33 protein-coding genes, 9 pseudogenes and 1 other annotated feature (1 of these 43 cut by a window edge) are annotated in these 43,871 nt (G+C 60.2%); of the genes and pseudogenes, 16 read left to right on the forward strand and 26 right to left on the reverse strand.

Annotated features, from left to right (window positions below; genetic code table 11):
* From NKI79_RS13485 to panB, 4 genes are all read right to left on the reverse strand, one after another.
* Window positions 1-29: the 5' portion of an acyl-homoserine-lactone synthase gene (locus tag NKI79_RS13485; RefSeq protein WP_352496585.1), read on the reverse strand. It extends 604 nt beyond the left edge of the window; the window shows 29 of its 633 coding nt (coding positions 1-29); the start codon lies at window positions 27-29; its stop codon lies off the left edge, out of view.
* 94 nt (window positions 30-123) lie between these two features.
* A complete protein-coding gene (locus NKI79_RS13490) occupies window positions 124-849 on the reverse strand; it encodes a LuxR family transcriptional regulator (protein WP_352802062.1) in 726 nt (241 codons plus the stop codon).
* A gap of 94 nt (window positions 850-943) precedes the next feature.
* Window positions 944-1,804, reverse strand: a complete 861-nt coding sequence (gene panC / locus NKI79_RS13495) for a pantoate--beta-alanine ligase (RefSeq protein WP_352802064.1) — start codon at window positions 1,802-1,804, stop codon at window positions 944-946.
* Window positions 1,801-2,661: a 3-methyl-2-oxobutanoate hydroxymethyltransferase gene (panB, locus tag NKI79_RS13500; RefSeq protein WP_352802110.1), complete on the reverse strand. Its 861-nt coding sequence runs from the start codon at window positions 2,659-2,661 to the stop codon at window positions 1,801-1,803. The genes panC and panB overlap by 4 nt, the downstream gene beginning before the upstream one ends.
* 172 nt (window positions 2,662-2,833) lie before the next feature.
* Here panB and NKI79_RS13505 point away from each other — a divergent pair, with 172 nt between their 5' ends.
* The 11 genes from NKI79_RS13505 to groL all read left to right on the forward strand — a co-directional run bounded on the left by NKI79_RS13505 (window position 2,834) and on the right by groL (window position 14,800).
* Window positions 2,834-3,802: an NUDIX hydrolase gene (locus NKI79_RS13505; protein ID WP_023679605.1), complete on the forward strand. Its 969-nt coding sequence runs from the start codon at window positions 2,834-2,836 to the stop codon at window positions 3,800-3,802.
* Between the two features lie 66 nt (window positions 3,803-3,868).
* Window positions 3,869-4,843 carry a quinolinate synthase NadA gene (gene nadA, locus NKI79_RS13510; protein WP_352802066.1) on the forward strand — a complete coding sequence of 325 codons (975 nt, stop codon included), beginning with the start codon at window positions 3,869-3,871 and terminating at the stop codon, window positions 4,841-4,843.
* Complete coding sequence (locus tag NKI79_RS13515; RefSeq protein ID WP_352802068.1) at window positions 4,840-6,381, forward strand: L-aspartate oxidase; 1,542 nt, start codon at window positions 4,840-4,842, stop codon at window positions 6,379-6,381. The genes nadA and NKI79_RS13515 overlap by 4 nt, the downstream gene beginning before the upstream one ends.
* Complete coding sequence (nadC, locus tag NKI79_RS13520) at window positions 6,381-7,235, forward strand: carboxylating nicotinate-nucleotide diphosphorylase (RefSeq protein ID WP_352643785.1); 855 nt, start codon at window positions 6,381-6,383, stop codon at window positions 7,233-7,235. Before NKI79_RS13515 ends, nadC begins: the two co-directional genes overlap by 1 nt.
* A gap of 94 nt (window positions 7,236-7,329) precedes the next feature.
* Window positions 7,330-8,328: a biotin synthase BioB gene (bioB, locus tag NKI79_RS13525; RefSeq protein WP_352802112.1), complete on the forward strand. Its 999-nt coding sequence runs from the start codon at window positions 7,330-7,332 to the stop codon at window positions 8,326-8,328.
* Entirely contained in the window at window positions 8,325-9,476 is a 1,152-nt protein-coding gene (locus tag NKI79_RS13530) for an 8-amino-7-oxononanoate synthase (protein ID WP_352802069.1), read from the forward strand. The genes bioB and NKI79_RS13530 overlap by 4 nt, the downstream gene beginning before the upstream one ends.
* Complete coding sequence (gene bioD / locus NKI79_RS13535) at window positions 9,473-10,108, forward strand: dethiobiotin synthase (protein ID WP_023673640.1); 636 nt, start codon at window positions 9,473-9,475, stop codon at window positions 10,106-10,108. The genes NKI79_RS13530 and bioD overlap by 4 nt, the downstream gene beginning before the upstream one ends.
* The gene (locus NKI79_RS13540) at window positions 10,108-11,373 is read left to right on the forward strand and encodes an adenosylmethionine--8-amino-7-oxononanoate transaminase (RefSeq protein WP_352480285.1); all 1,266 of its coding nucleotides are present in this window, start codon (window positions 10,108-10,110) and stop codon (window positions 11,371-11,373) included. The genes bioD and NKI79_RS13540 overlap by 1 nt, the downstream gene beginning before the upstream one ends.
* The gene (bioZ, locus tag NKI79_RS13545; protein WP_352802071.1) at window positions 11,370-12,353 is read left to right on the forward strand and encodes a 3-oxopimeloyl-[acyl-carrier-protein] synthase BioZ; all 984 of its coding nucleotides are present in this window, start codon (window positions 11,370-11,372) and stop codon (window positions 12,351-12,353) included. The genes NKI79_RS13540 and bioZ overlap by 4 nt, the downstream gene beginning before the upstream one ends.
* Before the next feature lie 430 nt (window positions 12,354-12,783).
* A complete protein-coding gene (groES, locus tag NKI79_RS13550) occupies window positions 12,784-13,080 on the forward strand; it encodes a co-chaperone GroES (protein ID WP_352643782.1) in 297 nt (98 codons plus the stop codon).
* Between the two features lie 64 nt (window positions 13,081-13,144).
* On the forward strand, window positions 13,145-14,800 hold the full coding sequence (groL, locus tag NKI79_RS13555) for a chaperonin GroEL (protein WP_352539073.1): 1,656 nt from the start codon (window positions 13,145-13,147) through the stop codon (window positions 14,798-14,800).
* Between the two features lie 868 nt (window positions 14,801-15,668).
* Here groL and NKI79_RS13565 read toward each other — a convergent pair.
* The 14 genes and pseudogenes from NKI79_RS13565 to NKI79_RS13630 all read right to left on the reverse strand — a co-directional run.
* Window positions 15,669-15,827: pseudogene (locus NKI79_RS13565) on the reverse strand (ATP-binding protein); the annotation flags it as partial.
* Window positions 15,828-15,999: 172 nt separating this feature from the next.
* Window positions 16,000-16,682: pseudogene (locus NKI79_RS13570) on the reverse strand (IS6 family transposase).
* Between the two features lie 177 nt (window positions 16,683-16,859).
* Window positions 16,860-17,546: a response regulator gene (locus tag NKI79_RS13575; protein ID WP_023679590.1), complete on the reverse strand. Its 687-nt coding sequence runs from the start codon at window positions 17,544-17,546 to the stop codon at window positions 16,860-16,862.
* Window positions 17,547-18,264: 718 nt separating this feature from the next.
* A complete protein-coding gene (virB11, locus tag NKI79_RS13580) occupies window positions 18,265-19,305 on the reverse strand; it encodes a P-type DNA transfer ATPase VirB11 (RefSeq protein WP_023673699.1) in 1,041 nt (346 codons plus the stop codon).
* Window positions 19,289-20,428, reverse strand: coding sequence for a type IV secretion system protein VirB10 (gene virB10 / locus NKI79_RS13585; RefSeq protein ID WP_023679589.1), 1,140 nt, complete (start codon window positions 20,426-20,428; stop codon window positions 19,289-19,291). Before virB10 ends, virB11 begins: the two co-directional genes overlap by 17 nt.
* Window positions 20,421-21,305, reverse strand: a complete 885-nt coding sequence (locus tag NKI79_RS13590) for a TrbG/VirB9 family P-type conjugative transfer protein (RefSeq protein ID WP_352802073.1) — start codon at window positions 21,303-21,305, stop codon at window positions 20,421-20,423. The genes virB10 and NKI79_RS13590 overlap by 8 nt, the downstream gene beginning before the upstream one ends.
* Window positions 21,302-22,015, reverse strand: a complete 714-nt coding sequence (locus NKI79_RS13595) for a type IV secretion system protein VirB8 (RefSeq protein ID WP_023679587.1) — start codon at window positions 22,013-22,015, stop codon at window positions 21,302-21,304. Before NKI79_RS13595 ends, NKI79_RS13590 begins: the two co-directional genes overlap by 4 nt.
* Window positions 22,012-22,170 carry a type IV secretion system lipoprotein VirB7 gene (locus NKI79_RS13600; RefSeq protein ID WP_081731114.1) on the reverse strand — a complete coding sequence of 53 codons (159 nt, stop codon included), beginning with the start codon at window positions 22,168-22,170 and terminating at the stop codon, window positions 22,012-22,014. The genes NKI79_RS13595 and NKI79_RS13600 overlap by 4 nt, the downstream gene beginning before the upstream one ends.
* 27 nt (window positions 22,171-22,197) lie before the next feature.
* Window positions 22,198-23,085 carry a type IV secretion system protein gene (locus tag NKI79_RS13605; RefSeq protein ID WP_352625574.1) on the reverse strand — a complete coding sequence of 296 codons (888 nt, stop codon included), beginning with the start codon at window positions 23,083-23,085 and terminating at the stop codon, window positions 22,198-22,200.
* Window positions 23,086-23,143: 58 nt separating this feature from the next.
* A complete protein-coding gene (locus NKI79_RS13610) occupies window positions 23,144-23,827 on the reverse strand; it encodes a TrbJ/VirB5 family protein (RefSeq protein ID WP_352802075.1) in 684 nt (227 codons plus the stop codon).
* 13 nt (window positions 23,828-23,840) lie between these two features.
* The gene (virB4, locus tag NKI79_RS13615) at window positions 23,841-26,210 is read right to left on the reverse strand and encodes a type IV secretion/conjugal transfer ATPase VirB4 (RefSeq protein ID WP_023685155.1); all 2,370 of its coding nucleotides are present in this window, start codon (window positions 26,208-26,210) and stop codon (window positions 23,841-23,843) included.
* Window positions 26,210-26,536 (reverse strand): type IV secretion system protein VirB3, encoded by a 327-nt coding sequence (locus tag NKI79_RS13620; RefSeq protein WP_023673706.1) that lies wholly within the window; start codon window positions 26,534-26,536, stop codon window positions 26,210-26,212. The genes virB4 and NKI79_RS13620 overlap by 1 nt, the downstream gene beginning before the upstream one ends.
* On the reverse strand, window positions 26,536-26,841 hold the full coding sequence (gene virB2 / locus NKI79_RS13625) for a pilin major subunit VirB2 (RefSeq protein ID WP_023673707.1): 306 nt from the start codon (window positions 26,839-26,841) through the stop codon (window positions 26,536-26,538). The genes NKI79_RS13620 and virB2 overlap by 1 nt, the downstream gene beginning before the upstream one ends.
* Window positions 26,842-26,915: 74 nt before the next feature.
* A complete protein-coding gene (locus NKI79_RS13630) occupies window positions 26,916-27,701 on the reverse strand; it encodes a type IV secretion system lytic transglycosylase VirB1 (protein ID WP_352802076.1) in 786 nt (261 codons plus the stop codon).
* A 1,290-nt stretch (window positions 27,702-28,991) separates the two neighbouring features.
* On the opposite strand from NKI79_RS13630, the gene virG reads away from it, so the two are divergent.
* Window positions 28,992-29,717, forward strand: a complete 726-nt coding sequence (gene virG, locus NKI79_RS13635; protein WP_352802078.1) for a two-component system response regulator VirG — start codon at window positions 28,992-28,994, stop codon at window positions 29,715-29,717.
* A gap of 691 nt (window positions 29,718-30,408) precedes the next feature.
* On the opposite strand, the gene virD4 is transcribed toward virG, so the two are convergent.
* The 3 genes and pseudogenes from virD4 to NKI79_RS13650 form a co-directional block, all read right to left on the reverse strand.
* Window positions 30,409-32,154 carry a type IV secretion system ATPase VirD4 gene (gene virD4 / locus NKI79_RS13640; RefSeq protein WP_352802080.1) on the reverse strand — a complete coding sequence of 582 codons (1,746 nt, stop codon included), beginning with the start codon at window positions 32,152-32,154 and terminating at the stop codon, window positions 30,409-30,411.
* 247 nt (window positions 32,155-32,401) lie between these two features.
* Window positions 32,402-33,262 (reverse strand): hypothetical protein, encoded by an 861-nt coding sequence (locus NKI79_RS13645; RefSeq protein WP_352480568.1) that lies wholly within the window; start codon window positions 33,260-33,262, stop codon window positions 32,402-32,404.
* Between the two features lie 211 nt (window positions 33,263-33,473).
* Window positions 33,474-33,763 (reverse strand): annotated as a pseudogene (locus NKI79_RS13650) (IS3 family transposase); the annotation flags it as partial.
* A 159-nt stretch (window positions 33,764-33,922) separates the two neighbouring features.
* Here NKI79_RS13650 and NKI79_RS13655 point away from each other — a divergent pair.
* Window positions 33,923-35,214 (forward strand): annotated as a pseudogene (locus NKI79_RS13655) (IS30 family transposase).
* 7 nt (window positions 35,215-35,221) lie between these two features.
* Here the strand turns inward: NKI79_RS13655 and NKI79_RS13660 are convergent.
* Window positions 35,222-36,150 (reverse strand): annotated as a pseudogene (locus NKI79_RS13660) (IS3 family transposase); the annotation flags it as partial.
* Window positions 35,751-35,867 (reverse strand) — a sequence feature (AL1L pseudoknot). It overlaps the preceding pseudogene by 117 nt.
* A 503-nt stretch (window positions 36,151-36,653) precedes the next feature.
* Here NKI79_RS13660 and NKI79_RS13665 point away from each other — a divergent pair.
* The gene (locus tag NKI79_RS13665; protein ID WP_352802081.1) at window positions 36,654-38,573 is read left to right on the forward strand and encodes a potassium transporter Kup; all 1,920 of its coding nucleotides are present in this window, start codon (window positions 36,654-36,656) and stop codon (window positions 38,571-38,573) included.
* An 88-nt stretch (window positions 38,574-38,661) separates the two neighbouring features.
* On the opposite strand, the pseudogene NKI79_RS13670 reads toward NKI79_RS13665, so the two are convergent.
* The 3 genes and pseudogenes from NKI79_RS13670 to NKI79_RS13675 all read right to left on the reverse strand — a co-directional run bounded on the left by NKI79_RS13670 (window position 38,662) and on the right by NKI79_RS13675 (window position 40,220).
* Window positions 38,662-39,395 (reverse strand): annotated as a pseudogene (locus tag NKI79_RS13670) (IS6 family transposase).
* Between the two features lie 50 nt (window positions 39,396-39,445).
* A pseudogene (locus NKI79_RS33230) lies at window positions 39,446-39,606 on the reverse strand (DUF1403 family protein); the annotation flags it as partial.
* Between the two features lie 236 nt (window positions 39,607-39,842).
* Window positions 39,843-40,220, reverse strand: a complete 378-nt coding sequence (locus tag NKI79_RS13675; RefSeq protein ID WP_352480573.1) for a flagellar export protein FliJ — start codon at window positions 40,218-40,220, stop codon at window positions 39,843-39,845.
* 296 nt (window positions 40,221-40,516) lie between these two features.
* Between NKI79_RS13675 and NKI79_RS13680 the strand changes: the two are divergent.
* A pseudogene (locus tag NKI79_RS13680) lies at window positions 40,517-40,822 on the forward strand (IS6 family transposase); the annotation flags it as partial.
* On the opposite strand, the pseudogene NKI79_RS13685 reads toward NKI79_RS13680, so the two are convergent.
* Window positions 40,821-41,544 (reverse strand): annotated as a pseudogene (locus NKI79_RS13685) (TnsB C-terminal domain-containing protein); the annotation flags it as partial. The pseudogenes NKI79_RS13680 and NKI79_RS13685 overlap by 2 nt on opposite strands.
* Window positions 41,545-42,278: 734 nt before the next feature.
* Here NKI79_RS13685 and NKI79_RS13690 point away from each other — a divergent pair.
* A partial coding sequence (locus NKI79_RS13690; protein ID WP_352802082.1) for a Ulp1 family isopeptidase occupies window positions 42,279-43,871 on the forward strand: 1,593 nt, incomplete at its 3' end.

A 43,871-nucleotide genomic window follows, 5' to 3' on the forward strand; every position in this document is an offset into this window, starting at 1 on the left:
TAAAGGTCTGGTGTTATCAGCTGCATCATGGTCGCCTCCGTGCGGGATGTGGTTCCCGCCATCGAAGGGCAAAGTCGGCAGCGATGCAGCCTGTAGAGGTTTACAGCTATCGTGGCCGACGAATCAGGATCTCGCCTGGCCGGAGGCAGCCAGTCGTGCAACGGCCTGGTTGATCGTTCGAACGCCAAGCTTTGCCTTGGCGTTTTCCAGATGAAAGGTCACGGTGCGCTTTGAGACGCCGAGAAGCTGGCTGATAACCCAAGCCGACTTGCCGCGCGCCGCCCATTTCAGGCACTCGAACTCCCGCGGGGTGAGCGTTACACCATCCACCACGCGATCGTCGGCGAGCCCGCGCCGGACATGGATATGAAAGTTGATGGCCACCAGCTGCAATGCTTTTTCGTAACGTGTCAGTGACCGCAACAGAGGCGGACGGGACTCGTCGGAAGCAAAGGTCAGGGCAGCAAACCGGCCGCGATGATCATGCATGGACATCGTCAGGCCGCCGCGGATGCCAAACTCAGCCGCACTCTCCAGAATTTGTTGCTGCGAATTCGGCAGACAGTGCCGAGCGCGATCCACACCCCAATCGAAGGTATCCCAGCCTTGCAGCCCGCGCAGGATGACCGGATCAAGACTGTGGTACCGCTGTTGCAGATAACGTGATGTCCAGGCTGATGGATAGTTTGAGATCAATTGCGGGGCGTCGCCGGAGGCCGACGGGTAAGTGAAATAGGCGAATAGCGGAAAATCGAAGCCGGCTGCAGCGGATGCCATTGCCTCACGGAGATCGGCAGCATCAACACTTGCAGACAGTTGCTCGACGAAGTTCTCAAACACGCGATGCATTTGCGCTTTGCGTAACCTCCGTGATCGCTCGATGCCAGGCAGAGACCTTGTTTTAAACGATCCCGGACGGATACAGCGCGTGCCGAGAACCCCGTTAATCTGTTGAAACCCGTGATATTCTGACGTTGTCTATAAGCCGTGTGCCGCCGAGCCAGGCCGCGACAAGCAAGCGTGCAGGTCGGTCAAGGCTTGTCATGGGTCGCAAATCTGCCTCGTCGCGAAGTTCCAGGTATTCGACCTCGCGATAGCCCGCAGCCAGAATTGCTGCGCGCGCTTCGGCAAGCGTTGGCAGGACGGGCGAGCCGCGGGCAAGCCGCTCAGCCGTCTCGAGCAAGACCGATGGTAGCTCGGGGGCAACAGCACGCTCTGCTGGCGAGAGCCGGACATTGCGCGATGATAGTGCAAGACCGTCGGCTTCGCGGACTGTCGGACAAGGAACAATGGTGATTGGAATATCCAGGTCCCGGGCCATACGCCTGACTAGCTGAAGCTGCTGAAAGTCCTTTTCGCCAAAGAAGCCGAAGTCAGCGCTGGTCTGCAGGAAGAGCTTGGAGACGACGGTCGCCACGCCATCGAAATGTCCCGGCCGGAAGGCACCGCACAGACCCTCGCTGACACCGGAGACCGAAACGGTCGTGGCGAAGGCCGCCGGATACATCTCCTCTGCATCCGGCGCATAAAGCAGGTGCGCGCCAAGCGGTGCCAGCTTGGCGGCATCCTCGTCCTCAGTGCTCGGATACGCGGCGAGATCGGCCTGGCTGTTGAATTGCTTCGGGTTGACGAAGAGCGTCACGATCACCCGGTCGGCCTTCACGAGTGCCGCGCGCACCAGGCTGAGATGGCCCTCATGCAGGACGCCCATCGTTGGCACGACGGCAATCCTCACGCCCTCGCGGCGCCATGCGGCGACGATTTGGCGAAGCTGGGCAACGCTCCTGACAATCGGCACGCTCACGCTGCTTCTCCGCTCTTGGTGGCGTCCGCGTCGGCGGGCTTGGGCGCATCGGCAAACACGTGCTCGGCGGCCGGAAACTGGCGCTCCTTCACTTCCCGCGCATAGGCCGCGATCGCAGCCGCAGCGGCCTCCCCCAGTTCAGCGTAGCGCTTGACGAATTTGGGCCGGAAGTCGCCGAAGAGGCCCAGCATGTCGTCGACGACGAGAATCTGGCCGTCACAGGCTGCCGAGGCACCGATGCCAATGGTCGGGGTCGCCACCTCCCCGGTAATCCGGCGGGCGAGCGCCTCGGGAACCTTCTCCAGCACGACCGCAAAGGCGCCCGCTTCGCTCACCGCAAGCGCGTCGCGCCTGATGCGCTCGGCATCCCCGCCTCTGCCCTGCACGCGGTAGCCACCGATGGTGTTGATCGACTGCGGCGTCAAGCCGACATGGGCCATGACCGGCACGCCGCGCGCGGCGAGGAAGCCGATCGTCTCTGCCATCGTTTCGCCGCCTTCGAGCTTGACGGCCGCGCAGCCGGTCTCGGCCATGACGCGCGCGGCATTGCGGAAAGCCTGCTCTGGGCTTTCCTCGAAGGAACCGAACGGCAAGTCGACGACCATCAGCGCCTGCTCGAGGCCACGGCGCACGGCCTGGCCGTGAATGATCATCATCTCCAGCGTCACACCGAGCGTCGAGGGCAGGCCGTGGAGAACCATGCCGACGCTGTCGCCGACCAGCACCACATCGCAATGGGGATCGACGAGCCGGGCGACTGGCGTCGTGTAGGCGGTAAGGCAGACGAGCGGCGTCCCACCTTTACGCGAACGAATATCCGGCGGTGTGATCGCCTTGGTGTCACCAAACGCACTCAATGGAACCTCCTTCCCCAACGTTACCAACCGCGGGTGTCGCGTTTGCCACATTTTTGTGCAAGTGCGAAGAGCTAAAAATGGCCGTGCAGCTGTGCGGTGTTGACGTGCGGACAGGCGCGCTTACACTTAAATCGATTCAGGCGCCCCGAGCTGGCCAACCACTTTCGCGAACATGGACGATCAGGCAATAGGACCCAGGAAAGACAGAGCCGCCGTCAAGGCCGACGAAGTCAAAGTGGACCTGATCGCCTTTGTCGTCGCCGTAAACGACAGTGAACCCTGTGTCCTCACCATCGGCCAGGCGGACACCCTGCCCTCCGGACCATTTGCGCTTGAGCACCGATCGCTGCAATCCGGTTTGAGGGGGTGGGTCGAGCAGCAGACCGGCCATCCGCTGGGGTATATTGAGCAACTCTACACCTTCGCGGATCGAGATCGCATCGGCGCCGAGCGCCAGCAGCGCGTCATCTCCATCAGCTATCTCGCATTGACCCGCAAGGAACAGGCAGCTGGCTCGCCCAAGTGCGGCTGGCAGAGTTGGTATGAATATTTTCCATGGGAGGACCACCGCTCGGGCACGCCTCCGGTCGTGCTGGACGTTCTGCGACCGCGCCTGATTGAATGGGCAGACGGCGTCAGCGACGCGGCCGCGCGACGTGAACGCTGGCAGCGGGCGACGATAGCCTTCGGCTTCGACGACCGCCTTTGGAACGAGGAACTCACGCTTCAACGCTATGAGTTGGTCTACGAAGCAGGCCTGGTCCAAGAGGCCGGAAGCGGACGGGACGCGACGCTGCCTCCGCTGGTGCCCAGCAAGTCTATGGTCGCCGATCATCGCCGCATCGTGGCGACCGGCATTGCGCGGCTGCGGTCCAAGATCAAATACCGGCCGGTCGTCTTTGAGCTGATGCCGCCGGTCTTCACGCTTTTGCAGCTGCAGCGAACCGTGGAGGCGCTCGCCGGCAGGCTCATCCACAAGCCGAACTTTCGCCGCCTGATCGAGCAGCAGGAGCTGGTCGAAGAGACCGGAGAGGCCACCACGGAGACCGGCGGCCGGCCAGCGAAGCTTTACCGGTTCCGCCACGCCGCTCTCGACGAGAGGGTCATCGCCGGGACAAAATTGCCGCTGGCGCGGGGTTGACATCGCTTATACTCACAGCAAGTATATGCTGGTTATTTTCAACTAGAGTATAAGCTGGAGGGGTCGATGAGCGCCATGCTGCCGACGGCCGCGTTTCTCTACGAGCGCGTCCGACGAGTGATCCCGCCGATCGAATGGCCGGCTTTCGTCGAGGATATCGAGGCGATCCTTGCACTGAAGCGCGAGCGCAACGCCATCATCCTGGCGCACAACTATCAGACGCCCGAGATCTTCCATTGCGTGGCCGACATCGTCGGCGACAGCTTGGCACTGGCCCGCAAGGCTGCGACGATCGAGGCGCAAGTCATCGTGCTGGCCGGCGTACATTTCATGGCCGAAACGGCCAAGCTGCTCAATCCGCAAAAGACGGTGCTCATTCCCGATCTGCGGGCAGGCTGTTCGTTGGCGGAATCGATCACGGCAGAAGACGTGCGCTTGATGCGCCAGCGTTATCCCGGCGTGCCGATCATCACTTATGTCAACACGTCGGCCGAAGTGAAAGCCGAGTCGGATATCTGCTGTACATCCGGCAACGCCAAGGCGGTCGTCCAATCCCTTGGCGTTCCCCAGGTGATCATGTTGCCGGACGAATATCTGGCCCAGAATATCGCCGCCCAGACCGATGTGCAGATCATCGCCTGGAAAGGGCATTGCGAGGTGCATGAGCGCTTTACACCGGCCGACATCCGCGAGTTGCGCGAAAGCCATCCCGGCGTGATCGTGCTTGCGCATCCCGAATGCCCGCCCGACGTCGTGGCTGAAGCAGATTTTTCCGGCTCGACCGCTGCCATGTCCGACTATGTCGAAAGACAAAGGCCGCCACGTGTCGTGCTGATGACCGAATGCTCGATGAGCGACAACGTCGCGTTAGCGCACCCAGAGGTCGAGTTTATCCGGCCCTGCAATTTGTGCTCGCACATGAAGCGGATCACACTTGCCAACATCCGCACGGCGCTCGAGCAGAACCACCATGTCGTAACCATCGAACCCGGGATCGCCGGGCGCGCGCGGCTTGCGGTCGAACGGATGCTGGCAATTTGAGCGCCGATATCCGCAGCTTCTTCGGGCGGCCCATCATCGTCGGCGGCGGCATCGCCGGACTGATGACCGCGCTTCAACTGGCGCCGGAGCCGGTGCTTCTTCTGTCCAGGACGCTGCTGGGAGCTGACAATTCGAGCACCTGGGCACAGGGTGGTCTGGCTGCAAGTTTCGGCGAAGACGACGATCCGGCACTGCACCTGGCCGATACGCTTGCCGCCGGGGATGGTCTCTGCGACACAGACGTGGCGAGCCGCATCCTCCAAGCCGCGCCCAAGGCGATAGAGGGGCTTGCGGGCTTTGGGGTTCCCTTCGACCGTACGCCGAAAGGATCGCTGTGCCTCGGATTGGAGGCCGCACACAGCCGACGTCGCATCGTTCATGCGCATGGTGACGGCACCGGCCGTGAGATCATGCGTGCCCTGATCGCGGCTGTGCGTTCCACTTCGTCGATTGTTGTCGTGGAGGGCGTGGAAGCGCGCCGGCTGGCGGTGCGAGAGAATGCGATCCGAGGCGTCTGGGCGAGCGGTTCGATAGGACCTGTCTTCTTCGGCTCACGGCGGGTCGTCCTCGCCACCGGTGGGATCGGGGGACTGTTTCTCGACACCACCAATCCTTGGGGCAGTTGCGGACAGGGCCTGGCGCTTGCGGCCCGCGCTGGAGCTGTCCTTGCCGACCTCGAGTTCATCCAGTTCCACCCGACCGCGCTTGACGGCCCGGAACGCCCTATGGTGCTGGTCAGCGAGGCCGTCCGCGGCGAAGGTGCTGCCCTGATCGACGAAACCGGCCAGGCTTTTCTCCAGAGCGTGCCAGGGGCGGAACTTGCGCCTCGTGATGTCTTGGCGCGCGCCATCTGGAACCATCTTGCCAACGGCCACCGTGTTTTTCTCGACGCGCGGCAACGGCCTGGCCCGGAATTTGCTCGACACTTCCCGACAATCGCATCAGCCTGTCGTGGAGCCGGCATCAATCCCGCGCGCGATCTCATCCCCATTCGTCCGGCCCAACACTACCACATGGGTGGCGTTGCCGTGGACGGCTCCGGTAGGACGTCCGTCAAGGGGCTGTGGGCCTGCGGCGAAGTCGCTTCGACAGGACTGCATGGCGCCAACAGGCTCGCCAGCAATTCCTTGACCGAGGCCGTCGTATGCGCCCGCTGGGTCGCTGAAAGTGTCGCCGGAACGCCTGCTCGCAGAACAAAGCCTGCGTTTGCGGACGTTTACCCATCGCCCGCTCCGACACCCGTGCGTGTTTTCCTGTCGCGCGCACTCGGCATCGTCCGGGATGGTGAAGGTTTGAAAGCAGCCGCACGTGCCTTATTGCCGCTCGCCGAAAGCAAGGACGCGGCCTCGGATGCGGCGGCTGTCGGGCTAATGATCGCGGTTGCCGCCTTGTTGCGCCAAGAAAGCCGCGGCGCTCATTACCGGACAGATTTTCCTCATCATGCGACTGTCGCCCGACGGTCCGAAATCACCCTCGAAGCCGCCTTGGCCGCTGCGCGGGAACTCGGAAACTCCCCAAGCCTCGAAGGGGCAAAGTGATGACGCTCTCACCGCTTCCCACGGTCATGCTTGAGCCGCTTGTAAGGGCAGCTCTTCTTGAAGACCTTGGCAGAGCCGGCGACTTGACCACGGAGGCCATCGTCCCGAAGGAACACCAAGCGGGAACCGTGTTGGCGGCGCGCCAGTCCGGAGTTGTCGCCGGCCTCGATCTGGCGATGCTCGCTTTCCGCTTGATTGATCCTGATGTCGAAATTTCGGTGGAGCGGGCAGACGGCTGCAATGTCATGGATGGAGAGGTCATTGCATCAGTGGTTGGCCCTGCCCGGGCCATTCTCACAGCCGAACGGACGGCACTCAATTTTTTGTGCCATCTGAGCGGCATCGCTACAGCAACGGCATCGATCGTCGCTGCGGTTCGTGGATATGGCGCGAAGATCGTCTGCACGCGCAAGACGACGCCCGGATTGAGGGCAGTCGAAAAGTATGCGGTGCGCGCGGGTGGCGGATCCAATCACCGTTTCGGCCTCGACGACGCAATTCTGATCAAGGACAACCACATCGCCATCGCAGGCGGCGTTCGCCCGGCGCTCGAGCGAGCACGAAGACGGGCCGGTCATCTCGTCAAGATCGAAGTCGAGGTCGATACGCTGGCCCAGTTGGAGGAGGTACTTGGCTTCGCTCCCGATGCGGTTCTGCTCGACAACATGTCCCTCGCCGATCTTCGCCGCGCGGTCGCAATCGTTGGTGGCCGCACTATCACCGAGGCTTCTGGCGGGATCACGTCCGATACAGCGCGAGCGATTGCCGCGACCGGCGTTGATCTGATTTCAGTCGGCCGACTGACCCACAGCGCGCCGATCCTGGATATCGGCCTCGACTATTGGGACTCATGATTGCCTGAGGAACGAACAGGATCGAATCAACTGTCCTTTCCGATCGTCGTCAATCAGACAGCAAAGCAAGGCAGAACCGGAGAACAGCATGGACATGCAAACAGCCAGTCCAACGCAGACATCGCCACAGGCTCAATCCCCTGACCCTGGAGCGTGGACCCTGGAGAAGGCTCAGGCACTTCACGATGCGCCCTTCAACAATCTCCTCTTCCTCGCGCAAACCGTGCACCGCCAGAATTTCGATCCAAACAAGGTCCAGCTCAGCCGGCTGCTCAGCATCAAGACGGGCGGATGCCCGGAGGATTGCGGCTATTGCAGCCAGTCGGCGCATCACGAGACCGGCCTGAAGGCGTCGAAGCTGATGGAGGTCAGGCGCGTCATCGCCGAGGCGAAGAAAGCGCGTGACGCCGGCGCAACCCGCTATTGCATGGGCGCGGCCTGGCGAAACCCCAAGGCGCGCGACATGGATGCGGTGGTGGCGATGGTCGAAGGCGTCAAGGCGCTGGGCATGGAGACCTGCATGACGCTCGGCATGCTCGATCTTGAGCAAGCCGCTCGACTGAAGCAGGCTGGTCTCGACTTTTACAACCACAACATCGATACGTCGGAACGCTACTATAGCGAGATCATCAGCACGCGGAGCTTTGCGGAGCGGCTCGAGACGCTCGAGCACGTTCGCCAATCCGGCATCAATGTCTGCTGCGGCGGCATTGTCGGCATGGGCGAGGAGCCGGTGGACCGGATCGGCATGCTGGTGACGCTGGCCAACCTGCCGGAACATCCGCAAAGCGTTCCGATCAACATGCTGATCCCGATCCCCGGCACCCCGCTTGCCGACGCCAAGCCCATCGAGCCGATCGAATTCGTGCGCGTGATCGCGCTGGCACGCATCATGATGCCGAAATCGCATATCCGTCTTTCCGCCGGCCGCACGGCCATGACCGACGAGATGCAGGCGCTGTGCTTTTTTGCCGGCGCCAACTCGATCTTCGTCGGCGACACGCTGCTGACGGCGGACAATCCCGGCGAGGACAAGGATACCCTGCTGTTCCGGCGCCTCGGCATCGAGCCGATGGAACTCGAGGCGCAATGAACGGGGCGCCGCTTGCCCGTTTTGATGCGACCTTGCAGGGGCTAGCGCGCAAGGACCGGCTGCGGACGCTTTCGCCCCGCGCCGGGCTGGACTTCTCGTCGAACGACTATCTCGGGCTGGCCGCGTCCAGAAGACTTGGCGATGCGGTTGTGGCGGCGATTGCGCGGGGCACGCCGGTTGGCGCCACCGGGTCGCGGCTGTTGCGCGGCAATGCACCGGAACACGAGCAGCTCGAGGCAGACGCGGCGGCATTCTTTGGAGCCGACCGCGCGCTGTTCTTCGGCAGCGGCTACATCGCCAACTTCGCTCTGCTGAGCGCCCTGCCGCAGAAGGGCGATCTTTTGGTCCTCGATGAGCTCGCCCATGCCAGCATGCATGAGGGTGCGCAGGCCGGGCGCGCACAGTTCGTGCTGGCCGCGCACAACGACGCCACCGCTGTCGAGGATGCGATTATACGGTGGCGCGTCGCAGGCGGCATGGGATGCGTCTGGATCGCGGTGGAAAGCCTTTACAGCATGGATGGCGACTGCGCGCCTTTGGAGAGCCTGGTCGCGCTTGCCGATCGGCACGGCGCATTCATCGTCATTGATGAGGCGCATGCCACCGGCGTCTGGGGATCGGACGGCCGGGGGCTTGCCGCCGCTTTCGAGGGCCGCGACAACATCATAGCGCTCCACACCTGCGGCAAGGCGCTCGGCGCATCTGGTGGGCTCGTGACCGGGCCGAGGGCACTGTGCGAATATCTGATCAACCGTTGCCGGGCATTCATCTACGCGACCGCGCCATCGCCACTGATGGCGGTCGTGGCGCGCGAGGCACTCGCAATGCTCGCCGACGAGCCTATGCGGCGTGTTCAGCTGCATGAACGCGTCGCCAGCGCCGGCCGGTTGGTCAATCGCTGGGGTGTGACACCAAGTGGCTCTCAGATCCAGCCCTTAGTAATCGGCGATGTCAGGCGCACCATGGCAGTGGCGGCGCGCCTGCAGGCCCGCGGCTTCGACATACGCGGCGTTCGTCCTCCGACCGTGCCCGAGGGCACGTCGCGGCTGCGCATCTCACTGACGCTCAATATTGGCGAAGCCGACATTTCCGCCATGGTCGAGGCGCTGGTCGAGGTGTTGGCCCAAACATCACCGGAGGCGATATGACCCAACGCATCGTCATCACCGGAACGGATACCGGAGTTGGCAAGACCGTGTTTGCGGCTGGGCTCGCCGGTTTGCTGGACGGCTTTTACTGGAAACCGGTGCAATCGGGTCTCGACGGCGAGACCGACAGCGAGGTTGTCGCGCGGCTTGCAGGCTTGCCCTCAGAGCGCGTGCTGCCGGAAGCCTACCGCTTGCGGAGCCCGCTGTCGCCGCATCGTTCGGCCGAGATCGACGGCGTGGCGATCAAGGCTGCCGATCTTGCTTTTCCCGTCCTACCGACGCCGCTCGTCATCGAAGGCTCCGGCGGCCTAATGGTGCCGCTCAACCGGCGCACAAGGTTAATCGACATCTTCGCTGAATGGCGGCTGCCCGTTATTCTGTGCGCCCGCACCACACTCGGCACCATCAACCACACCTTGCTATCGGTCGAGGCGCTCCGCGCCCGCTCCATCCCGTTGGCGGGCATCGCTTTCATCGGCGATGAGATGGCCGATACGCAACGGACCATCGTGGAATTCAGCGGTGCGCCGCAGCTCGGCAGGCTGCCGCACCTCGATGTGCTGACGGGCAAAACACTGAGGGACGCAATGGTTGCCGGCTTCGCCTTCGCCTCGATTACTGGAGGTGACTGATGTCGCAGTCTCATGTGTGGCATCCCTTCACCCAGCACGCGCTCGAGCCTGCGATCCCAGAAATCGTCCTGACTGAGGGCGCCTATCTCCACAGGGCCGACGGCGCCCGCATCCTGGACGCCATCTCCTCCTGGTGGGTCGTCACACATGGCCACCGCCATCCCCGCATCATGAAGGCAATCGAGACAACCGCGTCGAGCCTCGACCAGATTATCTTTGCGGGCTTCACGCACGAGCCGGCAGAGCGCTTGGCCAAAGCGCTTGTCGGCCTCGCTCCCGCTGGACTCGACTGGGTGTTCTATTCCGACAGTGGCTCGACCTCAGTCGAAGTCGCGCTGAAGATGGCGCTCGGTTATTTCCGCAACATCGGCGCGCCGCGCTCGCGCATCGTCGTCATGGAGCACAGCTATCATGGTGACACGATTGGAACGATGAGCGTCGGTGCGCGTGGCGTGTTCAACGCCGCCTACGAACCCTTGCTGTTCGAGGTCGACATCATCCCCTTTCCGGCCGCGGGGCACGAGCAGGAGACGCTGGATCGTTTCGAGGCTGTGACCCGCGATCGACGAGCCGCAGCCTTGATCGTCGAGCCGCTGGTGCTGGGCGCCGGCGGCATGCTGATGTATCCAGCATCGGTTCTGGCCGAATTGAAGAAGATCACTGAGGCCTCCGGCTCGCTGCTGATCGCCGACGAGGTGATGACCGGCTGGGGACGCACCGGAACCATGTTCGCCTGCGAGCAGGCATCGATTTCTCCAGATATCCTGTGCACCTCCAAAGGCTTGACCGGCGGCACCATCCCGCTGGCCGTAACGCTTGTCACCGATGCCATCTTCCGGGCGCACTATTCCGAGGACCGGAAGAAGACGTTTTTCCATTCGAGCTCCTACACCGCCAATCCGATTGCCTGTGCGGCAGCACTCGCCAATGTCGAGATCTGGCGCGACGAGCCAGTGGCCGGGCGGATCACGGCCTTGAGCGTGATGCAGGCCGTCGGGCTTAGACGCTTTCGGGACAATCCGTATTTTGCCGACTGTCGAGCCACGGGAACGATCGCGGCGCTCGACCTGCGAACCGGTTCCGCAGGTTATCTCGCCGAGATTGGTCCGAAGCTGCGCGCTTTCTTCCTCGAGCGCGGACTGCTTGTGCGCCCGCTCGGCAATGTCCTCTACCTTCTGCCACCCTATTGCATCGCAGGCGACGAGCTCGAACGACTCTATGACGCCATCGAGGAGGCCGGGGAACGCTTCGGGTCCAGGCCATGAGCAAGTCGTCGCGCATTCTCGGACTTGGCCATCACGTGCCTGGGCGCAAGGTGGCCAATGCCGAGATCGAGAGCAATCTCGGCCTCGAGCCGGGCTGGATCGAAAGGCGTACCGGAATCCGTTCGCGCTTCTGGGCAACGGACGAAGACACGCTGTCTGGCTTGGCCACGCAAGCCGGCGACATGGCTTTGGCGAACGCCGGTATTGCGCGCCACGACATCGGTCTGCTGTTGCTTGCCACCTCGACGCCCGACCATCTTCTGCCGCCAAGCGCGCCGCTGGTCGCACACAAGCTTGGCCTTGGCCGCGCAGGCGCGGTCGATCTGACCGGCGCCTGCGCCGGCTTCATCTATGCGCTCATGTTTGCGGACGGGTTCACCCGCCTGCATGGCAAACCAGCGCTGGTCATCGCCGCCAACATCCTCAGCCGCCGCATCAATCCAGCCGAGCGCGCGAGCTCAGTCTTGTTCGCCGATGCCGCCGGCGCCCTGGTGATCGGTCAGTGCGATGATGCTGATCGGGGCATTCTCGGTGCCTCGGTGGCTTCGGACGGCTCGCGCTACGGGCTGATCCAGATTCCCGCAGGAGGAAGCAACACGCCGTTCCATGGCGACCTCGACCTCGGGCAGACCCGGATGACGATGACCGACGGGCCCGAAGTGTTCGCAAAGGCCGTCGAGATGATGACCGATTGCTCGACAACCGCGCTAGCCACTGCGGGAGTGCGGCCACACAATGTCGGCCGGTTTGTGCCGCATCAGGCCAATACTCGGATTTTCGGCGCGGTCGGAAGAAACCTCGGCATTGCGGACCAAGCAATTGTCAAGACGATTGCCGAATACGGCAACTCTTCGGCCGCGACGGTCCCGCTGTCGCTCTCGCTCGCCAACCAGATGAAGCCATTCCAGCCAGGAGAGAAAATCCTTCTGGCGGCGGCGGGTGCGGGTCTCAGCGGCGGCGCTCTCGTGGTTGGAATCTAGCCGGCCGGCTCACGCGCGCAGGATTGGTCATGAATGGCAATAGGAGCAACAGAACCAATGCCAAAATGGCCTTCTGAAGCTCGACATGACCAAGCTGACGCAGCACGACCCGTGCGAGCCTCTGGATGAGTTCAAATGCAACACCCGTTGCACCAGTCGTACCATCTGAATAAAGCTCAATTACAAAGGGTGAGCCGCCCCATATATGTCGGATACCCGACATTGTTCACATAAAAGGCTCGATGCTTACACGCTCTTTGCTGGCTGCTCTTTGCTGTCTTCTCTTTTCTCTTTGCTCTTTGCTCTTCCGTCTTGACTAGCAGGAGCCTGCGGCTTATCTCATTGCCGCGTTAGCACTCGCTTCGGCTGAGTGCTAGGCATGCTCCGGCAACGGAGCACCGTTCAACATCCGCACCAAGGAAATCCAAAAATGGCAAAGTCGAATTTCCGGCCGCTGCATGACCGCGTGGTCGCACGCCGGGTCGAATCCGAATCCAAGACCGCCGGCGGGATCATCATCCCGGATACGGCGAAGGAAAAGCCGCAGGAAGGCGAGATCATCGCCGTCGGCTCCGGCGCTCGCGACGAAGCCGGCAAGCTGGTCCCGCTGGACGTCAAGGCCGGCGACCGCATCCTGTTCGGCAAGTGGTCGGGCACCGAAGTCAAGCTCAATGGCGAAGACCTTCTGATCATGAAGGAATCCGACATCATGGGCATCATCGGCTGAATATCGGCCTCACCCTCGTTTTAAATCTTCGGGCTCAATCCAAGCCCCTGCCAGGAGCTAAAAAATGGCTGCCAAAGACGTAAAATTCTCCCGCGACGCCCGCGAGCGCATGCTTCACGGCATCAACATCCTCGCCGACGCGGTGAAGGTGACCCTCGGTCCCAAGGGCCGCAACGTCGTCATCGACAAGTCGTTCGGCGCACCGCGCATCACCAAGGACGGCGTCACCGTCGCCAAGGAAATCGAACTTTCCGACAAGTTCGAAAACATGGGCGCGCAGATGATCCGCGAAGTTGCTTCGAAGACCAACGACATCGCCGGTGATGGCACCACGACCGCGACCGTTCTGGCGCAGTCGATCGTCCAGGAAGGTAACAAGGCGGTTGCCGCCGGCATGAACCCGATGGACCTGAAGCGCGGCATCGACCTGGCCGTGACCGAAGTCGTCGCGGCTCTCGGCAACGCTGCCAAGAAGATCAAGACCTCCGAGGAAGTTGCCCAGGTCGGCACGATCGCCGGCAATGGCGACGAGTCGGTCGGCAAGATGATCGCCGAAGCGATGCAGAAGGTCGGCAATGAAGGCGTCATCACGGTTGAGGAAGCCAAGACCGCCGAGACCGAGCTGGAAGTCGTCGAAGGCATGCAGTTCGACCGCGGCTATCTCTCGCCCTACTTCGTCACCAACGCCGACAAGATGGTTGCCGAGCTCGAGGACGTCTACATCCTCCTGCACGAGAAGAAGCTGTCCAACCTCCAGGCGATGCTGCCGGTTCTCGAAGCCGTCGTGCAGACCTCCAAGCCGCTGCTCATCATCTCGGAAGACGTCGAAGGCGAGGCTCTGGCCACGCTGGTCGTCAACAAGCTGCGCGGTGGCCTGAAGATCGCCGCCGTCAAGGCGCCGGGCTTCGGTGATCGCCGCAAGGCCATGCTGGAAGACATCGCCATCCTCACCGGTGGCCAGGTCATTTCGGAAGACCTCGGCATCAAGCTCGAGAATGTCGGCCTCAACATGCTCGGCCGCGCCAAGAAGGTGTCGATCTCCAAGGAGAACACCACCATTGTCGACGGCGCCGGCAAGAAGGACGAGATCCAGGGCCGCGTTGCCCAGATCAAGCAGCAGATCGAAGAGACCACGTCGGACTACGACAAGGAGAAGCTGCAGGAACGTCTGGCGAAGCTCGCGGGCGGCGTCGCGGTGATCCGCGTCGGCGGCGCGACGGAAGTCGAAGTCAAGGAAAAGAAGGACCGCGTCGACGACGCCCTCAACGCGACCCGCGCGGCCGTGGAAGAAGGCATCGTTGCAGGCGGCGGCGTCGCACTGCTGCGCGCTTCGGCCAACATCAAGGTCACCGGCGTCAATGCCGACCAGGCTGCCGGCATCAACATCGTTCGTCGTGCACTGCAGGCTCCGGCCCGTCAGATCGCTTCGAACGCAGGTGCGGAAGCTTCGATCGTTGCCGGCAAGATCCTCGACAACAAGGGCGCGACCTACGGCTACAACGCCCAGACCGGCGAATATGGCGACATGATCGCCATGGGTATCGTCGATCCGGTCAAGGTCGTGCGCACTGCCCTCCAGGACGCGGCCTCGGTCGCCGGCCTGCTCGTCACCACCGAAGCCATGATCGCGGAGGCTCCGAAGAAGGAGTCAGCTGGCGGCGGCATGCCTGGCGGCATGGGCGGCGGCGGTATGGGCGGCATGGGCGGTATGGATTTTTAATCCAGCCCCTATCAACTTACAGCGGACAGGGCGGCAGCAATGCCGCCCTTTCCTTGTGTGCCGAACATGATCGCAACCTTGGAGTGCGTCCCGAGGATCTCGTTCGAGCCTCACCGCATGGTCGAGAATTAGGATCTTGTCCGATCGAGCAATTCGCGGGCTCAACCTGGTCAAACCGGCGCCCCCTACGAACTGCCCGATCCTTGAGGATTCCGCTGCGCGACAATCACGATGCTTCATTCAGTTGGTAGCTATAGGCGGTGAATCATGAGGGGCATTGAGGAGCGTGGCAAGGCGCCCATCTCGGCATTTAACTCCATCGAGCGTGATATCAGGGACAATTCTCTCATCGGAACCGGCGGCTGGCGTTGAAGGACCCGGTGAATCATCCTGTTCTATAGTGGAGCAGACGCGCTCTGAGCCTCAAGATCAAGCGTTTCCTCCTCTGAGTATCCTTGATCTGCCGCTGGACATTCTCGTTGATATTGCTGAGCGGCTCAGCCCGATGGATCTGCTGAGGATTTCGCACACAAATCAAGAGCTGCGTGTCGCCGCGATGATAATCGCAACGCCTCAAGAAAGGCGGATTCAGGTTCAGGCCATCTGTGGCAGCCCTTGCAACCGGGCTCCAGCAGCGTCTCGTCGTCGTGGCCGAGGGGCCTCGTGACCCCGACGACTGCGCTTCGGCCTTGTGGGGCCTCGGAGCGGGCGTGGCAGCGCTTGCACCCGAGCTCCAGCGGCGTCTCATCCTCCTCGCCGAAGGGCTTGAGCCCAGGTCTCAGACCATTGCCCTGGAGGGCCTCGGAGCAGGCGTGGGTGGCGGACATAGCAGCCTGTCCCATACCTATGAATACGTTTGGCTGAAGCAGACCGATGGCTGCGCGTCGAAGCCGAAGCCGTCGAGTTCGCGGACAAACGGGAACTGCGCGATCTTGCTCGACATGAGCGTGTCGAGCTGGTCGCGGATCGCCGTCAACTTCAGCCGATCCAGGATTGCGATCAGCAGGTCATGATCTAGGGTCGTCATCACCAGCTCCCTCCGGCCACCGCTTCGTACTCGGCGAGTGGCCGCAGCAAGGTGGCCGGGGGTGATCTTGATCCGCTCGGCGCGCACCGGCCCTTCGAAGCCGGCAACGCCGACAAAAGGCTCTGTCGCAAACCTGGAAATGGGGTTGTGAACGGCCATTTCGGCCTGTCCGTCAGGCAGCGAGGAGATCGAAACAGCGATCGACAGACTTGTAGGCATACCTCGCCTGTCGCTTGCCCATCATGTGGATCATCTAGATGCCGGAGAGGATAACCACGTCGTTCGCATGCGACTTGAAGCCGAGCATGGATCGAATGCGGCTTGATACGCCGGTGATCCTGTTCGATCCGATTGTTGAGATGCCGGCTATTGCGGAGCGGATCGGCTTCAGCGGTCGCCGCGATCGCTGCCGCAGCCGGCTTTCAGCGTCGCAGGAAAGGATTGCTTCGTAATTGGTCTGGCTGCCGTCGATGACGATGCGCTCCGGCCGGCCATGGCGCGTCAGCGCCTTGCGGAGGAAGCGTTGGGCCGCCACCAGGTTACGGTTTTCGCGAAAGAAGAACTCGACCGTATCGCCGAGGATGTCGATAGCGCGGTAGAGATACATCCATGGCCGCGGACCTTGATGTACGTCTCGTCCAATGCCACTTGCTGCCGACCACACGCTTGCGCCGGTTGAAGCGCTCCAGCAGCTGCGGCGAGAAGTGGGCAACCCAGCGATGCACAGTGGAGTGGTCGACCTTCAACGCGTTCGGCCATCATCTCTTCCAGATCGCGCAGGCTCAGAGTGTAGGCCAGGTACCAGCGCACGCACAGCAGGATCACCGACTGGTCGAAATGGCGGCCCTTGAACATCACGTGCTCCTCCACAGCTGAGGCGTTTTTCTTGCCATGCTCGCTTACAAAAAGGTTTGCGACAGAGCCGTTCGAACCGCATGCCGACACCATCGTCAAGGGCGGCCGCGATGTCCATTATGGCCACAAGCTCAACCTGACGACGGGCAGGCAGTCTGTTCTTTCAATTTAGACCAACTATGCGGATGCCGCCTCAGTCAATTCAAGAATGTAACCAATGCCGCGCATGGTCGTGATACGTGGCGTTGCACCTGACCTACTCAGGTGTCCACGTAAGCGATAGATTCCGACTTCAAGCGCGTTGGCAGATACCTCGTCGTTGAACGAATAGAGGTGATCTTCCAACTGCGCACGAGGCACGATGCGGCCTGCACGGATAAGCAGATGCTCTAAAATACATAGTTCGCGGCGTGCGATCTTCAGAGGATGACCCGAGACGGAAACCTGTCGGCCGATCGGATCGAAATTGAGATTGCCAAATACAACGATGGGGTCGGTCACCTGTGTCGACCGGCGCAGAATGGCTCTCATTCTGGCGATGAGCTCATCGAAAGAGACGGGCTTGAGCAGAAAGTCGTCCGCGCCACCGTTGAAAATTGCAATCCGCTTCTCGAGATCGTTGATGCTACTCATAATGAGGGTTGGAACTGAATGCCCGTTGCTCCTTAGCTGTCTCAGCCAGCCCAAGCCATCGCCATCTGGCAGAGCCAACTCCAGCAGGAGAATTTCATAGGTTGCGCAACAAAATGCCCTCGACGCCTGTTCCAGGTTGCCAACTACATCAACGGCAAAACCGCTATCCCCGAGCGCAACTCGCACAGCGCGCGTAAGATCCACATGATGATCAATGAGCAGCGTTCGCATTTCACGTCCTATCAAGGTCGGACAGGTCACCGTCCGCTGTAAGACCGGGGCGACAGCGGAAGTCGCGCAACTCTTCGTAGTGTTCGTAACGCTCTTTCCGATGGGTGATCGCGGGAGCATGCAAGCCGCACGCCTGCAATAGTCGGGGATGGAACACGTGAAGACCTGTTGACGGGCTGAAACCGTCGGTCGGCCAGCCCACAATGCCACCGACTCTGCCTGCGATTTCTCTGCGCATCGATCCTCCTATGGGTTGCGTCGCAAACTCCAGCTGAGGTCGCAAGGGCAGGTTGCGGCTTTGTTCATTGAGAGGACCCCCTGGAGGCAATACCAGGAGGATTCCCTATATGGCACTTCCCGATTTACCACCGGTCATTCCGAACCACGTTCGGCGGCTTTGAAGACACTCATTGAGCGCGGCTAGGTAAATCAAGGGTACGACCTGCCGGGTGTCGATGCCGCTTTTGAAGCAGGCATCGGCACCAGCTCGGTGAGTGTCGCCCGCGCAATTCAGCGGACGCGCTCGATACACCCAGTCGAATCGTGCCGCAACTTGCCGCGCCGACAGGGCGCCCGAAGACTTCAGACTTGTGACCGAAGGTCTACGCCCAGTCCTCCTCCCATTATCCACCTCCCTCAAATCAAAGTGGACGTTCAATCTGAACAAATTACGCCATCGTATCACAAACGACTTACCGATCCCCGACGTGCTCTAGCCTTAGTGCTTGTTAAGAAGGTCGGCTACTGTCTCTCCGCGTCGCCGGGCATCGGCGGCGAGCCACACCTCCCCCACCTCATACACGTCGCCGTGGGTACTGAACGGCACAATGACGTCAATGGCAGCCGACAGCAGGTCAAGAAGCGTGTGGTCTTCCACAGCAGCTCCTTGCGGGCTGCTCTTGACGAGTGAAAAGAGCTTTTTAAAGCCTTGGACCGGATCCGCCCCATGAATCGTTGATATTGATCCCGCATGGCCGGAGACGACTTCGCTAAGGTAGGCCCAAGCAGCATCATCGCGCATCTCGCCAAGCAATATTCGATCAGGGCGCATGCGCAAGCTGGCTTGCAACAGTTGCTCGGCTGTCACCGCACCTACGCTTGCTCGGTCCTTCGGATAGAGTAACCGGACATGGTTCTCGTGCGGGATTGCAAGTTCGAGCGTGTCCTCGATACTTATCAGCCTCTCTTGCGGGGGTATAGCGTTGATCAAAGTCTTGCTCATTGTCGTTTTGCCGCTTCCAGTAGGTCCGCAAAGCAGCATCGTGAGCCGCCCGCAAACGCATGCTCGCAAAAATTGCTCCAAGTCACCATGGTCGTAGTGCTGAAGAATCGTTTCGTCCTGCCGCTCTTGGCGCTCCTTTCGTGACCGCCATTGATTCCAACGCGAGTATTCGTAGCGAGAAGAAACTTCCTTGAGTTCGGTCACACGACTTGAGGGACGCCGTATCGTCAGGCTTATTGTTCCTGAGGGAACAGCGGGCGGCAAACAGATCTGCAGCCGCTCTCCGTTCGGCAGCTCAGTCGCACAGAGGGGGCTTTGCGGTCCGACATCTTGCTTGCGCAGCGCTCCAGCGAGGATCGCGATGTCCTCCAGATCGTCATAAGATAGCGGCAGCGGATGTTTCGTGAAAACGCCGGCCTGTCGGACAAAGGCTTCCCCAGGCCGGTTGATAGCGACCTCTTCGGTCCTTGGCTCCTCAAGCCATTTCAAAACAGGGTTGAGAAGCAAACGCAATTGAGGGTCAGCCTCCGGTCGCATTGTTGTCTCTCCGGCGTTGGCGATGTTGGGGGGCTGGCGCCACGGCGATCGGTCTAAGATCGTATACATCTGAGAAATCGAGGTCCCGAGCCACAAAGATCGATACAGCATCTCCCTGGTTTTTCTTCAGAGTTGGCGGAACGTTGATCGTTGCTCTAAGGGTCGTGTCAACGGCTTGTCCGGCGTTGCTCTGGAAGCTGTTGATGCCGCTTCCTCCACCTGAGCTGCCAGCGTATTGACCGGCGGCCTGAAACGCGCCTTGAATGACGCTCATGAGCATTGCTCCGCCAAAGCGCTGCCAGAAGTGATTATCCACCGTGCCAGGCATTCCGGAGCGGCCGAGCTCGTCAGCGCCCGGCGACGCTAGCGAAACGAGGGCATGGTCAGGCGTTTCGATGCGCGTCCACAGCACGAAGACACGCGCATCCCCCTGTTGGAGACCACGCTGGATCTCGCCAATCACGGTCGTCCCGCGATCCAAAAGCACCACGTTGTTGGTGGCGCCGCGGACGTCTTTAGGTAAGACGCACTTCACATAACCCGGTAAATTTGTGTCGACTGCCGTTTGCAAAATGCAGGGAATTATCGTTCCTTGGGTAATCACGAGATCAGGGTGCGGCAAAAGTGTGGCCCGGCTTGGCTCCTGTATATCTGGCTTCAATCGCCCCGTCAGATCGCCAGCGTCTGAAATCTCATGCGAGGTCGCGGGAGCATCCCTATGGTTGTCTTCGCTCCGCTGACCGTCGTTGGGCATTTGACCGCTGCCACTGTAGGCGAAAATTGGTGTTTCCTCCGGCGGCGGATCAGCTGGCGCCGGAGGCGGCGTGGATGGCGCAGGATCTCCTGCCTGCGCCGCCTGTACGGGTGCTGGAGCTTCGGGAGCAATCTCAATCGGCACGGGGCGGAATGGCTCGGCGTCGGCGACAATTGGAGGTTTTGGCTGAGTTGGCTCGTCTTGTGTGCTGGGACGACCGCCGAGCCAGATGAGCGATAGAGATGAGATGAGAACAAGAGCAGCGACGGCCAACTTCTGCAATCCCGAAACATGCCGGCGGGCCGGCTCCGAGACCATCGATCCTGAGGCATGGACATCATGTCCCGACTGTGGGCCGGTTTCATTCATCGGCCGGGCCTTTCAAAACGCGCCACACGTCGGGTGTCACTGTACCGGTCACTGGCGCTCGTCCCACAGGGTCATAAGCCCTGTTGAAAATGGACAAGACCGTATTGCCATCTCTCAGACGCCATTCCCGGGCGACTGCGGATACTTCAACATAGTCTCCTTTGACCGTGTAATTGGCAGCGGCTTCCTTGCCGTCGGGATTGATAATGTAGAGGGAGGGTATGCGGGAATTGCTTGCGAAGCCAAATACGGTGGTAAAGCCATTATCGAAAACTTCCAGCGGCGCCAGCGATCGATCGCCCTTTGCGACGTAGTGAAAATTGCTTTCGTCCGGACTGGTAGTTGCGGCGGGCCGATTCAACAAATCCTGAACTCTCTCGTCGCGCAGCACTTTCGCCCGGGCCTGACCAAGAATCGAGCGCCTTTCTGCGTCCTTTCTCTGAGCAGCAGCCGCATCAGCAGGATAGGTGAACTGCACACTGTAGTATAGGTCAGGTTGCTGCTCATCGAGTTTTGGCATCGCTCTCGTTGAAATACTGAAGACGTATCTCCGTGTACCGGACTCACTCTCGGCCAGCACGATGACCGGCTGCGGCGGGAGCATCCGGCTAGCCTTAAAAAAGAGATAGTTGGCGCGCGGGAGCGCAGCCAGGTCTTTGCTATTGGAAACGGCCACGGCTGCGACTGTCTCGTTGGCCGCGAATGTGACAACCAGCGTTGCCCCCACTGCGGTAGACAGGCGCACCACTTCGTCAGGACGGTAAGCCAGGTAGCGCATGCGCGCATCATGCTTGCCGGCAAGTGGTGTGTCTTCCGCGGACGCTTCCATCGTTAAGAAGAGTGAACAGACCAGCGCGAGAAACGCTCTTTTTGTCATGGCTGCACATAGCCCAGGTTCGATACGCTATCTTCCGAGCTTTGATAGGAAGTGACGAGTAGACCTCCCGGATTGGTGAGCCTCGATTGCCCAGGCAGACCCGTCAGGCGCTCGTAGCGGATGGTAGCTGTCCAGGTGGTCACTATCGGCATCTGCCCATCGACAACAAGCGTACGTTTGTAACGGATCTGTTGAACGTCCGGACTGATGTCGTTTGAAGAAATATGCCCGACCTCGAGCTTGCCGCGTTTGCCGACCGTGACTTGCGGCGAGGTGGGATTCGGATAGTTGAAGAAATCTTGATATTGCTGTCGCACAGCCGGCGCGCTGAAACTGGATACGAGGTCATAGGCGTATTGGGCTGTATCTGCTGTGTACCCCTCGCGCAGGCGTACATATTCCCACAGCGAAGCATTTATGACGGCTCGGTCTTGGGTTGCCGGCAGTCGAGAGACTGACACTTCGCTGTCGACGGTCCCATCCGGCCGGACCCAGAGGAACACAGGTACGAGCTTGGCCAACGGGACCATGGCAGCAATGGTAAATGCCTGGGCAACATTTCCTAGGACCGCCGCTGCGGCAAAGGCTATCAGGGCCTTTGACAGGCGCCGCGCAGACTTCGCTCGTGAAGTTTGAAACGCTTCCACCTTCTTATAGTGGGCGGCTAGCGTTTCTCTCTCCACCAGAAGGGCATGTTCAGGAACTTTCACTTTGGCTCTTCCGCGCATTCGACCTGAAGATCCTCAGGGGTGGTTTCCCATTGTCCCACGTTCAGTTGGAATGGGGCACCCGCGCATGTCGCAAGCCCATGGCTCGTCTTGCAGGCGGCCAAAGCGAGGATTGACAGAAGTAGGCAATATTTCATGTTTTTGGCACCGAGCTTGTCGATTGATTAACCACCCGCCGTTTTGGCAAAGTGGCGATTGAGGCTGTTAAGAGGTCGGTTCGCACCTCCCCAAGAGCCGCCGGCGATGCTGCTGGCGATCGTCGGAAGCGCGACGATCAGAGCGTCACCAGCTAGGAAAAGCATGTCGAGCTCGTAAAGCCCGATGATCTTGGCTGCTGTCGTGCCCGAGAATTTGATCATCAAAAGCATGGCTGCCAGCGAGACTGCTTCGGCAGCGATTACTATCGTTGCAACGATGTTGAGGAGGAGAAGCAGCAGCCCGTACGAGAGCAGTTGGCCGATCCATCTGGTGGCTATGTCTCGAGTGTGATCAAAAAGGTAGCCTACAAGGACCAGGGGGCCGATCGTCAAGAGCACCTTCGTCAGAATTCCAACGGCATCGTAGATCTCGAACGCTGTCCACAGCGCGCCGTAGAAAATCCATTGCGCTCCCTCGAAAGCAAGTATGTCCTGGCCGTTCATAGGCCCAATTTCGGAAGCAATCAGCTGAAAGACATACTGGCTTGAAGCAAACATGAGATCGAGCTTCTGGGGGATTCCGATGAAGGGCAAGTCGCTGCCACTGATGTCGTGAGCCAACCTCGGAATCGTGTCGTCGAAGAGCGCTTCAATGTACTGCTGATAGTTGGCCTGCCCTAAGATAAGGGCGACGACAATCGACACCATGATTACGCGCGAGATACCCCCGCGCGCATCGACTTGACCACGCATGACCAGACAGCCTTGGATTATTATCCAGAGCGTGACACACGCAACCAGAGGCGCACTGACCGCCGCTTGGACGTTTTCAAGCACTTTGTGCAGCCCGGACGTGAAGGCCCCATGAAAGATCGCGTGTATAGTCGTAAATGGCGCGGGAATTTTGAAATTCATGGCGTGAGCCTGATGTGTCCCTGATCAGCGCAGCTGAGCCTGATGAACTCTGTGTGGTTTACGGGAGGATGCTAAACATATTAGCGGTGTCCTGATGTTCGCGACGCTGCGTGGCGGCCTCCTCCACGGCGTGAAGGCTCCCTTGTGCAGTGGCCATTGTCAGCAGACTCGTGGCCTGGACATTTTGGATCATCGCATCGTGAATCTGCTTGAGGACCAGACCGTTGGTCACGGTGGCCTGCATAATATTTCCCGAGCGGGAAAGCTGACCAAGCGTGCCGGCGTTATCCCTAAGGCGCTTGTCCATCATGCCCAAAGTGTCGGCTGCAATAGCTGCGGCATTGGCGGCCCCGGCGATTTGTCCCTGTAACAGTTTCGCTTCTGAATCGGTGCCGTTGACTATCCGATTTGGGTCCTTCGCAATGTTACGGGCCATAATCGAAGCTGGCGCCCGAGCATCAAACATCTGCTCCTCCAGCTTATTGCTCGACGGGTAGTGATTTCCTTGGTTCAGTGAGCTTAGCAGTCCCGTGACAGCGAATGACGACGTTAGAATTGTCACCATTTCAATCGTGGTAGCGAGCGTCTCGATTGACCTCTCAAGGATCGCCGCATTGGAAAGCGCTGTTAAGGTCGCTTGTGTTTCTGTTACAGGGTCGCTGACGATAAATTGCGAACGGGCCTGTCCGTGAAGCAGAAGGGAAGCAGCAAGGGTCGTTACTGCAAGTTTGGCAAATTTCATGAATATTCCTCCGTCAGTCTTGAACTTCGTGGTACCGGGCCATGAACTTGTCGAGCCACCCACTTGGGGCGTCTCCGTGCTGGTTACGAAGCTGGTCGGCAAAGCGCACTGTGTTGGCCCGCCCCGAGAGTACGGCTACGTACTCGCGCATCTGCCCAAGATCGAATTCGCAAACAATACTCCCGCTATCGCGCTTGAGCAAAAACTTGCGGCTGCCGATTGCCATTCCCTGGCGGATTGCCTCGAACTCCTGCGCAGTGCACTTCAAGCCATCGACATACGCAGAGCGGTCCGCCGTCGGTGATGGGTAGAAAATTTTCGTCATACATTGCGCAACGAGACTAGCTCCGAGAGGCGATTCCAGAACGTGTTCAGGCTGCTGCGTTGCGAGTATCAACATGCCGTTGTTTTTGCGGACCGTGAGCAAGAACTTGTCGATAACGGCCGAGAATTGGGGGTTGAGTAGATAGAATCGAAATTCGTCGCAGCTCATGACGAACCGACGACCATCGACGATAGCGCCCACTCGATGCAGAAGGTATGCGGCGGCCGGTGCACAGACCTCCTCATATTCCAGGAGCTGCGTCATGTCGAAGCCCGTAATGGAGGCATCCAGCCTTACTTCGTCCACGTCGCCGTCAAAGGCCCATCCAAGCGCCCCCCCTCTACACCACCGCTGCAGCCGTGCTCCTGCGCCCTCGGAGGGGCTGTGCAATAGGAACTCGCGCAGGCCCGCAAGTGAGCGCATAGGGGGTTCGAACGAAAGCTGACGAACAATGCCGCGTTCCAGCCGACGGCTTTCCTCCGGCGAGATCGGACCACGGCCGTCACTCTCGATCAGGGCCATCAACCACTCGCGCAGAAAGTCCCGGGAGGCGGAGGTGTTGTCCAGTCCACGCAGAGGGGCCAAGCCGCTCGGAGCGCCTCTGCGCAACGCAAGATATGTCCCTCCCGTGGCTCGCACCAGCAGTTCACCACCCCGATCCTTGTCGAAGAAGACGATCGCACCATTGCGATCGACCAAGCTTTGCTCAAGCATCGCGAGGACAAAGGTCATCAGCGTCGTCTTGCCTTTGCCAACGGGCCCGAATATTGCCGTCATGCCGACGTCATTCTCATGGGGGATGTAGTCGAAAGAAGTTCCACCGTTTGTGCGAAAGCGCGCAACAGCATTGCCCCAGTGGCCGGAACTGGAACCGCTTGGGAAGTTCTCAAATGAGACGAGCCCGGCAAAATTGTGTGAGGTGATCGCCCCCGGGCGCGTGCGCCACCTGTTGTTCCCCGGAAGTTGGGACCAATATGCGGCCTCCATGCCGATGCCCTCTTGGACGATAACGGCGCCCGCGTCGGCCAGCCGTGCGCGGGCACTTGCTGCGCGATCTGCAAGGCTATTGAGGCTGTCGGCATAGACGCACAGGCTCAGATGATGCGAACCCATCACGAATTCGTTGCTTGCCAGTGCGTCCTCTGCCTCGGCAAGTTCATTGATCTGGGTGAGAGCCTTGTCGCCGGCACTCGTCATCTGGCTGGACTTAAGGCTTAGTTTGGCATGAGCTTGTGGGCGAGTGAGGAAGGAAAAGCTCTGGCTCAGGACAAGCGGGAAGTTGGCGGACAGCAAGGAATTTAGCATGCCCGGCCGCGTCGTCGCCGGATATTCACGGAACGAAAACAATGATCCGACGGAGCTATCCCCGGGCCTTCGAATCTCAAGCGCCCGCTTCCCGCAGATGACCTGGTCAGTGTAGATCGAGGCGCCAAGTGAGCCGGTAACCATCGGAACCGGAAGAAACCGGCAAGTCATCATGAGCCGAAGCGCCTCGCCGATTTCCGTGAAGAGCACGTTGCCTTTCTCACGAATGCCCAACCGGCGCAGACCGTAACCGCCGAGTGCGCCAGCAGTGATGTGCCAGAGGTCTTCCAGGCTCCGCATTTGGGTGGCTAGATCGTGCTCATTCCGTCTGCGGGACTTGGCAATCCGCAAGCCGATCTTGCCGATTGCGGTGCGGGGGGACACGATCAAAGTGAGGAAGTGATCGTTGCGAAAGAGCTTTCCCGACAGCACACGACGCTCGTAGGCCTCGCTCAGACTGCCAGCGAATGCACTTTGAAACTGGCGCGGCGCCGGCGCCGGCACATCGTTGTGTCTCACAAGATGAGCGTATATCGAGACATTGTCATCGGCGATGTTGCGCAAGAGAGTGTTGAACGCGCGGCAGCGCGAGTTGCGCATCTCAGCGTCTTCCAAATCAAAGGGCACACCGTTCACATGTGCCATGGCCATGATCGATCCGTCTTCCAGAAGGACAACCTGATCGCTTACGTGACCAACATACGGAAGGTAGATCTCGCCAGACCTCTCGGTCCGGCCGCTGGCGCCGAACATTACACCATTCCTCTTCCGCGTTTCGGCACTCTGATCGGATTGGCGCTGACGCTTGCGCCTCCCCAGACCGGCCCGTCCACGCTTCTGCCGGCCGTCTGCAAATAGAGCAGCACGACGCTTGCCGCGTTATAGTCACGCTCAACAACCAGCCGTGCTCCGAACCAGAGTGGCACGAGAACGATTTCGTAGAGCGGGTTCTGAAGGATAATGATAACAAGCCCAGCCAACATCATGAGCAATCCGGCCAGCGTCAGCGGCACCCCCAGAAACAGTGCGGGGCGCGTCGCCGCCACATAGAGGGTGCTCACTTCCAACCGGTCGCTCATCAGCCGCCGCCTATGAGCGCCTTGCCCAGGAAGCTGGCCCCGAACATGATGACGATCCCTCCAACGACACCCGCAACCAGGCCAAGTGAAGCACGACCGAACATCCAAGAGATACCGATGGCTACGAGCCCGAGCACGGCCAGTGATTGTCCAAAGGGGCCAAGTATGAACGTGCAGATATTCTGGACCATCTTGGCAGGATCCGTCCCTCCGGTCACCTGAGCCGCGGCTGGCCCGCTGTAGAAGACCGTCCACGCCGCGCCTGCAGCAGCGGCCGGTACATATTCAGCCGCCATGCGCAGCATGGAAAAAGGCGAAGGAACACGCGTTTTAAGCGCACGAAGTATCTTGAGTGGCGTCATCATTGCATCTCCATGTTTCAATCGAATACGAGTTTGTTCGGGTTCGCGGGTTCCCGTGCTTTCGCAGCCTGGCTGCCTGTCGGATCGGAGGGATCGGCCCCGGAGCGGTCTGGCTGATACGAGCCCCAGATGTCCCAAGAATCTTGGTTGGGCTGCTTCTTTCTATTGGCCTGTTGGCTCTGCTGGAGCAGAGGCGGCACGGCTTTCCGACCGGGTGCCTCAAGGTGCGGCACGTCTCGAGCAGTCGGCTCCAGCGTTCTCTCAAGGAGACTTGAGATGTCCTTTGCGGCCGACTCGACCTTGCGTACATAACCGTTGGCGAAGCCATGCGTGACGTCGCCCGTGTTATAGGCCGAGATGGCACGGCGAAGCGCCAGTTGCTGTGCCACAGCAGTGGTGCCGCCGGCATACCAGCTTTCAAGCAGGTGGGCGGCAGCCGAAAGCGAGGCGCAGGGCTCGAAAGCCCTTTCCGGCGTGAGATTGAGCATGGCAAAGTTCTTGCTGTTTATCTGCATCAATCCAACATCGACAGAATGTTGTGCTTCGAGGCGTTCCTTGATGCCCCGCGTGGCTTCCAGGTGGTCTATCCAGCGAAGCTGCTCACCTGTGGTGTTGTCATGAGCCACCAGCGTTTCAAAGCCACTTTCAATCTTGGCAATCGCGGCGAGGGTGGACGGCGCAACCCAGGGGGCGCATTTGCGCGACAGGCTGCGGAACTCACGCGGAGAAAGTGGCGCGGGCTCGGCTGGGAGTGACATGGATGTCATCAGGACGATGGCCAGCGGCCAAGCTGCAATAAACATTCCCTATCACCTACCTTTCCAAGCCGCCGGACGGGTTCTGGCCCTGTCCGGCACGCGCTTATCGGGGAGGTTTGTTACTGTGTGATGTTCAAGTTCAGCTTTTCGGTTTCAATTGAAGCAAAGACCGTGTTCGTATCAGCGTGGGTGAGCATCTTGCGCATGCGTGGGTGGCGCGGGCCCGATCAGCCAGCGACATCCGGAGCATCTTGGTACAATGACTCCTGTACAGGATTGCTCGTCCCGGCCGTCCGTTGCTCCTGGAGTGTGGGCCGCGACTTTGGCGTCATGGATGGTACTTCTGTCAGCGCCAAGCCAAGGACAAAATGGGGAGCTTGGCGGGCTTGTTCAGGCTCGGGATCACCGTGGGGAATCGACTAAGGCGATAAAGCGGCCCAACTTTGCCGGTATGCTGCCGGTCTTAAAGAGCAGCCATGCGCGGCCCTGCACACTCATATCATTGCTTGAGACGCGAGCTCGTCCGCGAAGCTGGCTCGAAGGCGCAAATCCGCGGCGGCGAGGGTCAACTGGGAAGACGTGGCGGCGCAGCCCTCCTGGTGCGAGCCTCGTTCAGCTGTTCGGCCGCCGCCGCCAAAGGGTGGATCATGCACAGTCCCATCGGCAGATAACCGCACGTGATTGACGGAGTCCGACGGCGCAATGGACAAGCATAGTGACACGCTCAAGATGGAGGAGTTGCAGTAACTGAGAAATGTTAGCCCGGACGTTCACCGCAACCGGCGACCTGCCGGTCGCCGAACAGCATTTGAGGCCGCCGGCCACCTTGGACGAAGCCGGCTTGGCAGGAGACACACTATTTTGCACAAGGCCGCTGCAGCGAATCACGGTCTTCTTCCGCCGACCGCCTCTCCGATCAAGCCAAACGCCGCGCTGCTCAACCATGTCCGAGCTGGATCCACGAGCCGGAGGATATCGAGATGATCCAGGTCCGCAAACTCCAGGATGACCAGGATGCAAGGGCCATAGCAGGAAACTTGGCATCCATGAGGTCGAACTTGAGTGATATTGGCAGGCCTGCACCAACGGGGGAGCTCGAAGCGAAAAAGCGAAGGACCACACGGCAGGGTCATGTCGGCGCTTGGACCTGTCTGGTGGCCACGGGCTGCCTTGGTGCGGTCAATTCGCTGGGGATGAAAAGAACAGGACGAGCACGGCCTCACATTGGCCGCACGCAACGGCGAGTGGTATCAAGGAGCAGCTGTTCTGGGTCGGTGCCCCAGGGTTGCTCGGCAACAGGTTTAGACAAGGGGATTCAAGATTGAAGGTGTGCCGTTGAAACATGTTCTTGTCATTGACGATGATGCCGCAATGCGGCGCCTCATCGCCGAGTATCTCACGATGCATGCCCTGAAGGTAACCGCAGTCCACGATAGCAAGCAGTTTGACTATGTTCTTTCACGTGAGCCAGTCGATCTCGTGGTTGTTGACCTTAACCTAGGCCGGGAGGATGGACTTGCGATCGTCCGCAATCTGGCGACAAAATCGGATGTTCCTATCATAGTGATCAGCGGCGACCGGCTTGATGAGGCGGAAAAAGTGGTTGCACTGGAGCTCGGCGCAACCGATTTCATTCCCAAGCCTTTCGGGATGCGCGAATTCTTGGCCCGCATTCGAGTAGCGCTACGCCAGCGCATTTCTAGTCCGCGAACCAGAGAGCAGCGCTCATTTCGCTTTGGGGCCTGGAAGCTCAGCGTGAAGCAGCGGCGACTGATCTGTGCGGAGCGTGGCGAGGTCAAGCTTACCGCATGTGAGTTCAATCTCTTGATCGCATTTCTGGAGAACCCCCGCAACGTGCTATCCAGAGAACGGCTTTTGCTCGCGAGCCGTGTGCGTGCAGAAGAGGTGTACGATCGAAGTATCGATGTCCTAATCATGCGCTTGCGCCGAAAGCTGGAGGCTGATGCGGCCAACCCTCGCCTGGTCAAAACATCCCGTGGCGCAGGGTACTTCTTCAACGCTGACGTAGATGTTAGCTACGGAGGCACGTTGGCCGCGTGACAGTGAGCTATGCTGGAGATTGGGGTGACGAGGCTGATCAAGCCTTCCAACAGTACCAGCCTGATCAATTACGGCGAGAGCTACCGGTCCGGAGATCGCATCAGCCCCTCTCTGCACATGCACGCGGCCGCCTGAATTGCCGATTTCGCTCAGCTGCTGCTGAATGGCGACGGCTTGCGGCGTATTCAGGGCCCTCTGCGTCTCCGCTGGCCACAACAGCGCTGGTGAATGTTCATTGTTGGGACGACTCACTCGGGTGGCAGGTGGTTGCCCTGGTCAAGCTCATCCGGCGAAGGGCGGATCTGCTGTTGGCTGGCAGCCAAGACTGGGGGCGGCGGCCCGAACTCCGGCGTCCCAGAGCTTGCGAAAGCCTCCGACACGCTTCTGTTGAGGTCATCCCGTCCATCGGGCATCCCTGGGTTGCTGAAAAAAGATGAGGCGGCTTGATGATCCTGCCCTCGCTGAAGCACCTCGCGAAACCCCCTGTTCCAGTCGCAGAAGCTCCTCTGGATTGGTTGGCGGCTCGTCAGCTCGACCATCGAACAGCGGCCGGAGCGCCTCGGACACGTGCTGCTCAAAGCCCACTCGCCGGGCTTGGCCCGCTTGCCCCTCTTCCAAGCCGGCGTCCTGCACCTGCGACAAAGCTGTTACACGCGATGGATTTTTTCGCGGGGTCCACACCAGCCTCACATCAAACTGTATCGTCAAAGTCCTGCGCCAATTCACACAGCGGGTCATCGAGTTGAGATTCGGCGGAGAGCGCCTCCTCTGCTCCCGTCAAGGGCGCCGGCTCCGGGAGGGCGCCTGTCTGGCTTTCAAAGATGCGTTTCAGAATGCGATCCGAGAAATAACGCACCTTCCTCAATCTTAATGGTGGCAGACCTTTGATAAGAACAATCTCGTAGTCGTCATCGAGCAGCCGAACCTGTTCGGGACGCAATAGCGGTGCACCTTGATGTGAATTCTGAATGGTCCAGTCGAACGTTCGCGCCTGGCTGTGGGAAATCGATTTGGCTTCAAACGTGTATTCACCGATGGCCTTGGAAATGTAGTTCGGAGTCTCGTCATCAGCCGTGGCCATGAACACTTGCAGTCCGGTATTGCTGAGAAAATTCTGCTTGCCAGCCTCTCCATAAGCCCCCGTCAGTGCCGAAAGGCTTTGGATGATGAGCATGAAACGCCCCTTGTAGCCCGCCATAGTCGTGATTGCGGTCTCGATCGCCTCCAGCTTACCCAAGTGCTTGAACTCGTCGAGCAGGAAGAGAACCTCGTGCTTTTCATCCCGACGGGCCAGCGACCGCTGCAGAATTGAAACGATTTGCTGAAAAAACAAACGTATCAAAGGCGCGATCACCTCAAGGTCGTTCGGACCAACGCAAAGATAGATGCACGTTCTGCGACGGCGAAGATCATAGACCGAAAAGTCCGAGCGACTTGTGGCCGCCTTTACAGCGGGATCCGCCCACAGGTTGAGCCCGCCATCGCCGAGCACGGAAGTGTAGGAGGTTAGGATTTTCGTATCGTTCCCCGCCATGTCGTCGAAGATGCGTTGTGCCTCTTTGTTCTGGGTCTCCATGGCGAGTCGCGCGAAGAGCTTAAACTTCTCCCCCGGCTGGGCGAAGAGGTCATAGACGGCGCCGATTGTTGGCGTGCCCCGCTCGATGCAGGCAAGGATTCCCGCGACAAAGATATCTCGAGCGCCGCTGACGAAACCTTCCGCGCCCTCCCCCTTGGCCGTAATCAAGTTTGCGGCCAAGCGGCGGGCTTCGGTGAATTGCTGCTGTGGAGGCAGCGCTATAAGATCCAACAGCGGATTGTAGCAGTTTGTGCGCCGCTCCGAATCCAGCGGCGCGAATTTAAACACGTCGTCACCTGCGGCTTTGCGCGCCCTCGAGGTGAGCTCAAAGAGCTCCCCCTTGACGTCCAGAGCTATCACCGAGCCTTTGAATGTAAGTAGCGTTGGAATGACTATGCCGACGCCCTTGCCAGCGCGGGTCGGTGCAACGATGAGGCTGTGAGGCTGCTCGCCATTGGTCAGGTAGTAGCCAGGCCAGAAAGGGCCACTTGTCTTCCCAAACACCGGCCCTGTCACGCCACGGTATCGTCGCAGATATCCCGTGCGTCGCATTTCATCCACTCGAGCCCAACGAGCCGTCCCGTGGTGTTCGAGCTTGCGGCGCAATACGATCTGCTGAATCAGCAAGACGACCGCGGACGTCGAGAGCACGATAGCCGCGCCCCGATAGAAAACGGGGGTTGCGAAACCCAAATAGAAGGGCGTCTCAAACCAAAAGGCACGGACATCAAACGCCATCAGAGCCTCGCCGCTACCGCCGTGGCGGAAGGTTGCGTAAAGACTTGCCGCACAGAAGCCCACGGCGAGTGAGCACGCGATGCTAATGGCTATGTTGGGGGGCGTCGTTTTTGTTGAAAGCATTGTTCCATTGCCGGATTAGCCGTAGCTAATGCTGCGCGTGCTTCAGAGACCGAACCGACGTCGCGCGATGTCGCCGCTCGACAGATCGATGCCGCAGCGGGTGGTGCGATGCTTGCAGCGCATCACCCGGCAGACGTGGTTTTTGAAAGTTACACTAAGCAGGTACCTCAACGGCCAGCGAATTGGAAACGGCAAGGCCGTAAACGGAATTCGGGAGAGAAAGCGTCACTGTACCATGGCCGAGACCTCAACGGCCGGAGCGATCTCTGCTTCTGGTGGCCTCCATTAGGTCCTCTCGGGCGTGATTGTAGGTGTGGCTTATGGACTGCCCGACTTGAGCACCCCGCTGCAGCTGTTCATAGGAGGTTTGCGGGCTTACTGTATCACGGACTGCAGCCTCAATACCTGCTATGTGGCCGTCCAGATTCGCACTCCGTTCCTCTGCTGCATGCTGCGGCGGCGGCATGTGCGGCAAGATGTGTTGCATGCCGGGAACTGAGTGAGCTTGGGCCTGTTGATTTGCGTCGAACTGGTGATACGCGTTGAGAATAGCATTGGATGCTGTCAACTTGACATTGACATCCGGATCAGAAGCCAATCCAATGGCCTGATCAAGAATGCGAGATTTATTTTCGTCATTAAACTTACTGAAGTGTGGCGCAACGTAAAGAGCTCCGAGAGCTTGCGACGACGGCTCCATGTTGCCAATGCGATTAACAATAGCATCTTGCATCCCTGGCGTTAGGTAATGGCATACATTACTGACCGCTCTGACTTGCTGCAACGCTACGTCATCCGGGGTGTACCCCAATCCGGCTGTTAATTTCTCGGCCAGATCGATGGCTGATCGTCCAAGCTGATTGGCCCGCCTTTCAAATCTCGCGAGGTCAGTTTCTGGCCCGGCTTGAGTGCCCCGAACGGCTGTTCGCTCGTGCGTGCCGAGGCCTTTGAAGCCCCCAAGATTTCGCGCTGTATCGCGCGGGTTAGCGGTTACCAGCCGTTCTGCAACATCGCTCAATGGCCCCTCTGGAACGTCACGGAGGCTACTGCTCCCCACGCCTTGAGATGATCTTGCAGCTGCGCGTGCCCGTTTGTTATCGCGATCCATTGCTCGCCTCCAAAGTAGTTATTCTACCCAATGAGGGTACCACCGAAGCTTGACCTGCTAAACCGATATGATGTTACAGTTGTAGTATGGCAAAGGGTTCCCAGCTCTGTGGGTCTGCCAAAAGCCCGTCTAAGACGAAGAAAATACGATGAAGTTGGCATCAAATGCGATGTGAACCGCCCCGGGCTTTTCGGAGGCCGTTTCGTTTGAGTCACGCGGCTATGGCTGGTTCATCCAACATGGCGTAGTAGCGTTCCTCGGCTTCGGCCGGCGGGATGTTGCCGATGGGCTCCAGCAGCCGGCGATTGTTGAAGCAGTCGACCCATTCGAGCGTGGCGAACTCGACGGCCTCGAATGAGCGCCAGGGTCCGCGTCGATGGATCACCTCGGCCTTGTAAAGACCGTTCATCGTGCGAGAGCATTATCGAAAGAGTCGCCGACACTGCCCACCGAGGGTTCGACGCCGGCCTCCGCCAAGCGCTCGGTGTATCGAATGCTGACTATTGGGCGGATTCAACCGGTCGTCGCAACACCAAGGGATTGGAGGTTGCAATGACGGTTCACCAACGCGCTTCAGATCGGTGCACTCGAAAGAAGCTAGATTCGCCCGGGCGTCCGCCTGCCTGACAGCGTGAGAATCGCTTCCGGTTCTGGCAAGCTATTGCCTTGGGACGTTCGAGCGAGGAGGCCGCACTGGATGCCGGTATATCAACGCCTCTTGGTCCGCGCTGGTTTCGGAGTGCAGGAGGGATGCCGCCAACGCATTTGGCGCCGTGGGCAAAGCCGCCTTCGGGGCGATATCCTTCTTTCGCGAGCGCGAGGATATTGCGCTTGAGCTTGCCGGGGAATCGGCATCCGGGCCATTGCGCGTAAGCTAGGTCGGCCGCCGAGCACAATCTCGCGGGAGGTCAGGCGCAATGCCGCGACGCGCAGCGGCAATCTGGATTACCGGACCAGTGCCGCCTGATGGCACGCCGATCGTGCGTCCCGGCGGCCTCCTGGCAAGCTGGCGGTCAATCCGGCTCTGCGTGAATATGTTGAGGAGCGCTTGGCTAGCAAAGTCACCAACCCGCATGGCGCCTCATTCGAGGGCCCCAAGGTGGGTATGGAAAATGCGGAGGGCTGTTCACCGGCAGAGCCGGAGGTGGTCGGCAGCCCTGGAGCCCCGAGCAGATCGCTAAATCGGTCTTCAGATCGATTATCCAGAGGATCAAACCATGCGGATCAGCCACGAGACGATCTATCAGTCCTTGTACATTCAAGGACGCGGAGCATTGCGCCGAGAACTGACCGCATGTCTGCGTTCAGGCCGAGCGTTGCGCGTACCGCGCGAACGGGCCCGAGTGCGCAACAAGCCCTTCATTGGAGACGCCGTTATCATAAGCGACCGTCCGGCCGAAATTGCCGATCGGGCTGTCCCCGGACATTGGGAAGGCGACCTCATCCTTTCGGAAGCTCGGCGATCGGCACGCTCGTGGAACGAAGTTCACGCTTCACAATGCTGCTTCACCTGCCGCGCATGCATGGCTATCAGCAGAGCCTGCGCATCAAGAACGGTCCACCACTTGCCGGCCACGGCGCTGAAGCAGTCCGCAGAGCCATAGCCCGATCCATGGGCAAACTTCCCGAGCAACTGCGTCAGTCGCTGACTTGGGACCATGGAGCGGAAATGGCGCAGCAGCCGACCTGCGCATCGACACCGGGCTCGAGATTTACTTCTGCGATCCCCAAGCCCGTGGCAGCGAGACTCCAACGAAAACACCAACGGCTTGCTGAGACAGTACTTTCCAAAGGGCACGGATCTCAGTCGGCACACAGCCCGGGAACTGGACGCAGTCGCCCATGCTATCAACACAAGACCGCGCAAAACGCTCGGCTGTAAAACACCTGCCGAAGTCCTCGACCAGCTCCTTGGGGGACAGTATGATGCCGGTGTTGCGACGACCGGTTGAATCCGCCTTGGCTGCCTCTATCCCTGTGATGGATGAGCCCGCCTCCCTGCACGGGCCGCCGATCATGGAGCCTGTTCCAGGGCATCGAGAACGAAGGCTGCATGCGCCGTCCGGCTCACCCGCCAGCCGACGATCCGACGGGCATAGGTGTCGATGACAAAGGCCACATAGACGAAGCCCGTCCAGGTCGCGACGCAGGTGAAGTCGGAGACCCGCAGCATGTTCGGCGCCGGAGCATGGAACTGGCGGTTGACGTGGTCGAGAGGGCAAGGTGCGGCCTTGTCGCTCACCGTAGTGCGGATCGGCTTGCCGCGGACGATGCCTTCGAGGTCCATGGCCTTCATCAAGCGGGCAACCGTGCAGCGGGCGACGTCGAAGCCCTCGCGACGCAACCGCCGCCAGACCTTGCGAACGCCGTAGACGCGGAAGTTCGCCTCAAACCGTCGGACCTCATCCTTCGAGGCTGTATCCCATCTTGCCCGAGCCGACAGCCGGCAGGGGTCGACGCGCTTGGCGACATGGTCGTGGTAGGTCGACGGGGCGATCGGCAGCACCTTGCAGATCGGCTCGACCCCATGCGCCTTGCGGTGATCGTCGATGAACGCGATCGTGGCCTGAACCGGCGGTCGAGCTTCGCCTGGGCAAAATACGCGGAAGCCTTGCGAAGGATCTCGTTGGCCTGGCGAAGCTCACGGCTCTCGCGTTCCAGAGCCTTGAGTTTCCTCGCCACATCCGTAGGCACACCGACTTGCACGCCACTGTCGCGCTCGGCCTTCTTCACCCCTCATGCAGCGTCTGCGCCGTGCAGCCGATCTTGGCGGCGATCGATGAAACCGCCGCCCACCGCGACGTATGCTCGCGTTCGTGATCCAGAACCAGCCGCACCGCGGGGGTCCGGACCTCGGGAGAGAACTTGTTGGTCGCCTTGCTTGTCATGGTTCCACCTTCTCAGGAGTTGGAGCCTCCGATCAACCCGGGGCGGTACACAAGAAGGGTCACGGATCAATCGAGGCGGGAACCCTAGAGAATCAGCCCTCAGAGCCTTTGGTAATAGACCGACCCCTCGCACCTGTTTGGGCTGGGTGTACAAGTCAGGTTTTCATCAGGTTCGACGAGTATGTCTGGCAGTAGAGCGCGACCACTTCCGTGCCCGCCCGCTCGTCTGGCAGACACACACAGGAGAAAGATATGCCGTCAGCTACAAGCAGCGCCATCGTTTCCTGCCGCAGATCATCGCTGATCCGGTCTGGCCCTCCATCAGGTTCCCCTTGAGCCTGTGTCTCGTCGAGGAAATGGCCCGGGAGCGGGATCGTGGTTTCGTATGAGACAATCCGCCGGTGCGGCAACAAATGCGGTCCGCATACGGAGCCATTACGTCGCGGCACTTGATATTGCAGTGCAGCAAAGGTAGAGGGCCGCCCCTTATCGGAGTGTCGTCCATGGCCCTTACCAATGCTGGTAGCGAGGCAGAACCCGTCGAACAATCGAGCCATCCCGAAATCGAACAGCACAGCACCAAGGTGCTGATGCTAGGCGCGCTCGGCGTTGTCTATGGCGATATTGGCACCAGCCCGATCTACGCGTTCCGTGAGGCGCTGGTGGCGTCGTCGGGCGGCAATGTCGCCGAGCGCGGCGATATCCTCGGCGTGCTGTCGCTGATCATCTGGTCGCTGACTATCATCGTCACCATCAAGTACATCATGTTCGTGCTGCGCGCCGATAACGGCGGCGAGGGCGGCGTGCTGTCGCTGATGGCGCTAGCGCGCGGCAGTTTCCCCAAGCGGTCGGCGGTGATCCTGGGCATCGGCATCGTCGGCGCCTCACTGTTTTTCGGCGACGCGGTCATCACGCCCGCGATTTCGGTGCTGTCGGCGGTCGAGGGTATGAACGTCGTCACGCCGACCTTCCAGCCCTATGTGGTGCCGCTGACACTGGTCATCCTGGCCATGGTGTTCGCGGTGCAGCGCTTTGGCACCGGCGGGGTGGGATTGGTGTTCGGCCCGGTGACCGCCGTATGGTTCCTGGCAATTGGCCTTTCCGGTCTCAACCACATCATCGCCGATCCAGAAATCCTGTGGGCGGTGAGCCCGCACTACATCGTCGCCTTCCTGATCAATTCGCCCGACGTCGCTTTCGTGACCATCGGCGCCATCTTCCTTGCCGTCACCGGCGCAGAAGCGCTCTATGCCGATCTCGGCCATTTCGGATGCAGGCCCATCGTGGTCGCCTGGCTGTGGATCGTGTTTCCCTGCCTGCTGCTCAACTATGCTGGGCAGGGCGCTTTCGTGCTGGCGAAGAACGGTCACGTCGGCCACCCATTCTTCGAGATGAACGAAGGCTGGACGCTGATCCCGATGGTGGTGCTGGCAACCGCCGCGACGGTTATCGCCAGCCAGGCGGTGATCTCCGGCGCCTTCTCGCTGACCCGGCAGGCGGTGCAGCTCAATATGCTGCCGCGTCTCGAAATCCTGCACACCTCGGAACGGCAGTCGGGCCAGATCTACATGCCACGTGTCAATCTGTTGCTGGCGCTGGCGGTGATGCTGCTGGTGGTCGGTTTCGGCGAATCGAGCAAGCTGGCCTCGGCCTATGGCATCTCGGTGACCGGCAACATGCTGGTGACGACGGTGCTGCTGTTCGTCGTCATGACGCGCATTTGGAAATGGCGCCTGTGGGTGGCGGTCGCCATGACGGCGCTGTTCGCGTTCATCGACATCGGCTTCTTTGCCTCCAACATCGTCAAGGTGTTCGAGGGCGGCTGGGCCTCGCTGGCGGTGGCCTTCACCATCGTTCTGGCAATGTGGACCTGGGTGCGCGGCAGCCGCTATCTCTTCGACAAGACCCGCCGCAACGAAATCCCGCTCGATTTCCTCGCCGGCAATCTGTTGAAGAAGAAGCCGCAGCTGGTGTCCGGCACCGCCGTGTTCCTGACCAGCGATCCGCAAAGCGCGCCGACAGCGCTGATGCACAGCCTGAAGCACTACAAGGTGCTGCACGAGCAGAACGTCATTCTGTCGGTGGTCACCGCACCGCAGCCGCTGGTGCCCGACAGCGAGCGGGTCAAGATGGAGACGGTCAACGAGTTGTTCATGCGGGTGACGCTGACCTTCGGCTATATGGAGCAGCCCAACATTCCGCGCGCGCTGGCGACCTGCCGCAAGCAAGGCTGGAAGTTTGACATCATGACGACATCCTTCTTCCTGTCGAGGCGCTCGCTCAAAGCCTCGCCCAATTCGGGCATGCCGGTGTGGCAGGACAAGCTGTTCATTGGCCTGGCACGCACGGCCGCCGATGCGACCGAATATTTCCAGATCCCGACCGGACGCGTCGTCGAGATCGGAACGCAAGTGACGATTTAGGGCATGCCGCGGTTGAGAAGAATCGGTGCTGTCAGATTGATTGAGCGGTAAGGAAAATCAGGTAGCAGCGCGCCCGGCACTGTAAGTTTCAGCGGCTTGATGCAGCGATAGCTGGCCGGGACGGCTGTGACGCTGTGGCGACACAATGCATGGCGGCGTTACGCAGGTCTCGATGTTGAGCCGATGACAGCGCATTGCAGGGAAAGTGGAGCAGGTCGGCAATCGGATCATGGATGGAAACGAACCGCTGAAGCTGGCGTGCCGACTTGAAGCGTTTCATGATCCTTTCGCGTCGTCGGGTGGGCTGGTGCGAATTTTCCGCTCGATTATTCAGGCCTGTGTGCGACCGGTGTTCGACGCCGGGCATGAGGTCGCGCATGGCGGCATCATAGGATCGGAGCTTGTCGGTGATCATGATCCGTGGTGTCTGCCCTTGAGCCTTCAACCTGTGCATCAGACGCTTTGCCGCCTTGGAATTTCGGCGGCTTTGTACCAGCACTTCGAGGACGAAGCCGTCCTGATCGACGGCACGCCAGAGCCACTGCTTCTTGCCACTGATAGCCACGACACATTCGTCGAGATGCCATTTGTCGCCCATGCAGCCGGCTGACCGTCGCTTGATCTCTCGGGCGAAATTCCGTCCGAATTTCTCCGCGCAGCTTCGAACGGTCTGATGCGTGACGATGATGCCGCGGGCCGCCAGCATGCCCTCAACCATGCGCAGGCTGAGCGGAAAGCGAAAGTAGAGCCATACCGCGTGCGCAATGATCTCGGGGGAAAGCCGTGGCGACCATAGAGCGGACCACGAGCAACTTCTGACATGGCCCAATGTACGCACATCTTCATAAGCTGTCGGTTGACTTTACGGTGCCGCGCCAAGCGAGCAGCATCCGGCCGGCGGGGCCGACCCCGTCTCCCGGCCGTGAGCAGAACGGCATCGCGCAGGCGCTTCATCCTCGACGCGGCCAGCCTGCTTTGCCGTTACCGCCGCCGCCGAAAGCGCCAGGCGTTGCCGCCAGGCGCCGATCCGCCGGCAGCGGTTCGTCTCCACCGATGATCCGATTGCCAACCAGTTCCACTTTCTCCCAATACCTGCGTAACGCCGCTATGCAAATCTGGAACAAAATCGCGTATGTCGCCGCAGCATGACAGCCGTCCCGGCCAGCTATCGCTGCATTAAGACGCTGATATCTTTACACTGCCCGCACGCCTCTCGCGCGCCAACGGCCAGTCGGTGTCGCGAATTGAGGCGCGCTGAAGCCGTCCGGCTCAGCCGATCATGGCGCTTCGGTTGCCGGGTTCGAGGTCGTGGCCTCTGCCGCTGCGCGATTCTAGCATTTGCGCCTTGGAGAGCTCTGCTTCAGCCTCGGCGAGGCATGGCTCGGCTGCGGTTCTCTGCCGCAGAAGGTCCGATTGCGAATTCTTGACGTTGTCACGACGTAGGCGAGCGGCCTTGGCGAACGTCGGATAAGCGAAATGATTGACATCGGAGATGCCGGCCTTCGTTTCCTCGGCGTTTATCTGGAAGTCCAGTTCTCGCGCCATGCGTTCGAAATCGGCAATCATCATGTCTAGCTGGTGCAACTGTCGCCGCTTCTCATTCACCTGAAATTGCTTCAGTCGGACCAGACTACCTCGGGGCTTCATGACTCGGTACTCCGGTACACATTTCGTCCAATTCAAACCGCTCTCTCCCCTTAACGTTAGGCCTACAGCGACTCTCACGTTTTCTGCTGCGAGCGGAAACATATTTTCCAAAATCCTTGCCCGATGGCTATGAGTTCAATGGCATCGACAAGCATGCGAGCGGGGGACTTAAGGGGCGGTAAAAAAAAGGCGGAATAGGGCGATTTTCACAATGTCTGCATATGAACGCGTTGGGACCTGCGGCGGCTTGACACACAAAGCAATCGTCAAGATTTGCGACATGGACGCCGGGGGGCATGAATACGCCCGCCGTCAGCTACACGCCCCCCGATTTCCGCCGCCTATTATCGCCCACGCGGTCTGGCTTTATTTCCGGTTTCCGCTGAGCCTGCGCCTGGTTGAGGAAATGCTGCTGGAACGCGGCATCGTGGTTTCGTATGAGACAAGTCGCCGTTGGGGCATCAAGTTCGGGCCGGACTGCGCTCGCTGCTTGCGCCGCAAGCCGCCGTGCCGGAATGATGTCTGGTACCTGAACGAAGTGGTCGTCACCATCGCCCGGCAAAAAGCTTTGGTTGTGGCGCGCCGTCGACCAGGATGCGTGGCCAACCATGCCTCCTTTGGACACATGGCCTGCGCGAGGCAGAGCGCGACCGACAGCGCCGATGGCTTCTCAAGGGTGAGGCAGAAGCCGAGAATGCAGCGCGTGGCCACGTCGCTAACGATCGTAAGATATGCGCGGCCGATGAAGGTTCCACCACCGTCGACGACCTCAACGAAGTTGATGTCGGTGGGTGTGTGATCGATCTGGCAGACATCCAGCGGGTGCGTGGCACGGATGTAACCCGGCCGCGCCTTGAGCCGTTGAAGATGCTTCGGGTTCGCTGATCTTTTCCTCGCGATCTACTCGGGGCTGAACAGCGAGGGTATGCGACGCGCGACGGTGAGATAGGATGGAGTGGCCAGGCCGGCCTCCTCGCAGCGAGCCCGGACCTCGGCCACGACGGGAGCGAGCGGCGGAGCCTCCAGCACGAGCCACTGCGTCTTCACGATGATCTCCTCGATACCCTGGTCAAGGCGCTTTTTCCGAGTCCCCTCCCCGTCGCGCAGCAGCGACGTCACGGTCCGGTCGATGCGGTAGCGCGCCAGCAGATTGTAGATCTGGCGGGCGCAGCTCCGCGGCGGCCCGCTCGATCGGCGCCTGACGGGGCCCCGCACCATCGAGGATCTTATCCAGCTCGCGGGCTACACGACGTGCCGCGGACCATGCTTCATCGGAGAGAGATGGGGAAGGAGTTGCTTTTCGGTTGTGTAATCGGTTCGGCAAATGACCAATGAAATCGTTAGCGGAAAATCGGGGCTGTCGTAGCGCTAAAACCTAAACAACACCTAACTTTTCCCTGTTTGAAATCGGGAAGTAAAAGCGACACCGGTAAACCAGCGAGCCATCTCCAATATGTGAATTGTGGATTGCTCCTCGACGGGAGCTGAGGGGCGGCTCCGCAAGCCTTACGACGCTCTTTGCGAGCCGTAGCTGCCGAGCTGGCAAAAGGCCGGGCTACGTCGCGCCAGCGCAATCGGCGCGCAGAAAATTAGGCCTACCCGCTTCGGGACCGCGGACCTCGTCAGCTTCTCGTAAGTATGCCCGAGTAGGTTGCTCAGCTGATCTGTGGACGTGAGGCTAGCGTGAACCGGCACAAATTTGACCTATCCAATGTAACAGCTTGGCGGCAGGTGCAGCCCCCGGCATCTCAAGAGCAAGCGGCACAGGCCGGGCAAGCGGGCTTTGAGCAGCGCTTGGGCGAGGCGCGCCGAGCCGCTGCCCAAATTCCGGCCCCCGGCGTTCCGGCTCTGCCAGACCCGTTCCATCCTCATCCGTCTCAGGGAGACCTGAGCCTCATCGAAGCCGCGGCCCCATGGGAAGCGCAGCCCATGATGCAAGGGAGCGGACAAGAACACGCCGCGGCGCCGTACGCCGGAGGCAGTGGGTCGATGCTAGGTGCCTCGGTGCTGCAGCCGGGTCACTCAACGGCGCGCCATCATCATGCACCGGATTCGTCAGTGGTTGATCTGAATCCCGCACCGGTCGAGTTGCGTGACCATGCTCGTTCTGTGCCGCCGGCGGTGCAGCCAGATCCTTCAATAGTGGTCTCCGGTCACGACAAGCGTCCTCTTTATTCCAACGATGCGACTGTTGTCGAAGGGCTGAGGTCAGCACTCTATGCCGGTAAGGTCGGGGAGCGCTCGGTCAAGCGCCATGTAAATTCTCTTCTCGGCTTCGGTCGTTGGCTCTTTGATAATAACAGGCCGGGATTTGCTGCTCGGCTTGACGCGCTGGATCAGGATCTCAAGGAGTACGAGAGCAGGGTCGGCCCCTCGGAGTACGAGAGCAGGCGTGGCCCCTCGGACGTGGCTAGAGCAGTGGGTCGTCTCAAGACGTGGGCGGGCGGAGCGCCAGTGCTGGGCCGCGCTGTCCTGACTCCCGACCCTGCCGACGCCGCGCTCATCAGAAAATACACAGCGGCTCTCATCAAAGAGTACAAGGCAGCGTCTGCGACCGAGCCGAATCCCGCTACCATTCAGACCTATGGATCTGCTCTTAGACGTTTTAGTCAATACCTGGTTGAAAACAACAAGCCGGGGATTGCGGCTCGGCTTCACGAGGGGTCGCTGGATGAAGATGCCAAGCGCTATATGAACTCCGGTGGGATCAGTGCACTAGCTCATCTCCGGAAGTCCGAACTCAGGCGCGAAATTGCCCTTGCTGCTCGTCCGGAAGACGCAGTCGGCATGGAGGCTCGTGCCATTGGGGACGCCGCTGCGCAGCATAGCGGGCCGCAGAAGGCATTGGGTCGGCCAGAGAAGCTCCCTGGGAAAGCTAATGAAGACGGGCGGGTGCTCGGCGCATTGCAATTGCTAGGCGACCAACATATCCAGAGGGATTACCAGCTCCTGGAGCAGGAGTTGCAGGGGAACAATCCAGAACTCGCCGCCCGGACGCGGTTCGTGGATCCCCTCGTAGCCCATTCTCATCTGCGCTTCGGCTCCGAGAGCGACAGGCTAAGCGCATTCCAGCGCATCGTCCATAATCAGAACGGTAACGACACAGCCGACTTCCTGTTCGTGCCAGTGAGCGATGCCGGTACGACTCGTGAGGAGCGCGGCACCCATTGGTCGCTGCTATTCGTTGATCGCCGCGACCGGGCACGGCCGGTTGCCCATCATTATGACTCCGCCGGGGAATACAATAAAGAGCTTGCAAAAGAGTTCGCAAAAAGGCTGGGCGCCCGCCTGGACTCACCCCGCATGGCCCAGCAGAGCAACAGGTGGGATTGCGGAGTCTACGTGGTGGACGGCACGCGGGCGCTGGTTGGGCGATTGCAAAGATGGCAGCCAGATGACCTGAACCTCAACAACCTCGTCGTCAATCGGCAGGCACTACAAGCCCGACTCATGGGTGACGATACATCTGGAACGGCAAATTATCTCACGAACTTTGAACTCATGGACCGACACGCCCGAGACGCGGTTAAGGAAAGCCCCGTTGGGACGGGGGACGCCGCTGCGCAGCGCAGCGGGCCGCAGGAGGCATTCAGTTGGCCAGAGAATCTCCTCCCTGGGAAAGACGACGCTGTTGTGACATCGTCTTTCGTG

The organism is Mesorhizobium sp. M0340 (assembly GCF_040321535.1).
Taxonomy (GTDB): domain Bacteria; phylum Pseudomonadota; class Alphaproteobacteria; order Rhizobiales; family Rhizobiaceae; genus Mesorhizobium.

Coding starts and splice junctions, on each gene's coding strand:
- NKI79_RS13490 (WP_352802062.1), bottom strand. CDS start 849: ATGCATCGCGTGTTTGAGAACTTCGTCGAGCAACTGTCTGCAAGTGTT.
- NKI79_RS13505 (WP_023679605.1), top strand. CDS start 2,834: ATGGACGATCAGGCAATAGGACCCAGGAAAGACAGAGCCGCCGTCAAG.
- nadA (WP_352802066.1), top strand. CDS start 3,869: ATGAGCGCCATGCTGCCGACGGCCGCGTTTCTCTACGAGCGCGTCCGA.
- nadC (WP_352643785.1), top strand. CDS start 6,381: ATGACGCTCTCACCGCTTCCCACGGTCATGCTTGAGCCGCTTGTAAGG.
- bioB (WP_352802112.1), top strand. CDS start 7,330: ATGCAAACAGCCAGTCCAACGCAGACATCGCCACAGGCTCAATCCCCT.
- NKI79_RS13530 (WP_352802069.1), top strand. CDS start 8,325: ATGAACGGGGCGCCGCTTGCCCGTTTTGATGCGACCTTGCAGGGGCTA.
- bioD (WP_023673640.1), top strand. CDS start 9,473: ATGACCCAACGCATCGTCATCACCGGAACGGATACCGGAGTTGGCAAG.
- NKI79_RS13540 (WP_352480285.1), top strand. CDS start 10,108: ATGTCGCAGTCTCATGTGTGGCATCCCTTCACCCAGCACGCGCTCGAG.
- bioZ (WP_352802071.1), top strand. CDS start 11,370: ATGAGCAAGTCGTCGCGCATTCTCGGACTTGGCCATCACGTGCCTGGG.
- groES (WP_352643782.1), top strand. CDS start 12,784: ATGGCAAAGTCGAATTTCCGGCCGCTGCATGACCGCGTGGTCGCACGC.
- groL (WP_352539073.1), top strand. CDS start 13,145: ATGGCTGCCAAAGACGTAAAATTCTCCCGCGACGCCCGCGAGCGCATG.
- NKI79_RS13575 (WP_023679590.1), bottom strand. CDS start 17,546: ATGCGAACGCTGCTCATTGATCATCATGTGGATCTTACGCGCGCTGTG.
- virB11 (WP_023673699.1), bottom strand. CDS start 19,305: ATGCGACCGGAGGCTGACCCTCAATTGCGTTTGCTTCTCAACCCTGTT.
- virB10 (WP_023679589.1), bottom strand. CDS start 20,428: ATGAATGAAACCGGCCCACAGTCGGGACATGATGTCCATGCCTCAGGA.
- NKI79_RS13590 (WP_352802073.1), bottom strand. CDS start 21,305: ATGACAAAAAGAGCGTTTCTCGCGCTGGTCTGTTCACTCTTCTTAACG.
- NKI79_RS13600 (WP_081731114.1), bottom strand. CDS start 22,170: ATGAAATATTGCCTACTTCTGTCAATCCTCGCTTTGGCCGCCTGCAAG.
- NKI79_RS13605 (WP_352625574.1), bottom strand. CDS start 23,085: ATGAATTTCAAAATTCCCGCGCCATTTACGACTATACACGCGATCTTT.
- NKI79_RS13610 (WP_352802075.1), bottom strand. CDS start 23,827: ATGAAATTTGCCAAACTTGCAGTAACGACCCTTGCTGCTTCCCTTCTG.
- virB4 (WP_023685155.1), bottom strand. CDS start 26,210: ATGTTCGGCGCCAGCGGCCGGACCGAGAGGTCTGGCGAGATCTACCTT.
- NKI79_RS13620 (WP_023673706.1), bottom strand. CDS start 26,536: ATGAGCGACCGGTTGGAAGTGAGCACCCTCTATGTGGCGGCGACGCGC.
- virB2 (WP_023673707.1), bottom strand. CDS start 26,841: ATGCTGCGCATGGCGGCTGAATATGTACCGGCCGCTGCTGCAGGCGCG.
- NKI79_RS13630 (WP_352802076.1), bottom strand. CDS start 27,701: ATGTTTATTGCAGCTTGGCCGCTGGCCATCGTCCTGATGACATCCATG.
- virD4 (WP_352802080.1), bottom strand. CDS start 32,154: ATGCTTTCAACAAAAACGACGCCCCCCAACATAGCCATTAGCATCGCG.
- NKI79_RS13645 (WP_352480568.1), bottom strand. CDS start 33,262: ATGGATCGCGATAACAAACGGGCACGCGCAGCTGCAAGATCATCTCAA.
- NKI79_RS13665 (WP_352802081.1), top strand. CDS start 36,654: ATGGCCCTTACCAATGCTGGTAGCGAGGCAGAACCCGTCGAACAATCG.
- NKI79_RS13675 (WP_352480573.1), bottom strand. CDS start 40,220: ATGAAGCCCCGAGGTAGTCTGGTCCGACTGAAGCAATTTCAGGTGAAT.